The sequence below is a fragment of the Flavobacterium sp. B330r genome (assembly GCF_056824325.1).
This window is the reverse complement of sequence record NZ_CP124860.1, coordinates 5,651,799-5,693,291: the sequence shown is the minus strand read 5'-3', so window position 1 is coordinate 5,693,291 and position 41,493 is coordinate 5,651,799. Positions and strand designations below refer to the sequence as shown.

Genomic DNA, 41,493 nt, shown 5'->3' with positions numbered 1-41,493 from the left:
TTTGAAAATTTATAATCGATAATATCTCGAGAATCGATAATGGTTTTAAAGAACCAATCAATATTTTTTGGGCTTTTTTGGGTTAAGATTTTCTCAAAATCATAACGATTCGATTGTCCGAATTGGTTGAGATTGTAAAATTCTCTGACGCTTTTAGGAACAATATCATGATTCAGATAATCATCTAAATAACTCAAGCTCAAACCAGCACGATATTTACTGGCAATTTGCTCGTTAAATTTTATTAAGGTGTTTTTGGATCGCCAAGTGGCTGATCCAAGTTTTTACGGGCCATTAGCATATAGTAATAGCTATACTGCTCGTTAAAAGTCAATCGTGATAGTTGATATTGTAGCTTTAAAGAGCTTCATGTTTGAAAGTCTTCCTAGCATTTTTTCCTCCTTATGATGTTCTTCCATGTACTTCATCATGGCATAAATCTGGATTCCGTCATAAATCCAATTGTCTTTTCTAGGATCTAAGCGAAGACTGTTTTTGAGATAATTGTTTAGAAAAGTCTTTAAAAACTGAATTTCAAATATAAAATCATCCTGAAACGGACTGATAAAAGAAGGCAGCTGATTTAAACCATAAAAAGGATTTCTGTCGTAATCGATCTGAGAAACGGTTATTTTTTCATGCGGATATTTGCCAATAAACTTTTCAGCATAAGAAACCACACGATTAATGATAATAGCTTTCTGGATTTCGTCTATTTTTTTATTTTTTAAATTGGTTTCAACCAGTAGAGAACCATTATCATATGTTCTAAAGCTATTTTGTTTTTCGATATAAAGACTAAAATCGGTTCTGTTTCTGCCAGAGAAAGAATAAATATTGTAGCCCTGATTGCTGGTATCTTTAGAAACCGAATTTAAATCGGTAGTAATAGAGTATGGATTCGGGATTTTAATTTCAACTTCATAATCGCTCACCGCATTGGCAATATCATCCAGATTGAAATTGTTATACTTTACAAAAAGGCCATTTTCAAAACGGGCAGGACTTATAAACCAGTTTTTAAGAGCCATACCGCCATTTTGATCAAAACCAAAATGTGTGAATTTATCGTTTGGTATTTTTACAATATAATTAAGATGTAAAACGATTTTTTCGTTAGGAAGCAGTTTGCGATTCAGCTTAACCGTAATATAGTCAGGATCCTGATTGCTTCTTTCCCATTCCAGAGCCGAAAAATTAGTTTCTGTTAGGTTTATAATTGTCGTTTTTCCTCTGTCGGCAGCCTTTGCCAAATGAAAACCTCTGTAAAATTCATCAGAAAAACGTTTTGCAAGAGGCGTGTTTTTATCCCCGCAAAAGCGTTATTCCAATCGTTCAAAACAATCAAAGCCAAAGTATCATTTGTAGTATTATGATACGTAAGATCTTGTTTTATGTTTAGTGTTTTAAGTTCGAGATTTACCGCCACTTCCATCTTAGATTGATGTTGTGCAGTTAGTTTTATCGAAAATGATAAAGCTAAAAACGAGGCAAATAATTTTATAAAGTGCTTTCAAATAGTGGCTTAAAAATTATCAGACATACTTAAATTACGGACATATTGCGGTTTCGGATTTTTGTAAAAATAGTATAAAAAAAGCTGTTTAAAAAAACAGCTTTCAATTTTTACGATACTTTACGTAATTTAACGATAAATAGTATGATGTTCACAGCGAAATGTGATCTCACACATGAAAATTAAATTTAGAAATTCGGACTTAAATCGTATTTTTTGTAGAATTTATCCAATGCTTCCACAACTTCATCTTCAGTGTCTACAATTTTAAATAAATTCAAATCTTCTGGGCTTACAGTATGCATTTTTTCAACCAAAACAGTTTTAACCCATTCGATTAAGCCAGACCAGAACTCAACTCCAACCAAAATAATCGGAAATTTTCCAATTTTCTTAGTTTGAATCAAAGTGATAGCTTCAAACATTTCGTCTAAAGTTCCAAAACCACCTGGCATCACCACAAAACCTTGCGAATATTTTACGAACATTACTTTTCTCACAAAGAAATAGTCGAAATTCAGGTTTTTGTCATGATCAATATAAGGATTAAAATGCTGCTCAAACGGAAGTTCGATATTTAAACCAACCGAAATTCCTCCGCCCAAATGCGCGCCTTTATTTCCAGCTTCCATAATTCCGGGACCACCTCCTGTAATCACACCGTAACCTGCTTTACTGATTTTATAAGCAATTTTTTCAGCCAATTGATAGTACTTATCCTCTGGTTTTGTTCTCGCCGATCCAAAAATAGAAACACAAGGACCAATACGTCCCATTGCTTCGTAACCATTTACAAACTCAGACATAATCTTAAAAATTGCCCAGCTGTCATTGGTTTTAATTTCATTCCACGTTCTTTGTTTCAAACGATCCTGAATTACTTTATCTTCATCATTATCAAAATCTTCTAATCTCATTTTAGGTATTTTAATTTATTATTTTATTTATGTTTTTGTCCCTGTAATTGTCATCCTGATCATAGTCGGAAGAAGGAGCCGTTTCCCGCTGTCAGCTATATTCCCGATAAACAAAAAACGGCTAAAAAGCCTTGTTTTTCTAAATCGGGAGATGCCGCTCCCATCAGGGCTAGGGCAGTTGGTCTCATATAAACCATTTGGCTTAATTGAAACATATTTTCTTTAAAAAGCTTGAGTTTTTCAGAAAAAGCGGACACTAAATTAACGCTTTTTTCTAGAATTGTTATAAAAAAGAGTAATTATAATCCAAAAGTAATGCTTGGATAATGAATATGCCTAAGGTTTTGGTTCACTATCAGATGATTATAGTTTTTGGATTGTTTAGATAATATATCTGCTACTTTTTAGTTCTTGAGTTCCAAATTTCAGGGGTTCTGCTAGTATGAAAGATTGAGAAAATCTCCACTAAATTTAATTGTTCGTTAATTGAATAATGAATTATAAACGGAAATTTTTTGACTATCATGCAACGAATATTTTTATAACGAATAGCACAAATATGTGGTTGAGTTTTTAATGAGTTAATTTGAGTTTTAACTTGCTTATGAAAACGAAGCCCCAAATTTTCTAACTGGTTATTATACCATTTAACTATTTGTGTTAGATCATTTAAAGCATCCTGATCTATTTTAATATTGTACATTTCAAAAATTATTGAATTGGTAAATCGGAAACATCATCCCAGTCAAGCATTCGTTCAGGAGACGCTTTGCTTTTTTTAATTCTGCTTAAAACTATTTTTTGATGTTCTTCAGGGATTTCAATATTATCATCTTTCCAAATCACCTCATTGAGTTTTAATTTTTCAGCAGGTGATAATTGTTTTACAACTTTCATCAATTCTTTAAAATCTAAATCTACTTTCAAACTTAAACTGTTCATAAAAATAATATTTATAATAATGATACTAAGTTAGTTCTTTTTTCAAAAACTTAGCCGTATAACTCTTTTTATTCTGAGCCACTTCTTCTGGGGTTCCTTTGGCAACCAATTGTCCGCCACCTTTTCCACCTTCTGGACCAATATCGATAATATAATCGGCAAGTTTGATTACGTCCATATTATGTTCGATCACCAGAATAGTATTTCCTTTATCAACCAGTTTATTGATTACTTCCATCAAAACGCGAATGTCTTCAAAGTGTAATCCTGTTGTTGGTTCGTCTAGAATATAAAATGTATTTCCAGTATCTTTTTTAGATAATTCTCCCGCTAATTTAATACGTTGCGCTTCACCACCCGAAAGCGTTGTACTTTGTTGCCCAAGTGTAATATAACCTAAACCAACATCTTGAATTGTCTTGATTTTTCTATAAATCTTCGGAATATTTTCAAAAAATGGAACAGCTTCATCAACCGTCATATCCAAAACATCAGAAATAGATTTTCCTTTGTATCTAATTTCTAAAGTTTCTCTGTTGAAACGTTTTCCCTGACACGTTTCGCATTCTACGTAAACGTCTGGTAAAAAGTTCATTTCGATTGTTCTTACACCAGAACCTTCGCAGGTTTCGCAACGTCCACCTTTTACGTTAAAACTAAAACGTCCCGCTTTATAACCACGAATCATACTTTCAGAAGTCATTGTAAACAAATTTCTGATTTCAGTGAAAACCTCTGTATAAGTCGCCGGATTCGAACGTGGTGTTCTTCCAATCGGACTTTGGTCAATATCAATTACTTTATCAATATGTTCCAGACCTTCAATCTTTTTGTAAGGCTGTGGTTTCTTTACTCCATTAAAATAATACGCATTTAAAATTGGATACAGCGTCTCATTAATTAAAGTCGATTTACCGCTTCCTGAAACTCCTGTAACGCAGGTTAATTGCCCTAACGGAATTTCTATCGAAACGTTTTTAAGATTGTTTCCTGTTGCACCGGTTAGTTTCAAGAATTTGCCATTGCCTTTTTTCTTTTCTTCGGAATCTCAAATTTCATTTTACCATTCAAATATTGAGCGGTTATAGTATCCGAAGCTAAAGTTTCTTTTGGAGTTCCAATACTGATGATTTCTCCTCCATATTTACCTGCTTTTGGTCCAATATCAATTACATAATCTGCTGTTTCGATCATGTCCTTGTCATGTTCAACCACAATAACCGAGTTTCCGATATCGCGTAATTGTTCCAAAGAATGAATCAACTTTTCGTTATCTCTTTGGTGCAAACCAATACTTGGTTCATCCAAAATATAAAGAACTCCAACCAACTGAGAACCAATTTGTGTTGCCAGACGAATACGCTGCGCTTCCCCGCCCGAAAGCGATTTTGAACTTCGGCTTAAAGCCAAATAATTCAAACCAACATTCATTAAAAAGTTCAAACGGTCTTTAATTTCTTTTACCACTTCAGATGCAATTAAAAGCTGTTTATCTGTCAAATGGCTATTTAAATCTTGAAACCAAGCTGTTAAATCTGAAATATCCATATCACATAATTCGGTGATATTTTTTTCGTTTACCCTAAAAAATAAAGCTTCTTTTTTAAGACGTGAACCGTCGCAAACAGGACAGTTAATTTCGTCCATAAAATCTTTTGCCCAACGTTTTATGCTGGTTGTAGCGCTTTCGTCATATTGATTTTTGATGAAATTAGAAATTCCTTCAAAGTCAATTTTATATTCTCTCGTTACGCCAAGATCTTTTGAATTGATCGAAAATTTATCTTTTCCGCCATACAAAATCATTTGCATTGCTTCTTCAGGAATTTTCTCAATTGCATCGGTAATTTTAAATCCGAATTTTTCTCCAATGGTTTCCAATTGTTTGAAAATCCAAGACGATTTGTATTCGCCAAGCGGAGCAAAACCACCAGCTTTTATCGATAATTTCGGATTTGGAATAATCTTCTTAACATTGATTTCGTGTACCGTTCCCAATCCGTTGCAATGTGGACAAGCTCCTTTTGGAGAGTTGAACGAAAATAAATTTGGTTCTGGATTCTGATACGATATTCCTGTTGAAGGACACATTAAATTTCTACTGAAATAACGCACTTCATTAGAATCTTGATCTAAAATCATCAAGACATCTTCACCGTGATGCATCGCTGTATTGATGCTTTCAGATAATCTTTTTTGTGTATCTGGATTATCTTCAATCACCATTCTGTCTACAACAATCTCAATATCGTGTGTTTTGTAACGATCCAATTTCATTCCCGCAACAAGATCTTGAACTTCTCCGTTTACACGAACTTTCAAGAATCCTTGTTTGGTTATTTGTTGGAATAATTCCGCATAATGACCTTTTCTAGCTTTAATAACCGGAGCAAGAATATTGATGCGTTTTCCATTATAATCCTGAATAATCAGATCTTTAATCTGCTCATCAGAATACGAAACCATTTTTTCGCCAGTGTTATAACTGTAGGCATCTGCGCCACGCGCATATAACAGCCTTAAGAAATCGTAAATTTCAGTGATAGTCCCAACTGTAGAACGCGGACTTTTACTAGTTGTTTTTTGTTCAATCGCGATTACAGGCGAAAGTCCGTCGATTTTATCAACGTCTGGACGCTCTAATCCGCCAAGAAATTGCCTCGCGTAGGCAGAAAAAGTTTCAACGTAACGACGCTGTCCTTCGGCATAAATCGTATCAAAAGCCAAAGAAGATTTTCCCGAACCTGATAAACCTGTAATTACAACCAGTTTTTCACGCGGAATAGATATATCGATATTTTTTAGATTGTGAACTCTTGCACCAAGAACTTCAATAGTATTGTCTTTATCTAACATAATTTTGAGCAAAACGCAAAGTTACCACTTTGATTTGTTCTTTTAGTGCTCGATAGCAAAACTTTATGTTACAATTAGTAACAAAATAAAAGTAGTTTCTTATAGTTTTATTTTTTGCTGGAAAACATTTTAATATTGGGTGAATAAAAATTTTTAACGTATCCGATGTTAAGGCTATTCAATTGTCATAGAACGAAGTTTTGTTCTATATGCTTCAAGTGCTATCGATTTTGAAATGAATCCGTGATATTTTCCATCTCTTAAAACAGGAAGAAAAGCAGATTTTGAGGTTTCAAATTTGCGCATTACAATTTCCATGCTGTCGAGTGTAGAAATTGTGGCAGAAGGTGCTTTCATTACATCTCTAATGAAAGTATATTTTACACGATAAGAGTTAAATATAATTTCGCGAATATCATTAAAATGAACCACTCCAACCAGATCTTTATCATTGTTTACAACCGCAAAAACAACTTGATTAGAGTGTGAAATCAGGTCTACTAATTTACTTAGGTTTTCGTCTGGATGAACGGTTAGGTAATCGCACTGAATGATCGTGTCAATTTCTAAAGTGGATAGAATATTAGAATCTTTATTACTTGTAAAAGCATGTCCTTTTTTAGCTAATCCTTTTACGTCAAGCGAATATTTTTCGTAACGCTTAGAAATAGCAAAACTGATTGAAGAGACAATCATAAGCGGAATCATTAATCCGTAACCTCCTGTAATTTCTGCGATTAAGAAAATAGCCGTAAGCGGAGCATGAAATAAACCGCTCAAAATTCCGGCCATTCCGACCATTGTAAAATTACTGATAGGAAGTTTAGATAAGCCAATCATCGTAACCAATTTAGAAAAGAAATAGCCTAAATATGATCCTAGAAAAAGAGAAGGAGCAAAGTTTCCTCCATTTCCACCGCTTCCAAGAGTTAGTCCCGAAGCAAAAACTTTAACCATTGCTGTTGCCCCAACAAATAAAAGTAAAACCCATTGATTGTTTCTGAAATCTGCAAACAAAGTATTATCTAATAAAAGTCCCGGATCTGCATCAGATAATGTTTTAATACTTTCGTAACCTTCACCAAATAGTGTTGGAAAAATAAAAATTAGTAACGCTAATAACGATGAACCAATCAAAGCTTTTTTGTATGGATTAATTTGCTGTTTGGCAAAATAATGCTCTACTTTCTGGAAATTTCTAGAGTAATAAATAGCGACCAATCCCGTAAGAACGCCTAAGAGAACATAGAATGGAATATTATGATAATCGAATGTTTCTTGTTTTTTGAAGCTTAATAAAATGCTTTCGTCCAGAACAATCGCAGAAACCAATGCGCCTGTCGCAGCAGAAATCATAATTGGCGTAAAGGCAGAAATACTAACATCTACCAATAAAACTTCGATCGCAAAAAGAACTCCGGCTATTGGTGCGTTAAATGCGGCAGCAATTCCGGCCGCAACGCCACAGCCAATTAACAATGTCCTGTCTTTGTATTGTAACTTATAGTTTTGGGCAAAATTAGAGCCAAAAGCGGCTCCTGTTATCACAATCGGACTCTCTAAACCAGCAGAACCTCCTAAACCAACCGTTAACGAACTAGTAACAATCTGGGCATACATCTGCTTTTTCGGAATAATACTGGCTTTTTTGGCAACCGCATAAAGTATTTGTGAAGTTCCTTTCTGAATACTTCCGTTAAGAACTTTATTTACAACAAAAACCGTTAGTGTAATACCAATAATAGGCAAAATACTATTGATGAAACTCAATTTTAGAATCCCGTTGATGTAAGTTGCAAAAGAAAAAACGCTGTGTGCAAATGTTTTAAGAACAATTACCGCAAACGCGCACGAGATTCCTGTTAATACACTGGATAAAAAAAGAAATTGTTTTGGTGTCATTAAAGATTGAGCCAAAGCAATTATACTTTCAAGTCGTCTGAAATATTTTTTTATCATTATGTTTTAAAAATTATCGATCTTACAAAATTAGATTTTAATCTTGTTTAAAAAAAATAAAATCAAGAATCACTTTAAAAACCAACCGCTGTGTCGTCTCCTCTAAAATCTGCTCCTCCTTCTAATCTATTGTCAGGTAAGACCAAAATGGCATCTACTTTTCCGATAATTGGAGTTGGCTTTTCGTTGATAATGTAACTCTTAGCTTTTAGTTTTTCTATAGTTTTCGTTTCAAAAGTATTAGGTTCGAAAGTGATTAAATCGGGTAGCCATTGATGATGAAAACGTGGAGCATTTACCGCTTCCTGCATGCTTAATTTGTATTCGTAAACATTTAAAATCGTTTGCAAAACAGAAGTAATAATGGTAGAACCACCTGGAGTTCCCACAACCATAAAAAGTTTTCCGTCTTTTTCTACAATTGTTGGGGTCATAGAGCTTAACATGCGTTTTTGCGGTGCAATGCTGTTGGCTTCATTTCCAACCAAACCAAACATATTTGGAGATCCAGGTTTGGCACTAAAATCATCCATTTCATTATTCAAAAAGAAACCTAATTCGTCACAGTAATATTTAGAACCATAACCATCATTTAAAGTGGTTGTAGCTGCAATTGCGTTTCCGAATTGGTCTACAATAGAGTAATGTGTAGTTTCTGTGCTTTCGGCATAATTTACTTTTCCTTCTTTAATTTCGGTAGACAAAGTTGCTTTTTCAGGATTAAAACTTGCCATTCTTTCGCGCAGATAGTTTGCGTCTAACAATTCTTTCATCGGAATTTTTACAAAATCAGGATCGCCTAAAAAGTAACTTCTGTCTGCATAGGCTCTTCTTTCGGCTTCAACAATAACCTGAATAGCGTCGGGAGAATTATGTCCCATTTTTGCTAAATCGTAAGGCTCAAGCATTTTTAAGATTTGCGCCAGACAAATTCCGCCACTGCTTGGAGGAGACATTGAGATGATTTTCAAATCTTTATAAGTAAACTGAAGCGGCTTTCTCCATTTTGCCTCATATTTGGCTAAATCTTGCATCGTGATAATACCGCCTTTTTTCTGAAGATAATTGACTAAGATTTTTGCAGTTTCGCCTTTGTAGAATTCATTTCTTCCTTTTTTCTGAATTCTTTTTAAAGTTTTGGCTAAAGCTAAGTATTTGATCGTGTCATTTTCTTTGAAATTGCCTGATACAAGTGAATTTTCGCCGTTAATTTTTACAATGCTTTCATGATAATCTTTTATACTTTTCTCTTGCTTTTTGGTTACTACAACACCTCTTTCTGCTAAAGCGATAACAGGCTCTAGAATTTTAGAAATAGGCATTGTTCCATATTTTTTATGTACGGCAAAAACGCCTGCAATAGTTCCAGGAACACCAATAGCAAGAGCTGTTTGTGTGCTTTTTCCTTTTATAACATTTCCTTCACTATCCAAAAACATATCTTTTGTGGCAGCAAGTGGTGCTTTTTCTCGATAATCCAACGAACCCACTTCACCATTTGCTTTTCTGTAAACCATAAATCCGCCACCGCCTATATTTCCTGCAAACGGAAAAGCAACTGCAAGAGCCAATTCTGTCCCGACCATCGCATCAAAAGCATTTCCTCCTTTTTTCATAATGTCGGCACCAATTTTTGAAGCTTCTTCACGAGCAGAAACGACCATTGCTTTTGTAACAACCAATCCTGTTGGTTTTGGAAGAGCTTCTTGTGCGTTGCTGCTATTTAAATATAAAAGGGCGATTAAAAGTGTAATTTTTTTCATGTGCAATAAAATTAAATTGGGCTAGAGAGAAAGGAGTTTTTCTTTGGCTTTTACTCTCATTTCTTCAAAGAAAAGGGTAAATTCTTCTTCAAATTCATCATAAAACGCAATAAGTTCTTCAACAGCAAATTGCATTTGAGAAATGTTTTTCGACCTTCTGTCCATTTGCGTCAAAATATGCTGAATTCCTTCTGTTGTACGATAACTTACCAACCAGTTTCTTTCGATCATGTATGGCATTAAACCTTGTGTTTTTTCGGTTAAAATCTCGTAATTATCATGCAAAGAATGATAAAATCGTTTTACAAAAAGTTCCAATTCCTCATCCGAATATTTTGTCCAGTTTTTGGCCAAAAAATGATCATAAACAATATCGACAATTACGCCGGCATAATGATGGTATCTGTCATGAAGACGTTTGGTGCTGGTTCTAAAAATATCGTGAGAATCGGTATAGGTATCTATGAATCGGTGCAGTAAAATTCCTTTTTGCACATCTTCAGGAAAATGTTCAAATTGTTTTCCGCGAATTCCGTCAGCCATAAAATTCCCTATTTTAATCAGATCATTTTCTCCAGAAAGGTATATGTGGGCTAAGAAATTCATTTTTTTGAAAGTTGCCAAGAACCTTAGAGACTAAGATTCTGAGTTATTTTAGTAAATGTATAAAAACTTTTTTAAATCATTTTGTTATAAAAATAACGAGAAATAAGTAGTTTCTTATAGATTAAATTTAAATTCTTAGAGACTTAGCGCCTTAGTAACTCGGTAACTTTTTTATATTTGTAAAAAAATAACCCTAACTCACAAAAATGACTCTAATAAAATCTATTTCTGGAATCCGTGGAACGATCGGAGGAAAAGTGGGAGACAATCTAACTCCTGTTGATGCAGTGAAATTTGCCTCGGCGTACGGAACTTTCTTAAAAAATAATATTGCTAAAGATAAATTGACAGTTGTAATTGGCCGCGACGCAAGAATTTCTGGACCAATGATTCATAATTTAGTAGTGAATACTTTAATTGGTTTAGGAATCGATGTTATCGATCTTGGACTTTCTACAACGCCAACTGTTGAAGTGGCGGTTCCTTTAGAAAAGGCTGACGGAGGAATTATTTTAACAGCATCTCACAATCCAAAACAATGGAATGCTTTGAAATTATTAAATGCAAAAGGAGAATTTTTAAGTGGCGCTGACGGTGCAAAAATTCTTGAAATTGCTGAAGCTGAAGCTTTCGACTTTTCTGATGTGGATAGTTTAGGTGAAGTTATTTCTAATGATGCGTATATGGATATTCATATCGATGAAGTTTTAAACTTGCCATTGGTTGATATTGAAGTGGTTAAAGAGGCTAAATTTAAAGTGGTTGTAGATGGTGTAAATTCATCTGGAGGAATCATCATTCCGAAATTGCTAAAATTAATGGGCGTTGAAGTGGTAGAATTATACTGCGAACCAAACGGACATTTTCCTCATAACCCAGAACCATTAAAAGAACATTTAACTGATATTTCTGAGCTTGTTGTAAAAGAAAAAGCTGATTTTGGTATCGTAGTAGATCCAGATGTTGATCGTTTGGCTTTTATTAGCGAAGACGGAGAAATGTTTGGAGAAGAATATACATTAGTGGCTTGTGCAGATTATGTTTTGAGCAAAACTCCAGGAAATACCGTTTCTAATATGTCATCTTCTCGCGCTTTAAGAGATGTTACTAAAGCACACGGCGGAAGCTACGAAGCAAGTGCAGTAGGAGAGGTGAATGTAGTTGAATTAATGAAGAAAAATAACGCAATAATTGGTGGTGAAGGTAACGGTGGAATCATCTATCCTGAATTGCACTACGGACGTGATAGTCTGGTAGGAGTTGCTTTGTTTTTAACGCATTTAGCAAACAAAAAAATGCCAGTTTCTGCTTTGAGAGCTTCTTATCCAGAATACTACATGAGTAAAAATAAAATCGAATTGACACCGCAAATAGATGTTGATGCGATTTTATCTCAAATGACAGAAAAATATAAAAACGAAGATATCTCGACAATTGACGGTGTAAAAATTGATTTTGCTACAGAATGGGTTCATTTAAGAAAATCAAACACAGAGCCAATTATTCGTATTTATACTGAAGCGCCTTCTCAAGATGCTGCAGATAAATTAGCACTTCGAATTATTGATGAAATTAAAGTAATTGCTGGAATCTAAGATTTTAGGTTTATTACATAAAAAAGCCTCTTTTGAAACTTTCGAAAGAGGCTTTTTCTATTTTGGATTATTCAATACGGTGTTTCCATCTTTTGTGCGTCCACAAATAAAATTCTGGCGCTTCTAGAATCTGTTTTTCGACTTCTTTTAAATACATCTCTGTAATTTTAAAGTTTTCAAAATCTTTCGGATTATCTGCAAGAGGAATAAATGTAGCTTCATAATACCCTCTTCTAACTTTTTTAACTTCTACAAATAGAACTGCCAAATCATATTTTTTTGCTAATGTTTCGGCGCCTGTGTGCACAGGAACTTCAACTCCCATAAATTTCATCGAATGAAAAATCCTTTCCATTTTTGGCGATTGGTCGCTTGCTAAACCATACAGACTTAAAACACCTTCACGTTGGTTCTTTGCCATTGTTGGAATTGCTTTTCGGGTTTCGATCATCTCGGTATTGTATTTAGAACGGATTTTTCGAACCAATTTATCAAAATATGGATTAGCCAGTTTCTTATAAACAGCAACTCCTTGAAATCCAAGTTTGGGATTAATTGTTAAAAGCCATTCATAACTTGCATAATGCGAAGCCACAAGAATCACGCTTTTTCCTCTTTTAGCATAATCACGAACCAGATCAATATTAGTGACATGAAATCTTCTTTCCATTTCTTCAGGAGACATGCTCATGGTTTTAATCATTTCCAAAAACATATCGCACATATGCTTGTAGAATTTCTTTTCTATAACTTTTCTCTCGGCATCGCTCAAATGAGGTAAAGTAAGCGCAAGATTTTCGCGAACCACTTTTTTACGATATCCAATAACTCTATAAACCAAAAAACAGACAAAATCTGAAAATAGGTAAAATATAGGAAAAGGAAGTATAGAGATAAGCCAAAGTAATGGGTAGGCTAAAATATAGACAAGAAACTGCATGTAATTTTTTTTGGCAAAGATAAATTAAAAATGATTATCGACTGCTATTTTGCATTCTTGCTAACTTATCTTTAAGAATGATTATATTTACAAATCATAATTCACAATACTTATTACTTATGAATATTATTTTAATAGCGATTATCATTGCGAACGTTGTTATTAGTTACAAAGGTTTTAACGATCTTTATTTTTTTAGAAAATACGAATTTCATGTCGGAAGCATTCGTTCAGGAGAACAAATTAGAATGCTGTCTTCTGGTTTTTTGCATGTAGACATGATGCATTTGATTTTTAATATGCTGACTTTGTATTTCTTTGCTCCTGTAGTTTTAAACTGGCTTGGTAATTTCTCTTTTATATTGGTTTATTTTGGGAGTTTAATTTTTGGAAGTCTTCTAACCATGCTATTTCATAAGAATGATTATAGCTATCGTGCCGTTGGTGCTTCTGGCGCTGTCACGGGAGTTTTATATTCCGCAATACTATTGCAGCCCGACATGATGCTCGGAATATTTTTTGTGATTCCGATGCCGGCTTATATTTTCGGAATTGTGTATTTATTATACTCTATTTACGGAATGAAAGCCAAAAATGACAATATTGGCCACACAGCACACTTTGGAGGTGCTATAGGAGGATATTTGATTACTTTGATCAAAATGCCATCACTTCTTACAGACCATACCCTAATGGTTATTCTTCTTGCGATTCCGATTTTGATACTTTTTGGAATGGCAAAATTGGGAAAATTGTAATGCTGGCATAACTTTTGAAATGTCTTTTTTAAATATTAAAATTTAACAAAAATGAAAAAACTAGTATTATTTTTAACAATCATGTTTATGACTATGTCTTACGGCCAAGAAATCAAACAAGTACCACTAATTAATGTTAATGGAGAAGGAAAAGTAAAAGTAGCACCTGATCAGGTTTGTATTTCAGCTTCGGTTGAAACAAAAGGGAATAATGCTAAAGACGTTAAAAAACAAAATGACGAAAAGATGGATGCTGTTTTAAAATTCATTAAAAAAATGAATATCCCAACAGCAGATTTCAAAACAAAACAAGTAGCTCTTAATCCGCAGTACGATTATGAGAAAAAGAAAACTTCTTATAATGCTACACAAACAGTAGAAATCGTAGTGAAAGATTTAGCTAAATACGATGAGTTAATGGAAGGTTTGGTTCAGCAAGGAATTAATAGAATCGACAAAGTTTCTTTTGAAACCTCTAAATTAGCACAATACGAGTCTGAAGCTAGAAAATTAGCGATGAAAGATGCTAAAACAAAAGCGGAAGAATATGTGTCTGTTTTAGGACAAAAAGTGGGTAAAGCTTTTACAATTTCAGACAACTCTCAAATCTATCGTCCACAGCCAATGTATGCTGCGGCTATGAGAATGAAAGAAGCAGACTCAATGGGAGCTTCAAACGAAACTCTTGCAATTGGCGAAATCGAAATTACAGCAAATGTTAGCGTAAGTTTTGTTTTAGACTAAACATTTATAAAATACCAATAATAAAAAATCCAAATTCCAATTCAAACTGGGATTTGGATTTTTTCATTTTATTCGGTTAGGATTGGAATTTGGAATTTGGAATTTGAGTATTAGAATTTAAACCACCTTTATCGGAAGTGTAAACTGAAATGTACTTCCTTTCCCTTGTTCGCTTTCTACCCAAATTGTTCCTTGATGAATGCTTACAAACTCTTTACAAAGCAATAATCCGAGTCCGCTGCCGAGTTCGTTTTCCGTTCCTTTTTGTAGAACCTTTCCGTTAATTTTGAATAATTTTTCTTTGATGTAGTCCGGAACTCCGATTCCGTTATCTGTAATAGAAATTTCTACTTTTTGATTTGTTTGCACTAGTTTGACTTTAATGTCACCGTTCTTGTCTGTAAATTTAATTGCATTGCTTAGTAAATTTCGCAAGATGGTACTAATCATGTTTTTATCAACTTCTGCTTCAACAAGGTAAGCCGATTCAAACGCGATGTTGATGTTTTTATTTAAAGCCACATTTCGGCTTAGTTCTATATTCTCCTCAATCAAGGCATTTAAAAGCACATTTTTAGGATTAAAGGCAATCATTCCAGTTTGTACTCTAGACCAATCTAAAAGGTTCTCAAGTAGTTTATAAATGTTCTTATTCGAGTCGTGCAGGAGCTCTGAAATTTCTTTAATTTCTTCTCGACTGTATTGTTCGATATTCTCCAATAAAATTTCAGAAAGAGAAACAGAAGACCCTAAAGGCCCCCTTAAATCGTGAGAAATAATAGAAAAGAACTGATTCTTATCGTTTAAAAGCTTTTTAATTTTATGATCCTGCTTTTCTTTTACCAAAAGTAAAAAGCCTACAATGCCAATTAAAGTCAATAAAAATAGGCAAATGCTGTATAAGCTATCGAAGGTGTCATTGGAAATAATAAGATCTTGAGGAGATAAATATCTATGAACAATTCGTATTACAATTAGAATTTCAAATGCCATGTAACACAAAACATAAAAAGTCTTAAAAAAGCTTTTTTCCTTTTCTGTAAAATAAGTAATGGTTGGCAATAAATAGATGAAAAATATGCAAATACCACCAATTATGACACGAGTATTCATCGATGCGTCAAAAATCGTGGAAATATTAAAGAATACTATGGATGCTGCCGTAATGGCTATTTGAAAACGATAATGCTTTTTTGCATGCGTTTTAATAAGTGAAAGCATAGCCATCGTCTCAAAGCAACAAGCGCCAAGAATCATAGAATTGGCAATGTTAATAGACGCAAAATCAGGAATAATATTTCGCAAAAGCGCCATTACCCAAGCAAGTGTAAGTATTAATTTGCCCAAGCCAAACCATTTTAAAGTTTTTCTGTTATCGCTAGTGGCATATGAAAATGAAAAACTAAAAATAAGAATGCAGGTAAACAGATTGCCCCAAAAGTAAAGTAGAAATATTGTTTTTGGATCTACCGGTAAGAGTTCAAACATTAGAGGGATTTTGTTTTTAGAAATCGATTTAACAAATATACAAATAAAGTAAACATTCAAGCTAGAGATGACGCGACAAGCGCAGTGTTCTAGAACATTTAACAATTTGTTTTCCTTCTAATGTGCTACAAGATTAAACTGTTTTTAAAAATTAACAGCAGTTTATTTTTAAATTAATTTGTGGCATTTTGAAATAACAAACATTCGCTGGAAAATCTTATACTTTAAAAATAGGCAATAGTTTTTACAGTTTTGTGTTATAGATTTAGAAATAACTTTTTTTCAATTTTTTTGGATGTGTTTTTTTGAGAATTATCAAAAAAGATAAAATAGAAAGAACGAATTAATTTACATATAGAATGATTTCTTAGCTTTGTATTAAGTACCACAAAATTCTTTGTTATGCCACTAATTGAACAATCAGAATATAATTCCCCTTCTATTATGCATCGCAACAGGCATGTTTCTACCATTTATGCTGCACTGATTAAGAAATTTGAAGTGCCCGAATATACAAGAGAAAAGCATGAATTGAATGACGGAGATTTTATCAATATCGATTATATTTTAAATGGCTCAAAAAAGGCCGTTATTTTATGCCACGGTTTAGAAGGCGATTCGCGCAGAACCTATAATAACAGCTGTGCGGCCTATTTTAAGCAGAAAGGTTTTTCGGTTTTTGCTTGGAATAATCGTACTTGTGGCGGAGAAATGAATCGTCTTCCAAGGCTGTATCATCACGGTGCAGTTGATGATTTGGACGAAGTGGTTCAGTTTGCTTTGAAAAAAGGATTTGAAGATATTTATCTGATAGGATATTCAATGGGAGGCGTTCAGCTTCTAAATTATTTGGGATGGACAAAAATAGATGAGCGCATAAAAGCAGCCGTTTCAATTTCGGTGCCCACTCATATTGCCACAAGTGCAGAGGTGCTTAAGCAAGGTTTTAACAGAGTTTATTTGAAGAATTTTACCATTGATATTAAAAAGAAACTGAAATACAAAGCGGCTCAATTTCCTGATTTTATCAACCGTGATCAAATAGATAATATTTCTACTTTTGATGAAGTTGATCAATATTTTACGGCGCCGCTTCATGGTTTTGCAAGTCGTGATGATTATTACGAGCGTGTTTCTCCAGAGTTTTCTCTTAAAAACATTACAACTCCAGTTTTAATTATTAATTCGCTAGATGACCCTTTTCTGGGCGAAAGATGTTACCCGAGAACGATTGCCAAAGACAGTGCGTTTGTTTATCTAGAAACACCGAAATACGGTGGACATTGTGCTTTTCCGCTTCGTGATTCGGAGTATTCTTATGCTGAGAAAAGAGCTTTTGAGTTTTTTGAATCTTTCAGATTTAACAGTACTTTAATTTAAAAAATAAATTTACTCATCGCCCGAATTCTCAATCTCAGAAGGCGCTTTTTTCCTGATGCTGGTACTCAAATAAAAAAACAATCTTATGGTGTGATTCATGTCATATTGATAGCCAGAGTATTTTTGCTGGTATACATTCATATAGCCAAAATCGTAACTCCATTTCGGATTAATATTTTTTCTAATTCCGATAAAAAAGCGGTTTTGATCAAAAGTATTGTAAACGACTTCTTCTCCAAAATGCAGCAAAATTTCATCTGAAAGAACCATTTGAGGCCAAGATTTCTTATCGGAGATTCGAAAAGTAAAACTCATCAGATAACGAATTCTATTGGTAAAACGCCAATCGCCACTGGGTTTATCGTTGACCATTTTTTCTTGCCAGCGCTGTTCATTTCGCAAGCGCTGCAAGATGCTTACATTTCCAAATTTTGTATTTAACTGTGCCTGCTGATAAATTCTGTTTTCATCAGAAAAATTATTCCAGTCTGGATTTGACGGAGCAAGCCACATATGCGCATATCCTAGATTCAAGGAAATATTTGAATTTGGAATATAGCTGATACCTCCTCTTATAAAATAAAAACTCGGATCGGCGACAAAATCATTCCGCCTGATATGAAAATCGCCAATCACACCCCAATGTTCTGCAAATTTGGTAACCGTATTAATAGAAACCCAAGTCTGAAGCTGCTGGTTGATTTCTTTTTTTTGAGTTTGCCCTAATATACTTAATGGAAGTAATAAAATCAGGATTCTGATAAAATTGGTTTTCATATAAATACGATAGAAATTAGTTAAAGGGTAAATTTCTTTTTGAATCAGTCTAAGGCAATTATGGAAACAATTATTACAAGTAAAGGTATTCTTTTTTAATGAAGATTTATAGAGTAAGTTTAAAGTTTAATTTGTTTTATATCAGTCGTTTATGTTTTGTTGAGGTTAAGGTGTTAGCAATGATTTTTTTGTGCCAACAAGCCAAAAAGAGCTATCCTTTTGAAACAGCCCTTTTTAGTATTTTAAAATTTACTTCGATAAAATATCTTTTATGAGTTTAGTAAGTTCATCGGATTTTGATATAAACGGACTATGCCCAGAATTTATCGTATACGTATTGGTGATTCCGGCTTCTTTTGCCATTTTCTGCTGAAAACTATAAGTAATCGTATTGTCTGCTGTTGTAAAGATGTAATATTTTTTTCCTCCAGCATTATAATCCTCTGTTTTATAATTTAAAGGCGTTCCAAGAGGAATTGTCGGTTCTGCTTTGTATTTTGAAACAAGAAATTGTTTTTGCACATCTGTTGCATCCTGAGCAAATATTTTTGGAAGATTCACTTCTGGATTTACGATTCCTGCTAAAGTTTGGTCATCTGACAATTTTAATGATGCTGGCAAAAGTGAAGCCGTATCCATTTTTGAATAGTCCAAAACGCTTTTTCCGTTTTGCGGAATAAAACCAGCAACATAAATCAGTTTTTTGATTTTTTGAGGAACTTCTGCAGCAGTCTGAGTAATTACGGCTCCGCCTAAACTATGACCAATTAAAATTACAGGTTCGCTATAGGAGTTAATTGCTTTCTTGACTTCATCTACATAAGCCTGAAAAGAAACCTGATAAGCAGGAGTTGTATCGTCTCCATGTCCAGGAAGTTTTACCACCGTGACATTGTACCCCGCGGCTTTTAAATCCTTTTCGGTTTGGTCCCATACGTACGATGCTTGCCATGCGCCATGTACCAATACAACTGGGGATTTTTTTATGGCATTATCATCACTTGAACAAGATGCGCTGGCGAAGGAAGTAAACAATAGCAAGAATAGTTTTGATATTGATTTTAAGGGAGTTTGAGAATTCATTTTTGATTTTTTCATTGTTTTTAAAATTTTCATTGTATTATTTTTTATTAAAATTAGATGTCTTTTTTTAGTTAGGAAAGAACATCAAAACCATTTAAAACAGTTGCAAGCAAAGTATAAGCTCCCACTAAAAAGATAAGTTCGGCAACTGCATCTTGTCCTAAAATTTCTTTGGCAAGAGTATAAGAAGCGTCGGGAACGATTCTTCCTTTGGCTAATACAGAAGCGATTTCATAAGCAATAGCTTCTTCCTGATTTAATTCATTTGGTCGAATTCCTGATGCCAACGATGCAACTGCTTCTGCTGAAAAGCCAAAATGTTTAGCCATAATTTCGTGGGCATAAAGTTCAAAACGGGAACCAAATGATGCTCCAACGGTAAGAATTGCCACTTCGCGAACTTTTTTAGAAAGTGTTGCATGATTGTCTAAGGAACGCACAAAGCTTAAAGCAGGAATTCCAAATTGCGGGAAAGCAAGCATGGGCGGAAACGGACCTGTCAAAGCGCCTTCGTTATTCAGCATCGAAACTGGACCTTGGCTTGTTGTGATAAGTCTTACAACTTCGTCATGAACATAGCGAACTTCGGCGTTCATAGTTTCTGGATTTGTAGGATTTACTCGCATGATAATGGTTATTAGATTTAGCGAAGATTTTCTTCAAATTGTCCATCGATTAATACGAAAACGACGCGGCAGACTTTTCCAGATCGATTGCTCCAAGCATGATTGGTACCTCTTTGTACAATAATATCTCCTGTTTTTGCCGTTGTTTCGCCTTCATCTACAATTAAGGTTAATTCGCCATCCAGAACAATTCCGTAATCAATAGTTTCGGTTTTATGCATTAAAGGATGAGGTGCGTTTACGCCGGCTTTTGAAGCGTGTTCGCCGCTCATGGTTTTAAAATGTTCTAAAGCCTGTTCTTGCGTAAGATTTCGAATTTCATCGCTTTCAGGCGGAAAATCGATCACTCGTATTCTTGTTCCTTGTTTTGGAGGGCCTAGTATAAGTCCGTTTTCTTCTGGATCTCTAGATATGCTGTCGATCAGGGCAGGAGTTTGTTTCGTATTCCAAACCTCATGAAATTTAGCTCCATTTGGTCCGCCAACCATAAAAGTTCTTGCTAGAGCTTCATCAGAAACTATAATGGCTTTTCCTTGTGCGTTATGTCCGGTTACGATGCGTCTGAATGTTGTATTTGTTTCCATGATTATCGAGATTAGATTCTATTTTTTTTTTATACAAATACACCTAAATAGTGAAAAAGAACTCCAACTGCCCAAGCAGAGGTAGACCAAAGCGGCCAAGGATAAGTAGTGTCTGTTAAATACCAAATAAGAAAGATTATTGGAGTGGCCAATAGGAAAACTAGAAAGTGAATTTTGAATCCTAATTTTGGATTGTGTGCTTTAGCGTCGATGTTAAATTTAGTTTTCATGATTACGTTTTTTTAATGATTAGTAATAGATTGTTTTTTTAATGAAATGTTTTTTAATTGTTTGATTTTCAATTTATTTAAATGACAAAGGTAGAGCGGGTACTTGACGAATATCGTTGACTTTGGTTAAGAACGAATCTTCTAGATTTAAAAAGAAAGCATTTTGTATTTAGCAGAATAAAATCTAATTTTAGAGAAGTTATTTCTCTTAACTTATTGCTATGGATGCACTTAAAAACGTTATAACATCATTTGTCCCAATGTCTGATGAAGAGTATGATTTGATGCTTCCTATCATCGAAAGGAGGGAAGTGCCAAAAGAGACCGACCTTTTGCAACAGGGAGAAATCTGTCGTCATATCTACTTTATAGAAAGTGGCTTTTTTAGAATGTTTTATGTGGATTATAAAGGAAACGAAATCAATTGCCGATTTGCAAAACCAGATGATTTTCTGGTAGATTTCGCCAGTTTCATTACGCAGAGAACTGCTCAATACTATTGCAGAGCGATGGAAGATTCGAAAGTGATTGCTTTAGAATATGAACAGGTAGAAAACTTATACCATAGTTCGCCCAATTGGTCCAAATTTGGAAGATTAATAGCCGAATATGCTTATTTAATCATTATCGAAAGAGAAGAAATGCTTCATTTTCAAACTCCCGAAGAACGCTACAAAACCATTTTAAAAAAAGAACCTTATCTTTTTCAGATGGTCTCGCAGAATCAGCTTTCCTCTTACATTGGTATTAAGCCAGAATCTCTAAGCAGACTTCGTAAAAGAATGATCGGTAAGTGATTCGTTAAAATAAATGATAACGGAAGACAAAATTTTATCTCCCGTTATATTTAATTCAGCAGTAATGTATCGAATTACTTTTTCTTAACTAACCAGCTTTCAACTGCTTTCGAAAAATCAGCTACATCAATCGGATGTCTGCTTGTTATTATGTTGGCATCAATAACTACTGGCTGATCAGAAACAATTCCTCCAGCATTTTTAAGGTCGATTTGAATGTTCCAATATCCCGTCAATTTTCTCCCTTTTAAAATATCAGCCGAAGCCAATACAACCGGTGCGTGACAAATGGCAGCAATCAATTTTCCTGATTTATTAAAATCCTGAATGAATTTGATAACGTCTTTGTCGTAGCGAAGGTTATCGGGATTCCATGCACCTCCTGGAATAAATACAGCATCGTAATCGCTTACTTTAATTTGATCTGCTGTTCGGTCAAATTTTATCCAGCCAACTGGCTGTAAATATTGAATAGCCATAACGTGCGTTTTTGCCATTTCAGGACTGCTTAATCCGTATCTGGCAGGAGCAGGATTGTATTTTGGTGACACAATATCAACCTGTGCGCCCAATTCCTTAAAATACCAAACAGGTCCTGTCAATTCTATTTCTTCAAAACCGTCTGCAACGAGCACTGCGATTTTTTTGCCTTTTAAAACTGTTTTGTCTTTTACAGGAGTAAAAAAGAAGGCTCTCATAGCTTCGTTTCCAGGCGCATTCAACAGCGAAGAAACAGGCATTACAGAAACATGAGACGGTGTTGTCAATTGGTTAATCACGTCTAATTTGTGATCGATATCTTGTGCTTGTGCATCGGCTAATGCAACGGCGCTTAATAAACTTGCTGTCATAATTTGTCTTAATTTTTTCATGATTTTTTATTTTAACTATTACTACTGATTTTCTTTTTTATTCTCTTGTCAGCGGAGCAAATTCTATAAGATTGTGCAGTCCGTTTTGAAAAGGTGGTTTCTTGATGTTGGTTTCCAAATATTCGATTACGGGTTTAATTGGAGGGAAGTTGAGGTGATACTGAAAAGCATCATTGCTTCTGAATTTTTCATAGGTCACAAACTGCGTTTGATCTCCTTCAATTTCCGAAAGCTGATAGGTTACGACTCCAGGTTCACTGCGAAATTGTGACATCGCAACATGATAAGTATCTTTAAAATGCTGTTCTGTTCCTTTTTTACCATCAACAAATAACATAATCACAAGCTGATTGTCTTCTTTTTTGGAAGTTTTTCGCCATTGTTCTTTGGTTAAAGGTTCGAGATCTTTTACATAATAGATTTTAGGTGCAGTTTTTAAGGATTTTTCAGTTAAAGATTGCAATGCTTTTGCTTGTGTTTTTTTGCTGAAATCTTCCAACTGTTTTTTTCCGTTCCATCTTTCAATTAGCCATAAAATATTCGGTTTTTCTTGTTCGTAAAAAGCTTCTGCCATAATATTTTCTTTAGATGAAAGCGAAGCTGTTACATAATCTTTCAATGCTTTTCGAAATGGTTCTGAGGCATTCTCTGGGACTTCATACATTGTTAATTTCGCGATGGTTTCAGAAGCTGTTAACTGTTCTAAAAGTGCTTCGCCAACTGCTTTTGCTGACTGTGGATTCTGTCCTGTAACCAAACGCTGATCGATCGTTACATGTGTTTGCCATAAACCCGATTTTTCGAAAATGGCTCCTCTTTCTATAAGTTTAGATTCTAATAAAAAAGGTGCGGCTTTATCCAGTTTTACAGCGGTTTCTTCTTCATTCGTAAAAGCATTGATTTTTTTGCCATCTACAAGATATTTGTCATCTAGTTTAATATTTAAAAGACCTGCAGAACCGTGAGATACTGCGCTAATGATTCCGTTATTTTTATAAATTTTGGAAGCTATTGCGGTCAGCTGTTTATTGTTTGGCAAATCCCACATCGCGCCGTGACCGCCAGCAAAATGTATGGCCGCATATTCGTTAGGATCAATCGTGTCTGGTTTCATTGTGTTTTCTATTTTTTGTCTGTATTTTGTATTAAGCCAAAATTTCTTGTTTGTCGAATCGCTTAAATTGAATCCTTCTACAGGTGCCTTGCCTCCTTTCGGACTAACAAAATCAACTTCGTATCCTGCACTTGTTAGCACATCCCACGGATGCGTTACTTCAGAAAGATAAAAACCTGTTTTCTCTCCCGTATTTCCCTTTTTTTCATGATTGGTGACCACGAATAAAATTTTCTTTTTCATGCTTTCAGAATTTTTAGCTTTAACACTGGCTGTAATAGTTATAAAGGCACACAGTGCGACTATTAAGACTTTTTGTGTAATTGAATTATATGGTATTGTTTTCATGTTTCTTCTTTTTAATATTTCAGTTATCTCTTATACAAATTTCTATTTTGAATATTCGCTAGAAGTTGATTCAAATCACTTTAAAAGTGTGATTACGATCACTTTGCATTTAAAAACAAGGCAAAAGTATATCGGTCATTCTTTCCAAATCATTGACTTTGTTTAAGAATGGATATTTGATTGTGAAGGATTGAAGTTTTTAGTAAATAAGGAGAATTAAAAAAAGTCCCAGCGGGACGAAATATTTATAGATAGATATTTGTCATTTGAAGAGGAGCTACGGAGGAGTGGAAATATGTCGCTCCTCTGGAGCTCTTTTATTTTTTCGATTTAATTTTTAGCTATAAATATGTTGCTCCTCCGAAGCTTTTTAATTTCGGTATTTAGTTTTGGTTAATTATTATTACGTCCCAATGGTTGAAACCATTGTCTATATTTCAAGATTATTACAAAGTCCCGGAGGGACGGAATATTTATAGAAAGATATATGTAGTGTGATGAAGAGCTCCGAAGGAGCGACATATTTCGCTCCTTCGGAGCTTTTTGATCTGGATTTGATTTTTGGCTATAGATATTAAACTCTTCCAGAGTTAGTTATTGAGATAAAGCCTGCTTAGTGTTTCCCGACAGACACCAAGATATTCTGCGATGTATTTTTTTGGTATTTTCTGCAAAATGTTTGGATAGTAACTGGCGAACTTTTCATAACGCTCTTTTGGATTGTCTGATAATAGAGAAATAATCCTTTTTTGCTGCGAAGAGTAAAGCAGAGTTAATTTCATTCTAAAAAAATGCTCCATTTTATGAAGTTCAGAAGCCAGTTTTTCTCTTGCGTAAAGTGTCAGACATAATATTTCGGCATCTTCCATACAGACAATATTTATGGCAGATTCCGTTTGATTGAAATAAGCGTTATAATCTGATATCCACCAATTTTTTATGGCAAACTGAAGAATATGCTCCTTGCCATCTTTATTAATGTAAAATGCTCTAAGAGTACCTTTTATAATCCAATATTCACATTGTACTTTGTCTCCACTTTGAATTAAATACTGGTGTTTTTTTATTTTCTTTTTGGTAAAAAAAGTTTTGATGTAAGCAAACTCTTCATCGCTTATGGGGGTAATTTCTTCGATATGATTTCGTAGCTGATCCATAGACAATACAATATTTTGGTGAATAAGTATTTAGATATCAATATGCTATAAGAAATGACCAAGAGCATGCCAATAATTTTATGAAACAGAAAAATGAACTGAAATGAAATCTTAACTACTGCTGTTACTGTTTTATTTAAATTTTATTGTTTAAATATTAGAAAATCTAAGTTTTATATTTCTACGAAGATTTCGGAGGAATGCAAATTAGTTACGATAAAATTGGAATAATCTTTAGTTTGAGTAATCTTCTTTTTTAATGGATAGTTTACTTATTTTTGATTCTAGCGTTGTAGGTTTAATATTAAGCATTGAAGCCGCGCCAGCTGTTCCGCGTATTCTGCCTTTTACTTTTTTTAAAATAGAAATGATGTAATCACGTTCTATTTGCTGCTGTGCAATTTTTACATCTTCCAAAGTCTGAGCATCTTCTTTAATAAGTGATTCTGAATTTGGAGAAGAAGAATTCAGATTGAGATCTAATTCAGATTTTCCGTTATTTAATATAACCGACCTCTCGATAAAATTTTCTAGTTCGCGAATATTTCCTGGCCAGTCATAGTCATTCATTTGCTGCATCATTTTTGGACTGATACCATTAAAATTTTTATTGAATTCTCGAGAGAATTTCTCTGCAAAATAATTAGCTAATTCCGGAATATCGGTTTTGCGCTCGCGTAAGGCTGGCATGGTAATAGGGAATACATTTAGACGATAGTAAAGATCCATTCTAAAATTGCCCGTTGCTACTTCTTTTTCGAGATTTCGGTTTGTTGCGGCCACAATTCGTATATCTACTTTTCTAGCTGTATTTCCTCCCACAGAATCGATTTCTTTTTCCTGTAAAACGCGCAATAATCGAATCTGCATTTCATTTGATAATTCACCAATTTCATCCAGAAAAATCGTTCCGCCATCGGCCAGTTCAAATTTTCCTTTTCTGCTTTCTACTGCACCTGTAAAAGCCCCTTTTTCATAACCAAATAATTCAGATTCTATTAAAGTTGGAGATATGGCAGCACAATTCACTTTTATAAAAGGCCCCTCTTTTCGCATGGATAGATTATGAATGGACTGAGCCGCTTTTTCTTTCCCTGTTCCGCTTTCTCCAAGTATAAGAACCGATGTGCTGTAAGGAGCAACTTGCGCAATAAGATCAAGAGTATCCAGCAAAAGAGGATGTTTCCCGATAATACCACTAAAATGATTAGAAACGGTTTGTTCAAAATTATCTTTCGTGTTCTCTCTCAGCACCTTCTGTCGATTTGTAACGTGATTCATAAGGTCTTTGAAATGCTTTTTTGCACTTGTCAGTAAGTCAATATGATATTGCGAATAGATTTTTTTCTTTTTGCTGCAGCATATAAATTGAACGCTCAATTGGTCATTTAATGGAAAGGGAAATACAAGAAAAGATTCTGCTCTAAAATGATTTTTTATGAAAGATAATTTTGGATTAAAATGATCCGTTTCATAAATAACGGGTTCATTTTCCAGATAATTGATTTCGGTAAAAGATGAACTACTTTTTGAATTCGTGATGTTTTCTAATTGTCTTTCACTTATGAATTGATATTCGTCAAAACCTATCCGTAAATAAGCAGTGCATTTTTTTTGATTGGAGTTTTTTACTTCGAAAACAATAAGGTCGTAAGGGATAAAAGCTTGTAATAATCGTGCAGTTTCACTTAGATAATCTTCATATTGAAGCGTCTGCTGGCTTATTGTATTTAGCTTTTCTTGTAAAAGTTTTTCTTGTCTGGAGCGAGATTCTATGCTGTTTTTATGTCTGTATGTAGCAATTTCTAAAGTAATCAGTAAATCTTTTTCTCGAAATGGTTTTACAAGAAAACCGTAAGGATCTGTTCGTTTTGCTTCTTCAAGTATGGTTTGATTGGAGTTGGCAGAAAGATAAACAAAAGCAATGTTTTCGGCTTTTAATTTTTTTGCTATATCAATTCCAGATTGTTTGCCTTCCAAATAAATATCCAATAATACAAGATCAGGTTTATTTTTTGCAATATGTTCGTATGCCTCTTCAGCCGAAACAGCAATTCCAGTCACCATATAGCCGGCTTGTTTTAATATTAGCTGCAGGTCATTTGCGACTATAAATTCATCTTCTACAATTAAAACCTTGTTGTTCATTGTAAATCAATTATTTAGATATATAAATTTAATTATTATATGTACGCCGTTATTATTTTCGATGCTAAAACTGCCTTTTAATTGTTTTGAAAGGCCTTTTATGAGATTAAGTCCCAGAGAATTAGTATCGGTTTTGTTGGTGAAATCAGGTAGACCTATTCCATTATCTGTTATTTTAAGAACAATATTCTCTTTGTCTTCATGAAACAGACTGATTTCTATTATTCCGTTTTGTTTTTCTAAGAAGGCATATTTTATGGCGTTTACAACACTTTCGGTAATGATTAACCCGAGTGGGATTGCTTGTGAAACATGAAGATTAATTGCTTCGATATTCTTTTTAAAAACAATCTGATTTTCATTATCAAAACTTTCATGTAAATAATGAACCAATTCATCTATATATTGAGGCATAGCAATAGTCGAAATATTGTCATCATGATACAATTTCTGATGAATCATTGACACAGCCTGCATTCGACGAAGACTGTCCTTAACCGCCATTTTAGCATCGCTGTCTTTAAGATAGGCTGATTGTGAGTTGAGAAGGCTTGTCACCATTTGCAGATTATTTTTTACTCGATGATGCACTTCTTTAATAAGCCATTCTTTTTCTTTTAATAGTTTTTGCTGTTCGTGGTTTAAGCTTTCCAGAAAACTATTTTTTTGGTCCAATTCACGTTGGTTGGCTTCAAGTTTGCGGTTGTTTTTTTGTTTAATACTATAGCTGTATAGTAAAAGAAACACAATGACAATTAATAGCAGCGAGCCTATAAGAAGAATGTTCTTTTCTCTTTCTGTTTCGCGAGACTTAATGAGCTGCAGCTGATTTTGAGTATGCAGCAGTTTAATGTTTTTGTCTTTCTTATCTGCTTCATATTTTACCAATAGTTCTGCAAACTTTTTTTGCTGTTCTTTATTGAAAGCAGAGTCTTTATACTTTTGACTTAAAAGCAGATTTTTAATAGCGTCATTGTATTTTTTTTCGGTAGAATCAATTTTAAAAAGATTGTAGTAATACTGGCTTTTTTCTGCAACTCCTATTTCAAAAGTATGCGAAATGCCATTTTTAAGCAGTTGTCTCGCTTTATCGTTTTTACCTATATTTTGGTAAAAAGAAGCGATTTGAAAAAAGGCAGCAGGAAATTCATCATGAACATATTGGAGGGGATAATTTTGGGCTATGTTTTGAAAAACAGAATAGTTTTTTTCTGCTAAGTCCATTTTTTTTAAACTAACATAGGTTTGCCCTAGTATGAAGGCAAAGTGCATCTTTTCAAAATCGGTAACAGGAGGAAATTCGCTTGCTGTTTTTTTCAGCAGAGCTAAAGCTTCGCTGTTTCGGTGCAATTCATTTAGAACCCAAGCTTTAGATAAAAATGCTTTATACCAGTAAAGTTGGGTTTCTTTGGTTTTATTTTCCAAAGCTTTAGAGTACCAGAAAAGTGCTTCTTGATTTTTTTTAGAATGTTGATATAACTGTCCTCTTCTTAAGAAAAACAAACCTTTAAATATAGAATCTTCTTTTGATTGAATACTTTCAATGCTTTTATTGGAGTAATACAGAGCCTTGACTAAATCTCCTTTTCGATACGATAAATAGGATAGTACATCAAAAGCATATTGATTATGATGGTGTTTTATTTCTTTTTGAAGCTGTACTATTTTATAAATCAGTTTCTGCGAGTCATCAAAACGTCTGGCAATAAAATATTCAATGTTTATCTGCGATAAGGTTTCTATTTCCTTTTCCTTTTCTTTCAGATTTTGAAATATAGAAAGTGCTTTTTGAAAATAAACCAATCTTTGCGGGTTGCCATATTGTAGTGTTTTTCCAGCTTCTAAAAATGCTCTGGCTAAATCCAGATTATTTCCAGATTGTTTGCAGCGTTTTTCAATTTCTAAATATAATTTTTGACTTTCGTCTGAATTGCCTCTTTGATTAAGAAGATTGGCTTTTAGCATCATGGCGCCAATTTTCCATTTATCCCAGTTTTTCTGCCGTAAAACTTCTTCCAGATATTTTTCGGCTTGGTCAAGATCTGCTTTTTGTTTTCCAGTTTTAAAAATGAAATAATTGCTTAGTTCAAGCAGCAGTAAAAACCGATTTTCATCTTTTAAGTTGGGGAGCACATTTTTGGCTTGAGTTACTTTATCATGCTCGAGAAGTTTAATTGCAGGAGTTGTTTTGCCATTATTATAGCTTTCATTGTAAGGAAGTAAGATGCTCAAATTATAAAGTCGGCATGAAGCTCTTACCGCACTATCTTTATCAATTTGTCCTTGACTGATGGTATGAAGATAATCTGAAGTAATGTGAACTAATAGTCTTTGTCTGGCTATATCGGTATATCCAGATTTATTATACTGTGAGTATATATTTAGCTCGCAAAAAAGTAGAAAGAAAAGTGCTTTTCTGCCTATTGTAAAGTTTAAAGAAACGATATTAAAAAACTTATATTCCACAATAATATATTTTGGGTCAATTATAGCATTTTGCTTTTAAATCTTCAATGAAATGTAAGGTATTGTTATTTAGTGTTTTATCAAAAATATAACAAAAGTATTAGGATTGAAAAATATCGAAAAGTATATTGTCAGTTTGATTAAAATGAGAATATAGAAAGACAAACTAAATGAATTTTAGGACTTTGTTTTTATCAATATCAGCAAGTAATGTTATAGAAAAGTATTGAAAATGATATTTTTTGATTTTAATGCATAAGAAAAAAGCATTGAATTTTAATGTATTATTCTGTTTGTCAGATTGTTATGTTTTTGTATTTATGTGTTGCTGCACTGCAGTACGGGAAACCGTAATTAAATCATAATTAAAAAGATTACTTTTGCTTTTTTAACATGGAAATAATTACATCTTATGTCCCCAAATAAGTTTATTTTTTTCTTTTTATTGTTTATATCGGTATCCTATTCACAGACTAAAAGTGCTGCTGTTATGGTTAAAGCCAGAGCACAAAAGGATAAAATTTTAGTTCGCTGGGCGATCAATTCTCCGGTCGAATGGCAGAAAGCCAATAAAAAAGGATTCACAATTACTAGAACTACAATTCTACGCGACGGTAATGTTTTGCCTAAACCCGAAAAAACACTTCTTACTTCTAAACCATTAACTCCCGAACCATTAGATTCTTGGATTGATTTTGTACAGAAAGACAATAACGCAGCTATTATAGCGCAATCTATTTATGGCGAAAGTTTTGAAGTAACAGGCGCAAAAGAAGGTGATTTGGCAAAAATTGTTAATATGGCCGACGAACTAGATCAGCGATATACTTTTGCTTTGTATGCTGCAGATATGAGCTTTGAAGGAGCTGTAAAAGCGGGCTGGGGTTATGTAGATACAGATGTAAAGAAGAATGAAGTATACGCTTACCAAGTAAAGGTTTTTGAAAGTCCGCAGGTAAAAGAAGCTTCCTATATGATTGGCCTAAAAGATTATTCGGTTCTTCCTGCACCAACAGATTTTATTGCTGTTCCAGATGATAGAAAAGTACTGCTTTCTTGGGATTATGAAACCTTCAAAAGAATTTATACCTCGTTTATGGTAGAAAAATCTTCAGACGGAATCAATTATAAACCAATATCAAATACTGGACTTGTTAACTTAAATGATAAAGACGAAAATCCGTCCAAAAACATGTACTTTGTTGATACACTAAGTGTAAACGACAAAGTTTATCATTATAGATTATACGGTGTTACTTCGTTTGGAGAAAAAGGAGAAGTTACAAAACCTATAACTGCATCGGGTGTTGCCGCTGTAGTAACTCCGGCCAGATTGGTAGATTATGCTATTATAAATTCAAATGAAGTGAATCTTGAATGGGATTATCCGAAAGAATCGGAAGGATTTATTCAAGGTTATGAAATTAATTTAGCAAGTAATGATAAAGGGCCTTATAGAGTGGTCTCTAAAATTATTCCGCCATCTGAAAGAAAACTCAAGTTTAAAGAAGAACTGTATCCATCCAATTATTTTACCATTTCGGTTGTTGGAAAAAACAATCAAAGATTAACATCTCAAAGTATGTTGGTACAGCCAGTCGATTCTATACCGCCAGCCAAGCCAATCGGACTGGAAGGAGTGATTGATAGTCTTGGAACGGTTAGACTAAAATGGAAACCCAATACAGAAAAAGATCTTCGCGGATACCGAATACTAAAAGCCAATACGGCAGGAGAGGAGTTTGTAGATATTTACCATCAATCTTACAGCGGTTCAGAGTATAAAGACAGCGTGAGTTTAAAAATGACCAACAGTAAAGTTTATTATAGAATTGCTGCTGAGGATATGCGTTATAATATCTCTGATCCTTCTGATATCCTGGTATTGGATAAACCCGACAAAATTCCGCCAGCCGCACCTATTTTTAAAGATTATGATAATAAAGACGGTAAAGTACACTTAAAATGGATACGAAGCTATAGTGAAGATGTTGTCAGTCATAGTTTAAGAAGAAGAGAAAAAGGACAGGAAAAATGGGTCGAAATCAAACAAATAAATGATACGATTCAGGAATTTACAGATGATCGAATAGAAAACAAAAAGATTTATCAATATGCTATTCTGGCTAAGGATAAAAGTAATCTTTGGTCTTCACTAGATCATTCAGTCATAACGGTTAGTGTGTTAAATTTTACGCCAGTAAAAGTGATTACATTTTCGCAAGGAACAGCAGATAGAGAAAATAGAAAAATAGTTCTTTCTTGGGATTATGCAAAGAATAAAGGTAAGGTTTTAGGCCTAAGTATTTATAAAAATGAAAAAGGGCTTCCGCCAACTTTATGGAAAGAGTTAAACGGAACTGTTTTTACTTTAGAAGATAAAAATTTGAAAATTAATAAAGAATACGAATATCATCTGGTTCCAAGTTTAGAAAATGACAGTCCAGCAAAACCAGAGACCTTAACAGTTATTTATTAAGCCTATGAAGAAATTTTACTTATTTGTCATCTTATTGATTTGCGGATTGGGTTATGCTCAGACGAAATATTTTGTAAAAATTTCTAACCTTAATTATTCAATTAATGCGGGGGTTAAAAACAATACAGACTCTAGAATTATCATAACGGCTCGTTTTAAAGATGGGTCGACTAAACAAATGTATTATAGAAGTATTCGAAATAATGGCGACAAAGAAGTCAATTTTGATGTGCCAATTATTGATTATCCTTCTAAGCCGGTTTCCATAGAGTGTTTTGCTTTTGTTAACTTTAGAACAGGAACTGATGCTAATCGTACAAGATCTATTAATATAGATAGCTATTGTGCCAATGGTTCTTTTGATGGAGATTATTCTCCTAGAATGTCACATATAAAATTTAACTATAGAATTGATCCCGTTTTAGATGTATTTCAAGGGTCTCCTGACTTTTTGCCTACAGATGAAAATATTACTATTAATAGTTCTACCGGGTACGATTCAAGCTACTATAAATGGCAATATACTTTTAATCCTTCTTACAATAATACGACCGATTGGAAAGATTTTACAAAATATAGCACTGCATCTATAAGTACAAATGCAAATGAAGTTATTTCAGGAGATGCAGGATTAAAGCATGGTCAGAAAATTTACTTTAGATTAAAGCCATGTGGTACGACTACTTATGGGGTAGGAATTTACTCTGTTCGATTAAGTGCCCCAAAAATTCTTTCTTCAGCTCCTGAGAAGGTAAGTTGTTATGATTTGGGAAGTGCGGATGGAAAATTAAAACTTCAATTTAATAGACCACTTTATCCTGGTGAAACATTTTCTATGGTGATATCTGGGGCTAGTACCAAAACTTTTCCCAATATTACAAAATTAGAAGCAGACAACAGTTATACGCTTTCTGGGCTTGGTAGAGGAAATTATCAATTAACAATGACAGGTTTTTACAATGGCAGCAACACTTATTCAAAATATACAGAATTAGGTGGCACGCCATATCCATTTACCATAGGAGCACCATCTCCATTGGATTATACCGTAAAAGGAAATGATATTTTATGTTACGGGGTAAATAATGGTAGTATAACTATTACTCCTAGCGGAGGAACTAGAGATAGTGCAGGAAATGATTATTATTCGATAAAAACAGATCCTAATGATCAATCGCCAGATGTGTGGGTTTCTTTTCCTAATAATAGCACAGGTACAATTACAGGATTAGCAGCCGGAACCTATTATATCAAGGTAAAAGATATGAAAGGTTGTGTCGCCAGAAAACAAGTAATGGTAAATGGTGTAATAGAACTGGGTGATGAAAAAGTAATTGAGCAAAAAATAACAGAACCTTCAAAAGCACTAGAAGTTGTATATACCTTCAAGAAAGATCCCACTTTTTATGGAGCTAAAAATGGTATACTAGTAGCGGCAGTAACAGGTGGTACGATAAAAGACGATAACTCATATAATTTTACCTGGAAAAATAGCAACGGAGATACCGTACCCGCAACAGGTGCGTATAATTCGGCAGATAAAACGTATAATATTACTTTAGAAAATGCTCCAGACGATAAATACAAATTAACAGTAACAGATAAAAATTACCTATTAGCTGCTAATAAAGCAGGCTGTTCTGTTATTGAATCTTTAGATAGTTTGACGCAGCCCAAAAGAATAGTAGTAAAATTAGCAATCACCCAGCCTATTTCATGTAATTCAAAAAGTTTAAATCCGTCTGTTATTGAAAATAAAGCAGGAGATGGAATTTTGACAGCAACTGTAGAAGGGGGTGTGCCATTTAATACGGCAGATAATGGTGGTTTACTATATAAATTTTTCTGGTCAAAATATAATGAAGACACCCAAAAATGGGATGATTTAGCAACTTATAAAACAGCTACAGCAAGCAATCTTTCGGAAGGTTTGTATGCTGTAAATGTGAAAGATGCTAATGGAATAGTGCAGGGAACTTACGATACAGTTCAACTAATAACCGCTAGTCCAACTACTCAAGAAATTTTAGAACCAAAACAGATTGAATTGTTATTTGATTCAGTAAATGTGTCTTGTTATGAAGGTAGTAACGGATGGGCATTAGTAAATGTAACTGGAGGAACTCTTGCTGAAAAAGATGGAGTTAAGGATGATTACAAGTACGTCTGGTATTACAAAGGAAAAGAATTAGCAAAAACTCAAAAAATAACAAATTTAACTAAAGGAACGTATACCGTTGAGGTTATAGATTCAAATCAATGTTTTGCTACAAAAGATATCGAAATAACCGAGCCTGATTTTGCGGTAACAATTGATTATCCAACAATATCAACGCCAACATTTTCGGGAGCAAGCGACGGAAAAATTGTAGCTAAGATAACAGGGGGAACAGTATTAAAACCAGTCCCAAGTGATGGTAGATTATACAATTACGAATGGAGAAATCTTGCTGGAGTATTGCAAAATGTAACAACTGAAAGTGTAAATGGAGAATTCTTTATCACCTTAGACAATGTGCCTGCAGATTCTTATTTTTTAACAATAAAAGATCAAAATTACGATGAAGCGACTGGTCAGACTGTTAATTGCTCTGTTGTAGAATCAAAAAGAGTTTTGACAGAACCAGACCCTTTAAAAGTTGTTTTTAAAATTGTGCAGAGTATTTCATGTAACGCTAAAAATGAATTTGGAGACAAGACCGATACCACTCCAAAAGATAATCAGCGTGACGAATCGCAAGATGGAATTTTAATGGCGCAGGTTACAGGAGGAACAACACTTTCATTAGAAAAAAACAATGGACTACCTTATTATTACTCTTGGAAAAAACAGGAAGACAATGGAACTTGGAAAGATTTAGCTGTACAAGATTCTATCATCTCTAACCTCTCTCATGGAAATTATGCTCTTAATGTCAGAGATAGAAATAATGTTATTCTAGGTACTTACACAAATGGAAATTGGATCGCAAAAGATTCTATTCAGTTTATGGAGCAGCCTCCAATATTGTCTGTGAAAATTGCAAAAGGAGATGTTTTTTGTAATGGAGGTAATGATGGATGGGCAACTGCAACTGCAGAAGGAGGAAGCGGAAAATACACCTACGAATGGTCTAATGAAGTTAAATCGGATAAAAATACCGTTTTAAAAACAGGAAATTATTGGGTAATTGCAACAGACGAAAAAGGCTGTACCGCTTATGCTGAAGTTTTTATTGATCAGCCAAAAGCGCCGCTCTCTATTAAATATACTGAGGTTGTAAATCCGAGTTTCTATAAAGCAACAAACGGAAAAATTGTAGTTGAGGTTACTGGCGGAACTATCGCTGCAGACAATACGTACTGGTTTGAATGGAAAAATAGTAAAGGAATAACACAAACCAATACAAGCACGAGCTTTAGCAATAACACTTATACAATAGCATTAACAGGACTTCCTGAGGAAATCTATACTTTGACGGTGCGTGATGCTAATTACAACGTGGCAACAAATAAGACAAGTTGTACTGTGGCTAATTCTGTTACAGAGTTAGACGATCCAGATCCGCTTGAAGTTACGTTTGAAGTGATTCGTACTATTTCTTGTAACGTGAGCAACGAATTTGGAAACGAGATTGATGCTAATCCTTTAGATAATCAAAGAGATGAATCGCAAGACGGTATTTTAAAAGCGCATGTAACAGGAGGAATTCAGCTTGCTAAAGAGAAAAACAATGAATTACCTTATTATTACACTTGGAAGAAAAAACAGGCCAATGGTTCTTGGACTATTTGGAAGAATACAGGAGATACCGCTGAATATCTTTCTGAAGGAACTTATGCACTAAACATTGAAGACGCCAACGGAATAAAATTGGGAACTTATGTGAATAATGTTTTAGTGAAAGAAATTGATGCCGAAAAGTATATTCCACAACCAGATCAGTTGAAATTAACCTTTACAAAGTTTGATGTGGGCTGTACGACTGGAGATGACGGTTGGGCAGAAGCGCATGTAACAGGTGGAACACCGCCTTATACATACGAATGGACAAACGGAGAAACAACTTCTAAAATAGAAAACATTACCACAAACAATTATTTTGTAATAGCGACAGATGCAAAAGGATGCGTGGTTCAGGGAAGTATTTTTGTAGGAGATCCAAACGGAATACTATCAACGGAAACGGTTAAAAATCCTATTTGCTATAAAGGAAACGACGGATCTATAGAACTTAATGTTACAGGAGGTAATTTGCCTTATACCTATTTATGGAATACAGGAGCAGTTACTAAAGATTTAAATAATCTTACTGCCGGAAACTATGAAGTTACGATTACTTGTCCAGAGTGTTGTGTTTATAAAAAGAGATTTGTTTTAAAAGATCCTGAAGCTGTTATTGTCAACGTTGGTCCAGATAGAACTCTATGTATTGACCAAAGTCTAGATCTGGATGCTTCAATAAAAGATCCGCAAGCAAAATACAGCTGGACTTCTACAAACGGATTTACTTCAAATGAAGCAAAAATCAATGTGTCAAAAGCAGGAACATATCATGTAAAAGCTACTACGGCTTTAGGTTGTATTGGCGAAGATGAAATTGTGATAAAAACGAGCCAAATGGCCATTAGTGCAGAATTTTTATTGAGTTCTCAAGCGTATTTAGATGAGGAAGTAATTTTGGTTAATACCAGTAGTCCTTTTGGAGAAAGCACAGACTGGGTTATTCCAAACGGAGTAAAAGTTGTAGAGCAAAAGGAAAAATACGTGACCTTAAAGTTTGATGCAGTTGGAGTGTATTCAATTGGCTTAAAACAGACACAAGGAGAATGTTATGCAGTTTTTACCAAAAATATCATGGTAGAAAAACGTGGTACATTGCCAAATACCGAAACGGCATCTCAATTTATTATAGATTTTATTGTAACCCCAAATCCGAACAATGGTAATTTTAAAGCAATTGTGAATTTAGAAAACAACAGTGCGATAAATTTAAGACTGTTCTCCTCTTCTGGACAAAATACGATGATTCAAAAACAAGACTCAGGAAAGAAAAAATACGAAGTAGATTTTAATACTTCACTGCAATCTGGAGTTTATATAGTCGTATTAGAGACGGGACAGCAAACATTGGTTAAAAAAATTATCATCAATTAAAAAATGAAGAACCTTTTCAACAACCTATATTTCTTTGTTCTATTTCTGTTTTTTAATGCAGTTGGATATGCACAATTATATCCAGTTCAATTAACACCAGTTTTCAATAGTCCGTATAGCGTCAAAATTTCTGATTATGCTAACAGCATGGATACGAAGATGCAATTGTTGATTAATCCAACCGATATCTCTATCTCGCAAAGAAGAGTACGCTTAAAACTGTACATACAAGGCAACGGATTAAACATCCAAACCTCTGATTATGCACAGGAACAAAGGCCAATATATATAAATGGAGGGGAACTGCAAACCTTAACCAATGTTGATATTGCATCGATTTTTAGGTTAGAAAACCTGCAAGGAATCTCTGCAGCGCAATATGCGAATCCGCTGCCAGAAGGAATGTACAATTTTTGTTTTGAGATGTACGATTTTGTAACGAATCAGAAAATATCTCAAAAAAGTTGTGCTAGTTTATACCTAATATTAAATGATCCGCCGTTATTAAATACACCTCAAAAAAACGAACAAATTGCTTCGACAGAGTTTCCTAATATTTTATTTACTTGGACGCCGCGTCAGATCAACGCAACAAACATATCGTATAAATTTGAGCTAAAACAGCTTTTAGATCCAACATTAGATCCTCAAATTGGGTTTCAAATGTCTCCGACTTTATACGAAGAAACTTTATTTGGAACCGCTGTTTTGTACAATTTAAGTATGCCAATACTTACTCCAGGTTTACGTTACGCATGGAGAGTACGAGCGATTTCGACAACGGGACTTTCAGAAAATGCTGTTTTTAAAAATGACGGATATAGCGAAATATATTCTTTTAAATATACGGCTTCTTGTACCGCGCCAACGTTTTTATTAAGCGAATCGCAAAGTTCAAAAAGTGTAAAAATTACTTGGGAAGGAGTGCCAGAGCATACACGCTATCAGGTACAATACAAAAAACAAGGTGTTCGTAATGCGCAATGGTTCTCATCAAATAGTTTAAACAGACAAAGTTTAATTACCAATTTAGAGCCGGGAGTAACCTATGAATTTAGAGTGGGATCGAGCTGTGATCCAGCCGAAGCCGGAGTTCAGTCTTTTACTTATTCTAACATAAGCACTTTTACCACACCAACAGAAAGTAATGGTGTTCCTGCGTACAATTGTGGTATCGTTCCGCAAATCAATATCCAGAATCAAAAACCGCTAACCAATTTAATTCAAAGCGAGACATTTAGAGCTGGTGACTTTCCTGTAACTATTTTAGAACTAAGAGGAGAAAAAAGTCCATATTCTGGACTAGGATATATCATTGTTCCTTATTTAGCCGATACTAAAATTGCAGTAGAGTTTAAGGATATTGTAATCAATACCGATTATCAATTGATCAGTGGTGTTGTAGAAACGAGCTATAACCCAGATTGGAAAAATGTTACCGATATTGAAGATTTCACTGGTGAGGGTAAAGGCGGACAAATTGAAGAAAAAGTTCCTTTTGTAATTAAAGATATTGTCATTAATGCTAATGGAGATATAGTTGTAAATGGCGTTGACGGCGAGCAGATAACTATTCCAGGTGGAAAAGATACTGTAATTACAGACAGCGGTGTTGTAGATAAAGACGGAAACGTTGTTGTTACTCCAAAAGTTTACACGGTAGACAGTGAAGGAAATGGAAGCAATCAAGGTGTTGCAGTTGCCGAAGGAGGCAAACCATCGCCAGAAAATACAGATGGCGTAGATAAAAGTGGTCAAGCCACAGCATTTACGGCCAAAGGTATTTCGATTGCTTTTTCTGGAAACGGAAGCAAGTATGCTTTTGATGTAATGCCAGATGGTGCATCTGCAGCTTTAAAGAAATTGTATGCCAAAGCAGGCGATAACGTATTGCCTTATAAAGCCGTTTTAAATGGCGATTCAGATACAGTTGTTGCTACAGTAAATGTTACAGATTCTAATATAAAACTAGATAGTATAGTTTTTAAAACCCAAAATGGAGCAAAAATTGACTTTAAGAGAACCGATAAAGTATTTGTTCTTACTGTAAAAGGAAATTTAAGTTATGCCGAAGAACAAATATTAGCCACCATAAAACAAGGCAAGAAATGGCAAGTTATTGGTGCATTCATGCTTGTGCATATTTCGCCAAAAGATGTTAATGTGGCATTGGTACCTACTGATGATGTCTCTGCAGATAAGTTAAATGAAATTATTACTGAAACACAGAGGATTTATAGTAAAATAGGCGTTAGAATTAACTTTAAGAAAGAGGCGGTTTTAAATATAGATAAGATAGTTTCTGGCAATGTAATTCAAACGGAGAAAAATACACTTACATCTACCTACAGTACAGTACAGCAAAATATAAATGCTCAATATAAAGGTGACGGAAATAGTTATGTATTGTTTATAACGAATAAAGAATCTAGTACAGAACAGCAAGGATACATGCGTTTGAATGGACAGTTTGGTTATGTGTTTAAATCAGGCTTACTAAAAACTCCTGCACACGAACTAGGTCACGGAATCTTTAAACTCGAGCATCCTTTTGAGCAGTATAAAACAACAGATTCTAATACAGATTTCTTAATGGATTATAGCTCAGGCACTGTTTTAAACCATATGGATTGGAAACAGGTCAACGATCCTACGTTTAAATTGTATGCGTTTCAGAGTCAGGCTAGTGGGGAATTTGCTGATGGTTATGTGGTAAGCCCTAATTATGAGGTGTTTACTGTAGGGTCAGAGCGAAGAAAAGTAGATAGAAATACGTACTCTACTGCTGATGTTAGAGCTAATGATGGAACTATTCCTGGATTCACATTCAAAGGAGATGCATACTGGTGGAAAGATGGTCAGTATGTAAGTGAATCAGGTAGTTATACCTTAAAAAAGGTTACTAATCTAAGCTCTATTAGCAACAAATGGCTATATCTATTTTTTAATAAAGATAATGAGTGTGGTAAAACAACCTATGTTACTGTTCTGGTTTCAGAATATTTGAATAGCGGGAAAACACTTAAAGATTTTATTAAGGGATATGTAGATTCTAATAGCAAAAAAACAATTGTTTGTAATCAAGCTAGTGAAAGTAATTGGTCAGAGACAAAAGGAGAGTCAGGTAGCAACAATCAGGGATTATTTGTTAGAAACTTAATCAAAGGTGAAGTTAAAAAAGAGGTACTAGATAAATTAGAAAGTTTAATGTCTGGTAAATCTAAAAACTGGATTACAGGACAAGCGCATCAAATTAAAGGGCACATACTTTTAACATCAGAGGCAGAAAAAACAGATAGAGTAATATTCAAAGACAATAGTTTTTATGTAGATAATGTTAAGGATGAAATTAAGCCAGATGAAATTGTATTTTGGTTAGAATATAGCAATGAAGGGAAAATTAGAGTAAAACAAATCCTTTCTGGAAGTAGTTTTGACGAAAATATTTCTGTCGCTTTAAAATCATGGGAATCAAGTTTAGATTGGAAACAAAAAACATTATTCGAGAAGATAATTGCAATTGGTTATGAATCTGTAGATGGATATTTTACAGCTTATTACGATATGTTTGATATGTTAAGCAGTGGTATAAGTAAAGTCAAAATTAAACCTTCGGTATACGATTGTAATGATAAAAACTATAATGAAATTTATGCAAAGGTCTTTAGTTATTTGTCTTTATCTGGTGCAGTTTACGATATCGTAGCTGAAAATCTAGCTGACGCTTATCCAGAGTTTAATAAAGTATTTGAAAAAGCAACTCCTAGCCAAATTCAGTTTGCTTTGTTCTGCGGAATGTATAACGGACTTATTGATGTTGTAAAATCTGTTCCTGATTTAGCAAAACTGCTTATTTCTCCATTATCGTCTAAAGGGAGAGAAGCAAATAGCAAGTTTTTGACCCAGATAGAAGAGATGGAGATGTTTGAGAAAGATGCTAGTGGAAAAGAAACTCTTATTTATGGTAAAGGATTAAGTTTTGGTAAAGTATGGTATTTGTTAAAAGATGGTATTGCAAGTCAATTCGATGCTAACAAACCATGTATAGGGGCTGAGTTTGTGGGTTCTGTTGTGGGACCAATAATTGTTATGTGTATTGGAGATGTAGAGGCAGGTGCAGGAATTGTTAGTAAAGTTGCTTCAACAGCCTTTAAGGCAATACAACTGTGTGATAAACTTAGTGATCCTTTTAGATACATCGGAATGTCATT

The 41,493-nt window shown here is 34.2% G+C and carries 28 protein-coding genes and 1 pseudogene (1 of these 29 cut by a window edge); 8 read left to right on the top strand and 21 right to left on the bottom strand.

Annotation, left to right across the window (positions count from 1 at the left end; translation table 11 throughout):
- From QLQ95_RS24690 to QLQ95_RS24650, 9 genes and pseudogenes are all read right to left on the bottom strand, one after another.
- The coding region (locus QLQ95_RS24690; protein ID WP_482502109.1) for a hypothetical protein at positions 1–203 on the bottom strand (203 nt) is incomplete at its 3' end.
- A gap of 120 nt (positions 204–323) precedes the next feature.
- A complete protein-coding gene (locus tag QLQ95_RS24685; RefSeq protein WP_482502107.1) occupies positions 324–1,253 on the bottom strand; it encodes a hypothetical protein in 930 nt (309 codons plus the stop codon).
- A gap of 451 nt (positions 1,254–1,704) precedes the next feature.
- Positions 1,705–2,433: an LOG family protein gene (locus QLQ95_RS24680; protein WP_095931557.1), complete on the bottom strand. Its 729-nt coding sequence runs from the start codon at positions 2,431–2,433 to the stop codon at positions 1,705–1,707.
- Between the two features lie 397 nt (positions 2,434–2,830).
- Complete coding sequence (locus QLQ95_RS24675) at positions 2,831–3,136, bottom strand: type II toxin-antitoxin system RelE/ParE family toxin (protein WP_414655666.1); 306 nt, start codon at positions 3,134–3,136, stop codon at positions 2,831–2,833.
- 8 nt (positions 3,137–3,144) lie between these two features.
- Entirely contained in the window at positions 3,145–3,375 is a 231-nt protein-coding gene (locus tag QLQ95_RS24670) for an addiction module protein (protein ID WP_320491960.1), read from the bottom strand.
- Between the two features lie 25 nt (positions 3,376–3,400).
- Positions 3,401–6,231 (bottom strand): annotated as a pseudogene (uvrA, locus tag QLQ95_RS24665) (excinuclease ABC subunit UvrA).
- Positions 6,232–6,405: 174 nt separating this feature from the next.
- Complete coding sequence (locus QLQ95_RS24660) at positions 6,406–8,190, bottom strand: chloride channel protein (protein ID WP_482502104.1); 1,785 nt, start codon at positions 8,188–8,190, stop codon at positions 6,406–6,408.
- A gap of 74 nt (positions 8,191–8,264) precedes the next feature.
- Positions 8,265–9,953 (bottom strand): gamma-glutamyltransferase, encoded by a 1,689-nt coding sequence (gene ggt, locus QLQ95_RS24655; RefSeq protein WP_095931562.1) that lies wholly within the window; start codon positions 9,951–9,953, stop codon positions 8,265–8,267.
- A 21-nt stretch (positions 9,954–9,974) separates the two neighbouring features.
- Complete coding sequence (locus QLQ95_RS24650; protein WP_482502102.1) at positions 9,975–10,559, bottom strand: acyl carrier protein phosphodiesterase; 585 nt, start codon at positions 10,557–10,559, stop codon at positions 9,975–9,977.
- A 206-nt stretch (positions 10,560–10,765) separates the two neighbouring features.
- Here QLQ95_RS24650 and glmM point away from each other — a divergent pair, with 206 nt between their 5' ends.
- Positions 10,766–12,154, top strand: a complete 1,389-nt coding sequence (gene glmM, locus QLQ95_RS24645; protein WP_095931563.1) for a phosphoglucosamine mutase — start codon at positions 10,766–10,768, stop codon at positions 12,152–12,154.
- Positions 12,155–12,221: 67 nt separating this feature from the next.
- Here the strand turns inward: glmM and QLQ95_RS24640 are convergent, their stop codons facing one another.
- Positions 12,222–13,094, bottom strand: a complete 873-nt coding sequence (locus QLQ95_RS24640; RefSeq protein ID WP_320491964.1) for a lysophospholipid acyltransferase family protein — start codon at positions 13,092–13,094, stop codon at positions 12,222–12,224.
- A 119-nt stretch (positions 13,095–13,213) separates the two neighbouring features.
- On the opposite strand from QLQ95_RS24640, the gene QLQ95_RS24635 reads away from it, so the two are divergent.
- Together QLQ95_RS24635 and QLQ95_RS24630 are read left to right on the top strand one after the other, a co-directional pair.
- Positions 13,214–13,852 carry a rhomboid family intramembrane serine protease gene (locus tag QLQ95_RS24635; protein ID WP_095931565.1) on the top strand — a complete coding sequence of 213 codons (639 nt, stop codon included), beginning with the start codon at positions 13,214–13,216 and terminating at the stop codon, positions 13,850–13,852.
- 51 nt (positions 13,853–13,903) lie between these two features.
- Positions 13,904–14,596, top strand: coding sequence for an SIMPL domain-containing protein (locus QLQ95_RS24630; RefSeq protein WP_095931566.1), 693 nt, complete (start codon positions 13,904–13,906; stop codon positions 14,594–14,596).
- Between the two features lie 117 nt (positions 14,597–14,713).
- Here QLQ95_RS24630 and QLQ95_RS24625 read toward each other — a convergent pair whose 3' ends face one another.
- Positions 14,714–15,943: a sensor histidine kinase gene (locus tag QLQ95_RS24625; protein ID WP_482502099.1), complete on the bottom strand. Its 1,230-nt coding sequence runs from the start codon at positions 15,941–15,943 to the stop codon at positions 14,714–14,716.
- A gap of 543 nt (positions 15,944–16,486) precedes the next feature.
- On the opposite strand from QLQ95_RS24625, the gene QLQ95_RS24620 reads away from it, so the two are divergent.
- Complete coding sequence (locus tag QLQ95_RS24620) at positions 16,487–17,464, top strand: YheT family hydrolase (protein ID WP_095931568.1); 978 nt, start codon at positions 16,487–16,489, stop codon at positions 17,462–17,464.
- Between the two features lie 9 nt (positions 17,465–17,473).
- Here the strand turns inward: QLQ95_RS24620 and QLQ95_RS24615 are convergent, their stop codons facing one another.
- The 5 genes from QLQ95_RS24615 to QLQ95_RS24595 all read right to left on the bottom strand — a co-directional run bounded on the left by QLQ95_RS24615 (position 17,474) and on the right by QLQ95_RS24595 (position 20,764).
- Positions 17,474–18,241, bottom strand: a complete 768-nt coding sequence (locus QLQ95_RS24615) for a DUF2490 domain-containing protein (protein ID WP_482502097.1) — start codon at positions 18,239–18,241, stop codon at positions 17,474–17,476.
- A 249-nt stretch (positions 18,242–18,490) separates the two neighbouring features.
- Positions 18,491–19,339 carry an alpha/beta fold hydrolase gene (locus QLQ95_RS24610; RefSeq protein WP_482502095.1) on the bottom strand — a complete coding sequence of 283 codons (849 nt, stop codon included), beginning with the start codon at positions 19,337–19,339 and terminating at the stop codon, positions 18,491–18,493.
- 56 nt (positions 19,340–19,395) lie between these two features.
- Entirely contained in the window at positions 19,396–19,950 is a 555-nt protein-coding gene (locus QLQ95_RS24605) for a carboxymuconolactone decarboxylase family protein (RefSeq protein WP_482502093.1), read from the bottom strand.
- 17 nt (positions 19,951–19,967) lie between these two features.
- Positions 19,968–20,534 carry a cupin domain-containing protein gene (locus QLQ95_RS24600; RefSeq protein WP_482502091.1) on the bottom strand — a complete coding sequence of 189 codons (567 nt, stop codon included), beginning with the start codon at positions 20,532–20,534 and terminating at the stop codon, positions 19,968–19,970.
- 29 nt (positions 20,535–20,563) lie between these two features.
- Positions 20,564–20,764, bottom strand: coding sequence for a 2TM domain-containing protein (locus QLQ95_RS24595; protein ID WP_482502089.1), 201 nt, complete (start codon positions 20,762–20,764; stop codon positions 20,564–20,566).
- A gap of 221 nt (positions 20,765–20,985) precedes the next feature.
- On the opposite strand from QLQ95_RS24595, the gene QLQ95_RS24590 reads away from it, so the two are divergent.
- Positions 20,986–21,561: a Crp/Fnr family transcriptional regulator gene (locus tag QLQ95_RS24590; RefSeq protein ID WP_482502087.1), complete on the top strand. Its 576-nt coding sequence runs from the start codon at positions 20,986–20,988 to the stop codon at positions 21,559–21,561.
- Positions 21,562–21,635: 74 nt separating this feature from the next.
- On the opposite strand, the gene QLQ95_RS24585 is transcribed toward QLQ95_RS24590, so the two are convergent.
- The 5 genes from QLQ95_RS24585 to QLQ95_RS24565 all read right to left on the bottom strand — a co-directional run bounded on the left by QLQ95_RS24585 (position 21,636) and on the right by QLQ95_RS24565 (position 29,666).
- Positions 21,636–22,433 carry a DJ-1/PfpI/YhbO family deglycase/protease gene (locus QLQ95_RS24585; protein ID WP_482502085.1) on the bottom strand — a complete coding sequence of 266 codons (798 nt, stop codon included), beginning with the start codon at positions 22,431–22,433 and terminating at the stop codon, positions 21,636–21,638.
- 37 nt (positions 22,434–22,470) lie between these two features.
- Positions 22,471–23,895: an antibiotic biosynthesis monooxygenase gene (locus QLQ95_RS24580; RefSeq protein ID WP_482502083.1), complete on the bottom strand. Its 1,425-nt coding sequence runs from the start codon at positions 23,893–23,895 to the stop codon at positions 22,471–22,473.
- Positions 23,896–24,485: 590 nt separating this feature from the next.
- Positions 24,486–25,052, bottom strand: coding sequence for a Crp/Fnr family transcriptional regulator (locus tag QLQ95_RS24575; RefSeq protein ID WP_482502081.1), 567 nt, complete (start codon positions 25,050–25,052; stop codon positions 24,486–24,488).
- 234 nt (positions 25,053–25,286) lie between these two features.
- A complete protein-coding gene (locus QLQ95_RS24570; RefSeq protein WP_482502079.1) occupies positions 25,287–27,200 on the bottom strand; it encodes a sigma 54-interacting transcriptional regulator in 1,914 nt (637 codons plus the stop codon).
- 6 nt (positions 27,201–27,206) lie between these two features.
- Complete coding sequence (locus tag QLQ95_RS24565) at positions 27,207–29,666, bottom strand: tetratricopeptide repeat-containing sensor histidine kinase (RefSeq protein ID WP_482502077.1); 2,460 nt, start codon at positions 29,664–29,666, stop codon at positions 27,207–27,209.
- Positions 29,667–30,156: 490 nt separating this feature from the next.
- Between QLQ95_RS24565 and QLQ95_RS24560 the strand changes: the two genes are divergently transcribed.
- The 3 genes in view from QLQ95_RS24560 to QLQ95_RS24550 are tightly spaced (at most 4 nt apart) and all read left to right on the top strand, a layout consistent with a single transcriptional unit that may run on beyond the window.
- Positions 30,157–32,145 carry a fibronectin type III domain-containing protein gene (locus QLQ95_RS24560; RefSeq protein ID WP_482502075.1) on the top strand — a complete coding sequence of 663 codons (1,989 nt, stop codon included), beginning with the start codon at positions 30,157–30,159 and terminating at the stop codon, positions 32,143–32,145.
- A 4-nt stretch (positions 32,146–32,149) separates the two neighbouring features.
- Positions 32,150–37,282, top strand: coding sequence for a T9SS type A sorting domain-containing protein (locus QLQ95_RS24555; protein WP_482502073.1), 5,133 nt, complete (start codon positions 32,150–32,152; stop codon positions 37,280–37,282).
- 3 nt (positions 37,283–37,285) lie between these two features.
- Positions 37,286–41,493: the 5' portion of a fibronectin type III domain-containing protein gene (locus QLQ95_RS24550; protein WP_482502071.1), read on the top strand. The gene runs 1,261 nt beyond the window's last position; only the first 4,208 of its 5,469 coding nucleotides appear in the window; its start codon is at positions 37,286–37,288; its stop codon lies off the right edge, out of view.

What these genes read in the sequence shown, in the direction of transcription:
- QLQ95_RS24680 (WP_095931557.1), bottom strand. Translation starts at nt 2,433, where the DNA reads ATGAGATTAGAAGATTTTGATAATGATGAAGATAAAGTAATTCAGGAT.
- QLQ95_RS24675 (WP_414655666.1), bottom strand. Translation starts at nt 3,136, where the DNA reads ATGTACAATATTAAAATAGATCAGGATGCTTTAAATGATCTAACACAA.
- QLQ95_RS24670 (WP_320491960.1), bottom strand. Translation starts at nt 3,375, where the DNA reads ATGAACAGTTTAAGTTTGAAAGTAGATTTAGATTTTAAAGAATTGATG.
- QLQ95_RS24660 (WP_482502104.1), bottom strand. Translation starts at nt 8,190, where the DNA reads ATGATAAAAAAATATTTCAGACGACTTGAAAGTATAATTGCTTTGGCT.
- ggt (WP_095931562.1), bottom strand. Translation starts at nt 9,953, where the DNA reads ATGAAAAAAATTACACTTTTAATCGCCCTTTTATATTTAAATAGCAGC.
- QLQ95_RS24650 (WP_482502102.1), bottom strand. Translation starts at nt 10,559, where the DNA reads ATGAATTTCTTAGCCCACATATACCTTTCTGGAGAAAATGATCTGATT.
- glmM (WP_095931563.1), top strand. Translation starts at nt 10,766, where the DNA reads ATGACTCTAATAAAATCTATTTCTGGAATCCGTGGAACGATCGGAGGA.
- QLQ95_RS24640 (WP_320491964.1), bottom strand. Translation starts at nt 13,094, where the DNA reads ATGCAGTTTCTTGTCTATATTTTAGCCTACCCATTACTTTGGCTTATC.
- QLQ95_RS24635 (WP_095931565.1), top strand. Translation starts at nt 13,214, where the DNA reads ATGAATATTATTTTAATAGCGATTATCATTGCGAACGTTGTTATTAGT.
- QLQ95_RS24630 (WP_095931566.1), top strand. Translation starts at nt 13,904, where the DNA reads ATGAAAAAACTAGTATTATTTTTAACAATCATGTTTATGACTATGTCT.
- QLQ95_RS24620 (WP_095931568.1), top strand. Translation starts at nt 16,487, where the DNA reads ATGCCACTAATTGAACAATCAGAATATAATTCCCCTTCTATTATGCAT.
- QLQ95_RS24615 (WP_482502097.1), bottom strand. Translation starts at nt 18,241, where the DNA reads ATGAAAACCAATTTTATCAGAATCCTGATTTTATTACTTCCATTAAGT.
- QLQ95_RS24610 (WP_482502095.1), bottom strand. Translation starts at nt 19,339, where the DNA reads ATGAAAAAATCAAAAATGAATTCTCAAACTCCCTTAAAATCAATATCA.
- QLQ95_RS24605 (WP_482502093.1), bottom strand. Translation starts at nt 19,950, where the DNA reads ATGCGAGTAAATCCTACAAATCCAGAAACTATGAACGCCGAAGTTCGC.
- QLQ95_RS24600 (WP_482502091.1), bottom strand. Translation starts at nt 20,534, where the DNA reads ATGGAAACAAATACAACATTCAGACGCATCGTAACCGGACATAACGCA.
- QLQ95_RS24595 (WP_482502089.1), bottom strand. Translation starts at nt 20,764, where the DNA reads ATGAAAACTAAATTTAACATCGACGCTAAAGCACACAATCCAAAATTA.
- QLQ95_RS24590 (WP_482502087.1), top strand. Translation starts at nt 20,986, where the DNA reads ATGGATGCACTTAAAAACGTTATAACATCATTTGTCCCAATGTCTGAT.
- QLQ95_RS24585 (WP_482502085.1), bottom strand. Translation starts at nt 22,433, where the DNA reads ATGAAAAAATTAAGACAAATTATGACAGCAAGTTTATTAAGCGCCGTT.
- QLQ95_RS24580 (WP_482502083.1), bottom strand. Translation starts at nt 23,895, where the DNA reads ATGAAAACAATACCATATAATTCAATTACACAAAAAGTCTTAATAGTC.
- QLQ95_RS24575 (WP_482502081.1), bottom strand. Translation starts at nt 25,052, where the DNA reads ATGGATCAGCTACGAAATCATATCGAAGAAATTACCCCCATAAGCGAT.
- QLQ95_RS24570 (WP_482502079.1), bottom strand. Translation starts at nt 27,200, where the DNA reads ATGAACAACAAGGTTTTAATTGTAGAAGATGAATTTATAGTCGCAAAT.
- QLQ95_RS24560 (WP_482502075.1), top strand. Translation starts at nt 30,157, where the DNA reads ATGGTTAAAGCCAGAGCACAAAAGGATAAAATTTTAGTTCGCTGGGCG.
- QLQ95_RS24555 (WP_482502073.1), top strand. Translation starts at nt 32,150, where the DNA reads ATGAAGAAATTTTACTTATTTGTCATCTTATTGATTTGCGGATTGGGT.